The sequence below is a fragment of the Pseudomonas sp. GL_090 genome (assembly GCF_057837765.1).
On sequence record NZ_CM174452.1, the window covers coordinates 1,434,007 to 1,488,088 of the forward strand.

General features: G+C 59.8%; 60 protein-coding genes and 1 tRNA gene (1 of these 61 cut by a window edge). 32 read left to right on the forward strand and 29 right to left on the reverse strand.

Annotated features, from left to right (window positions below; all coding sequences use genetic code 11):
- Positions 1-308 precede the first annotated feature (308 nt).
- The gene (locus tag AC3ITA_RS06310) at positions 309-800 is read left to right on the forward strand and encodes a hypothetical protein (RefSeq protein WP_150673115.1); all 492 of its coding nucleotides are present in this window, start codon (positions 309-311) and stop codon (positions 798-800) included.
- A 122-nt stretch (positions 801-922) separates the two neighbouring features.
- Here AC3ITA_RS06310 and emhC read toward each other — a convergent pair whose 3' ends face one another.
- The 3 genes from emhC to AC3ITA_RS06325 are packed head-to-tail and all read right to left on the reverse strand — an operon-like array spanning position 923 to position 6,705.
- The gene (emhC, locus tag AC3ITA_RS06315; RefSeq protein ID WP_150673114.1) at positions 923-2,383 is read right to left on the reverse strand and encodes an efflux RND transporter outer membrane subunit EmhC; all 1,461 of its coding nucleotides are present in this window, start codon (positions 2,381-2,383) and stop codon (positions 923-925) included.
- Positions 2,383-5,544: an efflux RND transporter permease subunit EmhB gene (emhB, locus tag AC3ITA_RS06320; RefSeq protein ID WP_095945408.1), complete on the reverse strand. Its 3,162-nt coding sequence runs from the start codon at positions 5,542-5,544 to the stop codon at positions 2,383-2,385. Before emhB ends, emhC begins: the two co-directional genes overlap by 1 nt.
- Before the next feature lie 3 nt (positions 5,545-5,547).
- Positions 5,548-6,705: an efflux RND transporter periplasmic adaptor subunit gene (locus AC3ITA_RS06325; protein WP_150673112.1), complete on the reverse strand. Its 1,158-nt coding sequence runs from the start codon at positions 6,703-6,705 to the stop codon at positions 5,548-5,550.
- Between the two features lie 265 nt (positions 6,706-6,970).
- Here AC3ITA_RS06325 and emhR point away from each other — a divergent pair, with 265 nt between their 5' ends.
- Positions 6,971-7,603 carry an efflux system transcriptional repressor EmhR gene (gene emhR / locus AC3ITA_RS06330; protein WP_095945410.1) on the forward strand — a complete coding sequence of 211 codons (633 nt, stop codon included), beginning with the start codon at positions 6,971-6,973 and terminating at the stop codon, positions 7,601-7,603.
- Between the two features lie 349 nt (positions 7,604-7,952).
- Here the strand turns inward: emhR and AC3ITA_RS06335 are convergent, their stop codons facing one another.
- The 3 genes from AC3ITA_RS06335 to AC3ITA_RS06345 are packed head-to-tail and all read right to left on the reverse strand — an operon-like array spanning position 7,953 to position 10,530.
- Positions 7,953-9,002, reverse strand: a complete 1,050-nt coding sequence (locus AC3ITA_RS06335; protein WP_489279773.1) for an alkene reductase — start codon at positions 9,000-9,002, stop codon at positions 7,953-7,955.
- A gap of 21 nt (positions 9,003-9,023) precedes the next feature.
- Positions 9,024-10,193: an MFS transporter gene (locus AC3ITA_RS06340; RefSeq protein ID WP_489279774.1), complete on the reverse strand. Its 1,170-nt coding sequence runs from the start codon at positions 10,191-10,193 to the stop codon at positions 9,024-9,026.
- Between the two features lie 34 nt (positions 10,194-10,227).
- The gene (locus tag AC3ITA_RS06345) at positions 10,228-10,530 is read right to left on the reverse strand and encodes an ArsR/SmtB family transcription factor (protein ID WP_489279776.1); all 303 of its coding nucleotides are present in this window, start codon (positions 10,528-10,530) and stop codon (positions 10,228-10,230) included.
- Between the two features lie 170 nt (positions 10,531-10,700).
- Between AC3ITA_RS06345 and AC3ITA_RS06350 the strand changes: the two genes are divergently transcribed.
- Positions 10,701-11,279 (forward strand): acyl carrier protein phosphodiesterase, encoded by a 579-nt coding sequence (locus tag AC3ITA_RS06350; protein WP_150673109.1) that lies wholly within the window; start codon positions 10,701-10,703, stop codon positions 11,277-11,279.
- 108 nt (positions 11,280-11,387) lie between these two features.
- Here AC3ITA_RS06350 and AC3ITA_RS06355 read toward each other — a convergent pair whose 3' ends face one another.
- Both AC3ITA_RS06355 and olsB read right to left on the reverse strand, forming a co-directional pair.
- Positions 11,388-12,179 carry a lysophospholipid acyltransferase family protein gene (locus AC3ITA_RS06355; protein ID WP_150673108.1) on the reverse strand — a complete coding sequence of 264 codons (792 nt, stop codon included), beginning with the start codon at positions 12,177-12,179 and terminating at the stop codon, positions 11,388-11,390.
- Positions 12,179-12,934 carry an L-ornithine N(alpha)-acyltransferase gene (gene olsB, locus AC3ITA_RS06360; RefSeq protein WP_150673107.1) on the reverse strand — a complete coding sequence of 252 codons (756 nt, stop codon included), beginning with the start codon at positions 12,932-12,934 and terminating at the stop codon, positions 12,179-12,181. Before olsB ends, AC3ITA_RS06355 begins: the two co-directional genes overlap by 1 nt.
- A 155-nt stretch (positions 12,935-13,089) precedes the next feature.
- Here olsB and AC3ITA_RS06365 point away from each other — a divergent pair, with 155 nt between their 5' ends.
- The 5 genes from AC3ITA_RS06365 (at position 13,090) to AC3ITA_RS06385 (ending at position 17,426) form a co-directional block, all read left to right on the forward strand.
- A complete protein-coding gene (locus AC3ITA_RS06365; RefSeq protein WP_150673106.1) occupies positions 13,090-13,977 on the forward strand; it encodes an acyl-CoA dehydrogenase family protein in 888 nt (295 codons plus the stop codon).
- Positions 13,978-14,132: 155 nt separating this feature from the next.
- Positions 14,133-15,227, forward strand: coding sequence for a serine hydrolase domain-containing protein (locus AC3ITA_RS06370; RefSeq protein WP_150673105.1), 1,095 nt, complete (start codon positions 14,133-14,135; stop codon positions 15,225-15,227).
- Positions 15,224-15,547: an amidase gene (locus tag AC3ITA_RS06375; protein ID WP_095945417.1), complete on the forward strand. Its 324-nt coding sequence runs from the start codon at positions 15,224-15,226 to the stop codon at positions 15,545-15,547. Before AC3ITA_RS06370 ends, AC3ITA_RS06375 begins: the two co-directional genes overlap by 4 nt.
- Positions 15,548-15,676: 129 nt before the next feature.
- Positions 15,677-16,267 carry a YceI family protein gene (locus AC3ITA_RS06380; protein ID WP_489279777.1) on the forward strand — a complete coding sequence of 197 codons (591 nt, stop codon included), beginning with the start codon at positions 15,677-15,679 and terminating at the stop codon, positions 16,265-16,267.
- A gap of 1 nt (position 16,268) precedes the next feature.
- The gene (locus AC3ITA_RS06385; RefSeq protein WP_489279778.1) at positions 16,269-17,426 is read left to right on the forward strand and encodes a phospholipase D-like domain-containing protein; all 1,158 of its coding nucleotides are present in this window, start codon (positions 16,269-16,271) and stop codon (positions 17,424-17,426) included.
- 141 nt (positions 17,427-17,567) lie between these two features.
- Here the strand turns inward: AC3ITA_RS06385 and bglX are convergent, their stop codons facing one another.
- Positions 17,568-19,859, reverse strand: coding sequence for a beta-glucosidase BglX (gene bglX, locus AC3ITA_RS06390; protein ID WP_489279779.1), 2,292 nt, complete (start codon positions 19,857-19,859; stop codon positions 17,568-17,570).
- A gap of 263 nt (positions 19,860-20,122) precedes the next feature.
- On the opposite strand from bglX, the gene AC3ITA_RS06395 reads away from it, so the two are divergent.
- The 6 genes from AC3ITA_RS06395 to AC3ITA_RS06420 all read left to right on the forward strand — a co-directional run bounded on the left by AC3ITA_RS06395 (position 20,123) and on the right by AC3ITA_RS06420 (position 23,225).
- Entirely contained in the window at positions 20,123-20,728 is a 606-nt protein-coding gene (locus AC3ITA_RS06395) for a LemA family protein (protein ID WP_095945421.1), read from the forward strand.
- Positions 20,729-20,765: 37 nt separating this feature from the next.
- Positions 20,766-21,521, forward strand: a complete 756-nt coding sequence (locus AC3ITA_RS06400; RefSeq protein WP_489279782.1) for a TPM domain-containing protein — start codon at positions 20,766-20,768, stop codon at positions 21,519-21,521.
- Between the two features lie 28 nt (positions 21,522-21,549).
- Positions 21,550-22,167 (forward strand): TPM domain-containing protein, encoded by a 618-nt coding sequence (locus AC3ITA_RS06405; protein ID WP_095945155.1) that lies wholly within the window; start codon positions 21,550-21,552, stop codon positions 22,165-22,167.
- Between the two features lie 131 nt (positions 22,168-22,298).
- The gene (locus tag AC3ITA_RS06410; RefSeq protein ID WP_095945154.1) at positions 22,299-22,601 is read left to right on the forward strand and encodes a helix-turn-helix domain-containing protein; all 303 of its coding nucleotides are present in this window, start codon (positions 22,299-22,301) and stop codon (positions 22,599-22,601) included.
- Positions 22,588-22,947 (forward strand): putative holin, encoded by a 360-nt coding sequence (locus AC3ITA_RS06415; protein WP_095945153.1) that lies wholly within the window; start codon positions 22,588-22,590, stop codon positions 22,945-22,947. The genes AC3ITA_RS06410 and AC3ITA_RS06415 overlap by 14 nt, the downstream gene beginning before the upstream one ends.
- On the forward strand, positions 22,944-23,225 hold the full coding sequence (locus AC3ITA_RS06420) for a phage holin family protein (RefSeq protein ID WP_095945152.1): 282 nt from the start codon (positions 22,944-22,946) through the stop codon (positions 23,223-23,225). Before AC3ITA_RS06415 ends, AC3ITA_RS06420 begins: the two co-directional genes overlap by 4 nt.
- 16 nt (positions 23,226-23,241) lie before the next feature.
- On the opposite strand, the gene AC3ITA_RS06425 is transcribed toward AC3ITA_RS06420, so the two are convergent.
- Positions 23,242-23,670: a helix-turn-helix domain-containing protein gene (locus AC3ITA_RS06425; protein WP_095945151.1), complete on the reverse strand. Its 429-nt coding sequence runs from the start codon at positions 23,668-23,670 to the stop codon at positions 23,242-23,244.
- A gap of 300 nt (positions 23,671-23,970) precedes the next feature.
- Here AC3ITA_RS06425 and AC3ITA_RS06430 point away from each other — a divergent pair, with 300 nt between their 5' ends.
- From AC3ITA_RS06430 to AC3ITA_RS06440, 3 genes are all read left to right on the forward strand, one after another.
- Positions 23,971-24,249 (forward strand): Ogr/Delta-like zinc finger protein, encoded by a 279-nt coding sequence (locus AC3ITA_RS06430; RefSeq protein ID WP_095945150.1) that lies wholly within the window; start codon positions 23,971-23,973, stop codon positions 24,247-24,249.
- A 2-nt stretch (positions 24,250-24,251) separates the two neighbouring features.
- Complete coding sequence (locus tag AC3ITA_RS06435; protein WP_095945149.1) at positions 24,252-24,614, forward strand: hypothetical protein; 363 nt, start codon at positions 24,252-24,254, stop codon at positions 24,612-24,614.
- A gap of 132 nt (positions 24,615-24,746) precedes the next feature.
- Positions 24,747-25,961: a class I SAM-dependent methyltransferase gene (locus AC3ITA_RS06440; protein ID WP_095945148.1), complete on the forward strand. Its 1,215-nt coding sequence runs from the start codon at positions 24,747-24,749 to the stop codon at positions 25,959-25,961.
- Positions 25,962-26,009: 48 nt separating this feature from the next.
- On the opposite strand, the gene AC3ITA_RS06445 is transcribed toward AC3ITA_RS06440, so the two are convergent.
- Entirely contained in the window at positions 26,010-26,930 is a 921-nt protein-coding gene (locus tag AC3ITA_RS06445) for a DMT family transporter (protein ID WP_150673101.1), read from the reverse strand.
- 266 nt (positions 26,931-27,196) lie between these two features.
- Between AC3ITA_RS06445 and AC3ITA_RS06450 the strand changes: the two genes are divergently transcribed.
- The 3 genes from AC3ITA_RS06450 (at position 27,197) to AC3ITA_RS06460 (ending at position 28,629) form a co-directional block, all read left to right on the forward strand.
- Complete coding sequence (locus AC3ITA_RS06450) at positions 27,197-27,778, forward strand: DJ-1/PfpI family protein (RefSeq protein WP_008051822.1); 582 nt, start codon at positions 27,197-27,199, stop codon at positions 27,776-27,778.
- A gap of 14 nt (positions 27,779-27,792) precedes the next feature.
- Positions 27,793-28,098: a ribbon-helix-helix domain-containing protein gene (locus AC3ITA_RS06455; RefSeq protein ID WP_150673134.1), complete on the forward strand. Its 306-nt coding sequence runs from the start codon at positions 27,793-27,795 to the stop codon at positions 28,096-28,098.
- Between the two features lie 186 nt (positions 28,099-28,284).
- Entirely contained in the window at positions 28,285-28,629 is a 345-nt protein-coding gene (locus tag AC3ITA_RS06460) for a YegP family protein (protein WP_150673100.1), read from the forward strand.
- 80 nt (positions 28,630-28,709) lie between these two features.
- On the opposite strand, the gene AC3ITA_RS06465 is transcribed toward AC3ITA_RS06460, so the two are convergent.
- The gene (locus AC3ITA_RS06465) at positions 28,710-29,597 is read right to left on the reverse strand and encodes a dihydrodipicolinate synthase family protein (RefSeq protein WP_150673099.1); all 888 of its coding nucleotides are present in this window, start codon (positions 29,595-29,597) and stop codon (positions 28,710-28,712) included.
- Between the two features lie 26 nt (positions 29,598-29,623).
- Positions 29,624-30,406, reverse strand: coding sequence for an aldolase (locus AC3ITA_RS06470; RefSeq protein ID WP_095945143.1), 783 nt, complete (start codon positions 30,404-30,406; stop codon positions 29,624-29,626).
- A 159-nt stretch (positions 30,407-30,565) separates the two neighbouring features.
- On the opposite strand from AC3ITA_RS06470, the gene AC3ITA_RS06475 reads away from it, so the two are divergent.
- A complete protein-coding gene (locus AC3ITA_RS06475; RefSeq protein ID WP_095945142.1) occupies positions 30,566-31,108 on the forward strand; it encodes a helix-turn-helix domain-containing protein in 543 nt (180 codons plus the stop codon).
- Positions 31,109-31,225: 117 nt separating this feature from the next.
- Here the strand turns inward: AC3ITA_RS06475 and AC3ITA_RS06480 are convergent, their stop codons facing one another.
- A complete protein-coding gene (locus AC3ITA_RS06480; RefSeq protein ID WP_150673098.1) occupies positions 31,226-32,245 on the reverse strand; it encodes a DUF4917 family protein in 1,020 nt (339 codons plus the stop codon).
- A gap of 131 nt (positions 32,246-32,376) precedes the next feature.
- Between AC3ITA_RS06480 and AC3ITA_RS06485 the strand changes: the two genes are divergently transcribed.
- The 4 genes from AC3ITA_RS06485 to AC3ITA_RS06500 all read left to right on the forward strand — a co-directional run bounded on the left by AC3ITA_RS06485 (position 32,377) and on the right by AC3ITA_RS06500 (position 37,130).
- Positions 32,377-33,285, forward strand: a complete 909-nt coding sequence (locus tag AC3ITA_RS06485) for a LysR family transcriptional regulator (protein ID WP_095945140.1) — start codon at positions 32,377-32,379, stop codon at positions 33,283-33,285.
- A gap of 225 nt (positions 33,286-33,510) precedes the next feature.
- Positions 33,511-34,704, forward strand: a complete 1,194-nt coding sequence (locus AC3ITA_RS06490) for a CaiB/BaiF CoA transferase family protein (RefSeq protein ID WP_414929202.1) — start codon at positions 33,511-33,513, stop codon at positions 34,702-34,704.
- Positions 34,701-35,627, forward strand: coding sequence for a hydroxymethylglutaryl-CoA lyase (locus AC3ITA_RS06495; protein WP_414929203.1), 927 nt, complete (start codon positions 34,701-34,703; stop codon positions 35,625-35,627). The genes AC3ITA_RS06490 and AC3ITA_RS06495 overlap by 4 nt, the downstream gene beginning before the upstream one ends.
- 171 nt (positions 35,628-35,798) lie before the next feature.
- A complete protein-coding gene (locus AC3ITA_RS06500; protein ID WP_150673096.1) occupies positions 35,799-37,130 on the forward strand; it encodes an MFS transporter in 1,332 nt (443 codons plus the stop codon).
- A 131-nt stretch (positions 37,131-37,261) separates the two neighbouring features.
- On the opposite strand, the gene AC3ITA_RS06505 is transcribed toward AC3ITA_RS06500, so the two are convergent.
- Complete coding sequence (locus AC3ITA_RS06505) at positions 37,262-37,747, reverse strand: DMT family transporter (RefSeq protein WP_095945136.1); 486 nt, start codon at positions 37,745-37,747, stop codon at positions 37,262-37,264.
- A 77-nt stretch (positions 37,748-37,824) separates the two neighbouring features.
- Here AC3ITA_RS06505 and AC3ITA_RS06510 point away from each other — a divergent pair, with 77 nt between their 5' ends.
- The 5 genes from AC3ITA_RS06510 (at position 37,825) to AC3ITA_RS06530 (ending at position 41,738) form a co-directional block, all read left to right on the forward strand.
- Positions 37,825-38,733 (forward strand): LysR family transcriptional regulator, encoded by a 909-nt coding sequence (locus AC3ITA_RS06510; protein ID WP_150673095.1) that lies wholly within the window; start codon positions 37,825-37,827, stop codon positions 38,731-38,733.
- A gap of 87 nt (positions 38,734-38,820) precedes the next feature.
- Complete coding sequence (locus AC3ITA_RS06515; RefSeq protein ID WP_095945134.1) at positions 38,821-39,459, forward strand: LysE family translocator; 639 nt, start codon at positions 38,821-38,823, stop codon at positions 39,457-39,459.
- 79 nt (positions 39,460-39,538) lie between these two features.
- The gene (locus tag AC3ITA_RS06520) at positions 39,539-40,885 is read left to right on the forward strand and encodes a sensor domain-containing protein (RefSeq protein ID WP_095945133.1); all 1,347 of its coding nucleotides are present in this window, start codon (positions 39,539-39,541) and stop codon (positions 40,883-40,885) included.
- A 118-nt stretch (positions 40,886-41,003) separates the two neighbouring features.
- Entirely contained in the window at positions 41,004-41,162 is a 159-nt protein-coding gene (locus tag AC3ITA_RS06525; protein WP_095945132.1) for a KGG domain-containing protein, read from the forward strand.
- A gap of 72 nt (positions 41,163-41,234) precedes the next feature.
- Entirely contained in the window at positions 41,235-41,738 is a 504-nt protein-coding gene (locus AC3ITA_RS06530; RefSeq protein ID WP_095945131.1) for a DUF4142 domain-containing protein, read from the forward strand.
- Positions 41,739-41,793: 55 nt separating this feature from the next.
- Here the strand turns inward: AC3ITA_RS06530 and AC3ITA_RS06535 are convergent, their stop codons facing one another.
- Positions 41,794-42,204, reverse strand: a complete 411-nt coding sequence (locus tag AC3ITA_RS06535; protein ID WP_095945130.1) for a low affinity iron permease family protein — start codon at positions 42,202-42,204, stop codon at positions 41,794-41,796.
- Positions 42,205-42,416: 212 nt separating this feature from the next.
- Here AC3ITA_RS06535 and AC3ITA_RS06540 point away from each other — a divergent pair, with 212 nt between their 5' ends.
- Both AC3ITA_RS06540 and tam read left to right on the forward strand, forming a co-directional pair.
- Positions 42,417-43,502, forward strand: a complete 1,086-nt coding sequence (locus AC3ITA_RS06540; RefSeq protein ID WP_489279788.1) for a type I restriction endonuclease — start codon at positions 42,417-42,419, stop codon at positions 43,500-43,502.
- A 258-nt stretch (positions 43,503-43,760) separates the two neighbouring features.
- On the forward strand, positions 43,761-44,531 hold the full coding sequence (gene tam, locus AC3ITA_RS06545; RefSeq protein ID WP_489279790.1) for a trans-aconitate 2-methyltransferase: 771 nt from the start codon (positions 43,761-43,763) through the stop codon (positions 44,529-44,531).
- 40 nt (positions 44,532-44,571) lie between these two features.
- On the opposite strand, the gene AC3ITA_RS06550 is transcribed toward tam, so the two are convergent.
- The 13 genes from AC3ITA_RS06550 to uca all read right to left on the reverse strand — a co-directional run.
- Positions 44,572-45,300: a class I SAM-dependent methyltransferase gene (locus AC3ITA_RS06550; protein WP_095945128.1), complete on the reverse strand. Its 729-nt coding sequence runs from the start codon at positions 45,298-45,300 to the stop codon at positions 44,572-44,574.
- An 80-nt stretch (positions 45,301-45,380) separates the two neighbouring features.
- Entirely contained in the window at positions 45,381-45,650 is a 270-nt protein-coding gene (locus tag AC3ITA_RS06555) for a short-chain dehydrogenase (RefSeq protein ID WP_095945127.1), read from the reverse strand.
- Between the two features lie 442 nt (positions 45,651-46,092).
- Positions 46,093-46,500 (reverse strand): type II toxin-antitoxin system HicB family antitoxin, encoded by a 408-nt coding sequence (locus AC3ITA_RS06560; protein WP_095945156.1) that lies wholly within the window; start codon positions 46,498-46,500, stop codon positions 46,093-46,095.
- 37 nt (positions 46,501-46,537) lie between these two features.
- On the reverse strand, positions 46,538-46,717 hold the full coding sequence (locus AC3ITA_RS06565) for a type II toxin-antitoxin system HicA family toxin (protein WP_077184214.1): 180 nt from the start codon (positions 46,715-46,717) through the stop codon (positions 46,538-46,540).
- 301 nt (positions 46,718-47,018) lie between these two features.
- Positions 47,019-47,378, reverse strand: a complete 360-nt coding sequence (locus AC3ITA_RS06570; RefSeq protein ID WP_489279792.1) for a helix-turn-helix domain-containing protein — start codon at positions 47,376-47,378, stop codon at positions 47,019-47,021.
- The gene (locus AC3ITA_RS06575) at positions 47,378-47,680 is read right to left on the reverse strand and encodes a type II toxin-antitoxin system HigB family toxin (RefSeq protein ID WP_489279794.1); all 303 of its coding nucleotides are present in this window, start codon (positions 47,678-47,680) and stop codon (positions 47,378-47,380) included. Before AC3ITA_RS06575 ends, AC3ITA_RS06570 begins: the two co-directional genes overlap by 1 nt.
- Positions 47,681-47,932: 252 nt before the next feature.
- Positions 47,933-48,006, reverse strand: a tRNA-Gly gene (locus tag AC3ITA_RS06580).
- 180 nt (positions 48,007-48,186) lie between these two features.
- Positions 48,187-49,071 (reverse strand): alpha/beta fold hydrolase, encoded by an 885-nt coding sequence (locus AC3ITA_RS06585; protein WP_046041531.1) that lies wholly within the window; start codon positions 49,069-49,071, stop codon positions 48,187-48,189.
- A gap of 313 nt (positions 49,072-49,384) precedes the next feature.
- Positions 49,385-50,077 (reverse strand): pseudouridine synthase, encoded by a 693-nt coding sequence (locus AC3ITA_RS06590; RefSeq protein ID WP_095945124.1) that lies wholly within the window; start codon positions 50,075-50,077, stop codon positions 49,385-49,387.
- Positions 50,078-50,111: 34 nt separating this feature from the next.
- Entirely contained in the window at positions 50,112-50,330 is a 219-nt protein-coding gene (locus AC3ITA_RS06595) for a cysteine-rich CWC family protein (RefSeq protein WP_095945123.1), read from the reverse strand.
- Positions 50,317-51,810, reverse strand: a complete 1,494-nt coding sequence (locus AC3ITA_RS06600) for a sensor domain-containing diguanylate cyclase (protein WP_414929208.1) — start codon at positions 51,808-51,810, stop codon at positions 50,317-50,319. Before AC3ITA_RS06600 ends, AC3ITA_RS06595 begins: the two co-directional genes overlap by 14 nt.
- A gap of 233 nt (positions 51,811-52,043) precedes the next feature.
- Positions 52,044-53,822, reverse strand: a complete 1,779-nt coding sequence (atzF, locus tag AC3ITA_RS06605) for an allophanate hydrolase (protein ID WP_489279797.1) — start codon at positions 53,820-53,822, stop codon at positions 52,044-52,046.
- Positions 53,823-53,847: 25 nt separating this feature from the next.
- Positions 53,848-54,082, reverse strand: partial view of an urea carboxylase gene (gene uca, locus AC3ITA_RS06610; RefSeq protein WP_489279799.1) — the 3' portion only. Its footprint extends 3,413 nt past the window's final position; only the last 235 of its 3,648 coding nucleotides appear in the window; its start codon lies beyond the right edge, outside the window; its stop codon occupies positions 53,848-53,850.

A 54,082-nucleotide genomic window follows, 5' to 3' on the forward strand; every position in this document is an offset into this window, starting at 1 on the left:
GGCAGGGCGCGGAGGCATGGCGTCGAACCTGTTGTTATTGGTTTTGTGGTTCGGATGGTGCGTGAAATGTACTGGATGGTTCAATCGTAAAAAGCGGGATTTGGGCGATTATCGAACAGAACTAAGTGTGTTGGCTCATTGATAATGAAAGAACGAGCAGCAAAATTCTCCAAGCTAGTAAAAAAGTCTATTGATGTCTAGCTGTCAGTTATGACAGTTGTTTGGATGAGTTGTCGAGTGTAGCGTCTTGTTTGAACGAGGAATAACTTGCAGTTCGTTTCATTGATAAATTCGAAGGAGTAATGATCATGAGCAAGGGTGGCGAAAACCAGGTTTCTTTTTCAGATACGAAAAAAGAGGCAATAAAAGTAGTTGAGGGCGCAGAGGGGCATATCACTCTGGAAGTTCATAGGGATGGAGAGGTGCAAAAGCTCGAGACCACGTGGTTCAACTTTTATATTGAGAGTTGGCGCACAGTAATCGAAGCATTTTTCGGTGAGGATACTGGTGTGCGTGTGCCTGCGGTCATGTTGCTCGCTGAAAAGGCATTGAAAGTTGGTACGTATGAAATCAAGAACCCCTTTGATAACCCTCCAGCAGTCGTGGCTATCTACGGTAAAGGGCGGCCTGGAGCTGTTTCAGGTGATGGCTGGGGTAAAGGGAAACTAATCATTTCTGAAGTTTCTTCGGCACCGTCGGGGCAATCTATTAAAGGCTCATTCGAGTTTCTCTACCACGATGCCGAGGGGGTGCTAGTTAAGGTTGTGACTAAAGAGTTTTGGGCAAAAAACAACGGTTAATCGTTTTTAAATATGCGAGAAAAAATCGCTCGTTCGCAGGTGTCTATGAGCGCGTTTAAGTTTTATCTTGTCTGAAAACAAAAAGCCCACCAATCGGTGGGCTTCGTGTTTTCACAACGCTATCAGAACAACTTCATCTTCGGCGCTTCTTCTTTCAACGGCTCGTTCTTCGCCGTCTGTTCGTTCCAGCCACCACCCAGGGCCTTGTACAGGTTGACCTGGCTGACCAGCTGCGCCAGACGGTCGGTGATCAGCACCTGTTGCGCACTGAACAGCTGACGCTGGGCATCGAGGAATGTCAGGTTGCTGTCGACACCGATGCGGTAGCGACGCTCGGCCAGGCGGTAGTAGTCCTGGTTGGCACTGACGAAGTCTTTCTGTGCCTGCAACTGCTGGACGTAGGTCTGGCGCGCGGCCAGGCCGTCGGCGACTTCCTGGAAGGCCGTTTGAATGGACTTCTCGTAGTTCGCCACGCCGATGTCTTTCTGGATTTTCGAGTAATCCAGGCTGGCACGCAGGCTACCGGCGTTGAAGATCGGCAGGTTGATCTGCGGCTGGAACAACCAGGTGCCCGAACCACCCTTGAACAAACCGGACAGGTCCGGGCTCAGGGTGCCGGCATTGGCCGTGAGGCTGATGCTCGGGAAGAACGCAGCCCGCGCCGCGCCGATGTTGGCGTTGGCGGCCTTCAGGTTGTACTCGGCCTGAAGGATGTCCGGACGACGATGCAGCAAATCCGACGGCAGGCCGGGCGGAACGTCGCTGAGCAGGTCGTCGTCAAGCGGTTTGGCCGTTTGCAGGTTGGCCGGGATACCGGTGCCGAGCAGCAGCACCAGGCTGTTCTCGTCCTGGGCGACCTGACGGGTGTACTTGGCCAGTTGCGCACGGGCGTTTTCCACCGAGGTGCGCGACTGCGCCAGGTCCAGGGCCGAGGCGACGCCGACTTCGTTGCTGCGGGCGGTGAGCTTGTAGCTCTCCTCGAAGGCGGCCAGGGTGTCCTGGGTCAGCTTGTACAGTTCCTTGTCGGCCTGCCAGGTCAGGTAGGCATTGGCCACACTGGCCACCAGGCTGATTTGCGTGCTGCGGCGGCCTTCTTCGGTGGCGAAGTACTTCTGCAACGCTTCTTCGTTCAGGCTGCGAACCCGACCGAACAGGTCGAGTTCATACGCACTGACGCCAACAGTGGCCGAGTAGGAACTGGTGATGCCGGCTTCGCCGGTCTGCGAGGCGTCAGCCGGAAGCCGCTGACGGCTGCCGCTGCCGTTGGCCGAGACGGCCGGGAACAGATCGGCACGGGAGATGCGGTACTGAGCCGCAAACGCGTCGATGTTCAGGGCCGCGACACGCAGGTCACGGTTGTTTTCCAGGGCTACCTGGATCAGCTGTTGCAGCGCCGGGTCATGGAAAAACTGCTTCCAGCCCTGCTCGGCAGCCGCTTGCGCCGGAGCCTGGGCCGGTGAATACGCCAGGCCCTGCGGGTACTGGCCCGCCACCGGCGCTTCGGGCTGCTGATAATCAGGTATCAGCGAACAGCCACCGAGCACGAAGGCGGCGACTGCCAGGGAGAGTAGCGACTTGCTCATTAGCCAGCCTCTTTAGGAGTTTCAGTAGCGTCATCCTGGTCGGCGATTTTGCGCTGGCCTATGGACGACACGGTGACGAAGAACAGCGGGACCCAGAAGATCGCCAGCACAGTGGCCGTGATCATACCGCCGATCACGCCGGTACCGATTGCATGCTGGCTACCGGAACCTGCGCCGGTGGATATCGCCAGTGGTACCACACCGAGGACGAAGGCGAGCGAGGTCATGATGATCGGTCGCAGACGCATGCGGCACGCCTCGATCGCCGCATCGCGCAGGCTACGCCCTTGTTCATGCAGTTCCTTGGCAAATTCGACAATCAGAATGGCGTTTTTCGCCGCCAGACCGATAGTCGTCAACAAGCCTACCTGGAAGTACACGTCGTTGGACAAACCACGCAGGCTGGTGGCCATCAGTGCACCAATGATCCCCAACGGTACCACCAACATCACCGCGATCGGAATCGACCAGCTTTCATACAACGCCGCCAGGCACAGGAACACCATCAGCAGCGACAGGGCGTACAGCGCCGGCGCTTGCGAGCCGGACAGACGCTCTTCGTACGACAGGCCGGTCCAGGAAATACCGACGCCCGCCGGCAGTTTCTTGGCGATGGCTTCGACTTCGAGCATGGCTTCACCGGTGGAATAGCCGGGCGCCGGGGCGCCGAGGATTTCCATCGCTTCCACGCCGTTGTAACGGGCCAGTTTCGGCGAACCGTAAATCCACTCGCCCTTGGCGAACGCCGAGAACGGAACCATGGTGCCGACGCTATTGCGCACGTACCACTTCTGCAGGTCTTCAGGGCCCATTCGAGCGCCTGGCTGGCCTTGCACGTACACCTTCTTCACGCGACCACGGTCGATGAAGTCGTTGACGTAGCTACTGCCCAGGGCAATCGACAGGGTGTTGTTGATGTCGGCGATGGTAATGCCCAGGGCACTGGCCTTCTCGTCATCGATTTCCAGCTGGTATTGCGGTTCGTCGTTCAGGCCGTTCGGACGCACCTGAGACAGAATTTTGCTTTGTGCGGCCATGCCGAGGAACTGGTTGCGCGCTTGCATCAGTTTTTCGTGGCCGATACCGGCACGGTCCTGCAGGAACACATCGAAACCGGTGGCGTTACCCAGTTCCAGTACCGCCGGTGGCGCGAAGGCGAACACCATGGCATCGCGGAAGGTGAAGAAGTGTTGCTGGGCACGGGCCGCCACCTTGAACACGTTGTTGTCGGCGTTACGTTCGTCCCACGGGCGCAGCATGATGAACGCCATGCCCGAGCTCTGGCCACGGCCGGCGAAGTTGAAGCCGGTCACGGTAAACACTGAGTTCACCGCATCGCCTTCACCGCCATCCTTGCCAGGGCGAAGCAGGAATTCACGCATTTCGTCCACGACCACCTGGGTGCGTTGCGACGTCGAACCGGCCGGGGTCTGCACCTGGGCGAACAGTACACCCTGGTCTTCTTCCGGCAGGAACGCCGTTGGAATGCGGGTGAACAGCCAGATCATGCCCACCACGATCAGCAGGTACGCCAACAGGTACGGGATCTTGCGCTGCAGAATATTGCCGACACCGCGTTCGTAGCTGCGAACGCCGCGGTCGAAATTGCGGTTGAACCAGCCAAAGAAACCGCGTTTCGGGGTGCCGTGCTCGCCTTTCGGAATCGGCTTGAGCATGGTGGCGCAGAGCGCCGGGGTGAAGATCAGCGCGACCAGTACCGACAGGGCCATGGCCGAGACGATGGTGATCGAGAACTGCTTGTAAATCACACCGGTGGAGCCGCTGAAGAACGCCATGGGCAGCAGAACCGCCGACAGCACCAGGGCAATACCCACCAGTGCGCCCTGGATCTGGCCCATGGATTTCTTGGTGGCTTCCTTGGGTGACAGGCCTTCTTCGCTCATCACCCGTTCGACGTTTTCCACCACGACGATGGCGTCGTCCACCAGCAAGCCGATGGCCAGCACCATGCCGAACATGGTCAGGGTGTTGATGCTGAAACCCGCTGCCGCGAGGATGCCGAACGTACCGAGCAATACCACCGGCACGGTCATCGTGGTGATGATGGTGGCGCGGAAGTTTTGCAGGAACAGGAACATCACCAGGAACACCAGCGCGACCGCTTCGACCAGGGTGTGAACCACGCCCCTGATCGATTCGGTCACCACCGGGGTGGTGTCGTACGGGAACACCACTTCCATCCCTTCAGGGAAGAACGGCTTGAGGCTGTCGATGGTCGTGCGCAGGGCCTTGGCGGTATCCAGAGCGTTGGCACCGGTGGCCAGCTTCACCGCCAGACCGGAAGCCGGCGCGCCGTTGAACTGGGCGTTGATGCTGTAGTTCTCGCCACCCAGACCGACTTCGGCGACATCTTTGAGGCGAACCTGGGAACCGTCCTTGTTGACCTTGAGCAGGATCTTGTCGAATTGCTCGGCGGTCTGCAGGCGGGTCTTGCCGATGATCGTCGCGTTCAGCTGGGTGTCGGGCAGGGCAGGCAGGCCGCCGAGCTGGCCGGATGACACCTGGACGTTTTGCGCGGCGATAGCGGTTTTGACGTCGATCGGGGTCAGGTTGTAGTTGTTCAACTTGGCCGGGTCGAGCCAGATGCGCATGGCGTACTGGGAACCGAACACCTGGAAGTCGCCGACACCGGCGGTCCGCGAGATCGGGTCCTGCATGTTCGACACGATGTAGTTGGACAGGTCGTCCTTGGTCATGCTGCCGTCACGCGACACCACGCCGATCACCAACAGGAAGTTCTTCACCGCCTTGGTCACACGGATACCCTGTTGCTGCACTTCTTGCGGCAGCAGCGGGGTGGCCAGGTTCAGCTTGTTCTGGACCTGAACCTGCGCGGTGTCGGAGTTGGTGCCTTGCTCGAAGGTCGCGGTAATGGTCATGGTGCCGTCGGAGTTACTTTCCGACGAGACATAACGCAGGTTGTCGATACCGTTGAGCTGTTGCTCGATCACCTGAACCACGGTGTCCTGAACCGTTTGTGCCGAAGCACCCGGGTAGGTCACGGAGATGGCGATCGCTGGAGGTGCAATGCTCGGGTACTGGTTGATCGGCAACCTGAGGATCGATAGTGCCCCGACCAACATGATCACCAGGGCAATTACCCAGGCGAAAATCGGACGGTCGATGAAAAATTTCGACATGGTTTACTCCCCTTTGCCGCCAGAGGCTTTATCTGCTGCCTGGGCGGGGGCCGGGTTCCTTGCGGCTACGTTGGTCGCTTCACTGGCCTTGACTTCGACGCCGGGTTTGACGAATTGCAGACCTTCGGTGATCAGGCGATCGCCGGCCTTCAGGCCGTCTTCGATCAGCCATTGATTGCCGACGGTGCGGTTGGCCTTGAGTTGACGCAGTTCGACCTTGTTGTCCGGGCCGACAACCAGTGCGGTTGGCGTCCCCTTGAGGTCGCGGGTCACGCCTTGCTGCGGGGCCAGGATCGCCGCGCTGTTCACACCGGCCAGCAACTTGGCGTGCACGAACATGCCAGGCAGAAGAGTGTGATCAGGGTTCGGGAAAATGGCGCGCAGGGTGACGGAACCGGTGGTCTGGTCAACCGAGATTTCGGAGAACTCCAGCTTGCCGTCCAGCTTGTACTCGCTGCCGTCTTCGAGGGTCAGCTTGACCGAGGCCGCGTTGTCGCCGGCCTTTTGCAGGCGACCGCTTTCCAGCTCACGGCGCAGTTGCAGCAGCTCGACCGAGGACTGCGTCACGTCGACGTAGATCGGGTCGATTTGCTGGATCACCGCCATCGCGTCGACCTGGGCATTGCTCACCAGCGCGCCTTCGGTCACCGAGGAGCGGCCGATGCGGCCGGTCAGCGGGGCATAGACCTTGGTGTAGCGCACGTTGATCTGTGCGGTCTGCAGCGCCGCTTCCGATTGCAGGCGGTTGGCCACGGCGGTGTCGTATTCCTGACGGCTTACGGCCTGCTCGTCGACCAGTTGCTTGTAGCGGTCGGAAATCGACTTGGTCGAACGCAGATTGGCTTCGGCGCTGGCGAGCGTTGCTTCATAGATCGACGGGTCGATCTGATAGAGCTGCTGGCCGGCCTTGACGTCGCTGCCTTCCTTGAACAGGCGCTTGAGAATGATGCCGTTGACCTGCGGGCGGACTTCGGCAATGCGGAACGCGCTGGTGCGGCCGGGCAGATCGGAAGTCAGGGTGAAAGCTTGCGGTTGCAGAGTCACGACGCCGACCTGAGGCGGTGGGGCGGCCGGTGCTGCCTCTTCCTTTTTGCATCCGCTGAGCAGCGATGCCAGGGCGACGGCGGCGACCAGAGCGGTAACAGCTGGCTTGAATTGCATGAAAATCCTCGGGTCAGGCGCGCAAGGTGCGCACTAGAAAGGTGGAAGGTTGAAAAATGTTTGCCGAGTGGATAAGTAGCTTGCTAAGGAATATACTTACGTACATGGCTGTTTGTAAATACCCAGGCTATGTACCCACGCCGTTACACAAGCCTTTGAAAGGTTGGAATTGTAGGCCGGGGACGAACCCCCAGAACGTTCGCCCCACTTTTATTCAGCCGATGTTCAGGCATCGCTGAAGTACCCTGATTGAGGTTGTACTGCCATGGTCCGTCGTACCAAAGAGGAAGCTCAGGAAACCCGCGCGCAAATTCTCGTGGCGGCCGAAAAGGCCTTTTACGAGCGGGGCGTGGCGCGCACGACCCTGGCGGACATCGCGACCCTGGCCGGCGTCACTCGAGGGGCCATCTACTGGCATTTCAGCAACAAGGCGGATCTGGTGCAGGCCATGCTCGACACCTTGCATGAGCCACTGGAAGAAATGGCCAAGGCCAGCGAAAGCGAAGACGAACTCGATCCCCTGGGCTGCATGCGCAAACTGTTGATTCATTTGTTTCATCAAATTGCGCTGGACCCGAAAACCCGACGCATCAATGAGATTCTTTTTCATAAGTGCGAATTCACCGATGAAATGTGCGACCTGCGCCAACAACGGGTGTCCGCCAGCCTTGAATGCAATGTGCGGATCGGCCTGGCCCTGAGTAATGCCGTGAATCGTGGCCAGTTGCCGGAAAACCTCGACACCGCCCGCGCCGCAGTCAGCTTGCATGCTTACATTGATGGCATCCTGTACCAGTGGTTGCTGGCCCCCGACAGTTTTGAATTGCACACCGAAGCCGAGCGTTGGGTCGATACCGGGCTGGATCTGTTGCGCTTCAGCCCCAGCTTGCGCAAGTAAAGCAAAATGCGTAATCGGTGCCTTGTGTGTCAACCGTTGACGCCGAAGATGAACAGTTCTTCACGCGCCCTTCGACAATGGGGTGCTTTTATATACTTACACTCGGCAGGTTGACAGGTAGCAAGCTCAGTAATTTGTAGGGAATTTGTGTCGAGTCCGTGAGAGCCCACCTATTGCCCCTGTAGGAGCGAGCCTGCTCGCGATGGCGGTCTGTCATTCAGCATCATCGTTGAATGTTAATCCGCTATCGCGAGCAGGCTCGCTCCTACAGTGGATTGTGTTAACCGTCCAGATACTAAAAAGCCCCGGCTCTTTCGAGTCGGGGCTTTTGCGTTTCAACGGTTGCTGATTACAGCGATGGGTAGTCGATGTAACCAACCGGGCCCTTGGCGTAGAACAGTTCCGGGCGCGCTTCGTTCAGCGGCGCGTCGGCCTGCAAGCGTGCCGGCAGGTCAGGGTTGGCAATGAAAGGTACGCCGAAGGCGACTGCATCGGCCTGGCCGCTGGCGAGCAACGCGTTGGCGCTGTCCTTGGTGAAACGCTCGTTGGCAATGTAAGGGCCGCCGAAGGCTTCCTTGAGCTGTGGGCCGAGGCTGTCGGCACCCTCTTTCTCCCGCGAGCAGATGAAGGCAATGCCACGCTGGCCCAGTTCGCGAGCGACGTAGGTGAAGGTCTCTGCCAGGTTGTCGTCGCCCATGTCATGCAAGTCGGCGCGTGGCGACAGGTGCACACCCACACGGCCGGCGCCCCAGATTTCGATGGCGGCATCGGTCACTTCCAGCAGCAGGCGGGCACGGTTCTCCAGGGAGCCGCCGTAGTTGTCGGTGCGCTGGTTGGTGCTGCTTTGCAGGAACTGGTCGAGCAGGTAACCGTTGGCGGCATGGATCTCCACACCGTCGAAGCCGGCAGCCTTGGCGTTCTCGGCACCGACGCGGTAAGCGTCGACGATGTCAGCGATTTCAGCGGTTTCCAGGGCGCGCGGCACCGGGAAGTCGGCCAGCGGACGCACCAGGCTGACATGGCCCTTTGGCTGGATGGCGCTCGGGGCGACCGGGGCTTCATCGTTCAGGTACAAACCGTGGGAAATGCGACCCACGTGCCACAGTTGCAGGAAGATCTTGCCGCCCGCGCCGTGGATCGCCTTGGTCACGTTGGACCAGCCACGCACCTGATCGTTGGACCAGATACCTGGGGTGTCCGGGTAGCCGACACCCATCGGCGTCACCGAAGTGGCTTCGCTGAGGATCAGGCCGGCGGAGGCACGTTGCACGTAGTACTCGGCCATCAGCGCGTTGGGCACGCGACCTTCGTCGGCGCGGCAGCGGGTCAGTGGCGCCATGATGATGCGGTTGGCCAACTCGAGGTCGCCCAGTTTGATCGGATCGAAAATAGTCGTCATTTAAAGGCTCTCTTTTGGCGATCAGTTAGAAGTGGCAGGGGCCAGATCGGGATTGCCGCTCTGACAGAAGGTAATCAGGGTCACCAGCAAGGCGAGTACCGCCAGTACGGCTGCCGCGAGGGGCACGCTGGTCAGGCCGAAGCCGTGGGCTATCACGCTGCCGCCGACCCAGGCACCCAAGGCGTTGCCGATGTTGAAAGCGCCGATGTTCAGGGTCGACACCAGGTTCGGTGCGGCCTTGCCGAAGGTCACCACGTTCACTTGCAGCGCCGGTACGGCGGCGAAGCACGCGGTGGCCCAGAGGAACAGGGTGATTTCGGTGGGGATCAGCGCGACGCTGGTCCAGGTCAGCAAGGTGGACACCACGGCCATGGTGATGAACACACCGATCAGCGTCGCGGCCATGCCTTTGTCGGCCAACTTGCCGCCGATAATGTTGCCGACCGTCAGGCCCAGGCCGATGAGCATCAGGGTCCAGGTCACGCCACGGGGCGAGACACCGGTGACTTCGCCCAGCAGCGGCGCAACGTAGGTGAACAGGGTGAACACCGAGGCGGCGAACAGCGCGGTCATGCTCAGGGACAGCCAGATGCCGCCGCCCTTGAGTGCGGCCAGTTCGGCGCGCATGTCGAGTTTTTCTTCATCACGCTTGGCCGGAAGGAAGCGGATCAAACCGATCAATGCGATTACACCGATCACGGTCACGGCCCAGAAGGTCGAACGCCAGCCGGCTTCCTGACCGAGGGCGGTGCCCAGCGGTACGCCGAGGACGTTGGCCAGGGTCAGGCCGGTGAACATCAGGGCCACGGCCGAAGCGCGTTTGTTCGCAGGCACCAGGCCGGCGGCTACCACTGAACCGATACCGAAGAAGGCGCCATGGCACAGGGCGGTAACCACACGGGCGAACATCAGCACGTTGTAGTCGCCGGCGACTGCGCAAAGCAGGTTGCCGACAATGAAGATGCCCATCAACGCCACCAGGGCTGCCTTGCGCGGCAGTTTGGCGGTGGCCAGCGCCATGAACGGCGCGCCGATGGCCACGCCCAGGGCGTAACCGGTCACCAGCCAGCCGGCACCGGGAATCGACACGCCGAGGTCAGCCGCCACGTTGGGCAGCAGGCCCATGATGACGAACTCGGTGGTGCCGATGGCGAAGGCGCTCAGGGCCAGGATGAGTAGCGAGAGGGGCATGTCTAATTCCTTTTTGGCTGACTGACTTTAAGGGTCAGAGCTCTTTGTTAAAGATGCGGAGGAACTCCTGGATGGTTTCCTCATTGCGTTTGAAGAAGTGCCACTGGCCGACTTTGCGGCTGCTGATCAGGCCGGCGCGTTGCAGGGTCGCCAGGTGTGCGGACACCGTGGACTGCGACAGGCCGCAACGTTGATCGATCTGCCCGGCGCAAACGCCGTGCTCGTTACTGTGGGACTGGTCGGGAAATTCGACGGTCGGGTCCTTGAGCCAGTGCAGGATGTCTCGCCGTACTGGGTGTGCCAGGGCTTTTATTATTTCGTCGAGATTGATGGTCATGATGTGGGCTCGTGATGTTTAAAACGCTATATCGCGATGAGGCGAACTTTAAATCGGTATTTCGCGATATACAAATATGATTTGGCTCTGACCAGCTCACATTTCGGTATATCGAGTTATAACGATATGATGAGTGTAACAAGACAAGGGGGCAGTGCTAAGCTGCGCCCATGAACTATCTCGCACATCTTCACCTCGGTGGCCAGCGTCCCGGCCAGTTGCTCGGCAGTCTGTATGGCGATTTCGTCAAGGGACGGCTGCAAGGGCAATTCGCTCCGGAAATCGAGGGGGCTATCCAGTTGCACCGAAGCATCGACGTGTACACCGATCGCCATCCGCTGGTGGACGTCGCACTGTCGCGTTTCTCCCTGACCCGTCGTCGCTACGCGGGGATCGTGCTCGACGTGTTTTTCGACCATTGTCTGGCCCGGGACTGGGCGCTGTATGCCGACCGGCCGTTGGAGCTGTTCACTTCAGACGTGTATCGCGTGCTGTCCAGCGAACGGCAGTTACCGGAGCGGCTGGCGAAGATTGCGCCGCACATGGTGGCCAATGACTGGTTGGGTTCGTATCAGGAGTTCGAAGTGTTGGAGCAGGTATTGCGCGGGATCTCGCGGCGCCTGACCCGGCCGGAAGAGCTGGCGGCGGCGATGCAGGAGTTGCGGCGGTTGTATGAGCCGTTGAGCGAAGACTTTCGGTTGTTCTATCCGCAACTGCAGGATTTTGCCCGGAACTATCCAACACCCTGAAACCACTGTAGGAGCGAGCCTGCTCGCGATTGCGATCTGTCATTCAGCATCATCGTTGAATGTTAATCCGCTATCGCGAGCAGGCTCGCTCCTACAGGAGGCATGTGTTTACGCTGCAATGGCAGGGCGCATCGGGGCTCGTTGCGGTTCGACAATTTCGCCGAATAACACCTTCTGCACCGCCTGTTGCGCCTCGAACGCCAGGGCCGCGCGTTCCCGGCCTTCGCAAGCGATTGGCTTGAGCAGATGAATCTCGACACCGCCACGGTCATTGGCAAACAACCGCATCAGATGCGACAGCAAATCATCGTCGCCAATAAATGGAGCCAGCGCGCAAGGCTCGCCGTTACGCACATAACGAATCGCCACCGGCTGCATGGCCACTTCGGAGTCGATGGCGGCGGACAGCAGGCGGCCGTGGAAAGTACGCAGCGAACGGCCATCGGTAGTGGTGCCTTCCGGGAACATCAGCAGGGGGTGTGCCTGTTCCAGATGACGGGTCATCTGCTTGCGGATCAACTGGCTGTCACCCGAGCCACGGCGGATAAACAGGCTGCCGGCCTTGGTCGCCAACCAGCCGGCCACCGGCCAGGTGCGCACTTCGGCCTTGGACAGGAACGACAGCGGCGTGAGCATCCCCAGCAGCGGGATGTCGGTCCAGGATACGTGGTTGCTGACCCAGAGCATCGGTGTCTTCGGCAGCTCGCCGTGCACGGTCACGTCAAAGGGCAGGGCGTTGCTCAGGCGGGCCATGAAAAACCGCGACCAGCGCTGACGACGCGCCATCGAATGGGCCATGCCCAGGCGCTCGAACACCCCGAACACGCTGGCCATGCCCAGGCCCAGCGTCACCACCAACAGCACTCGCGCGATTCGCGCGTACACCCGCAACCGGCTCATTACACAGCCGCCTTGAAGTGTTTGGCGTAACGCGGGCAGAGCTCGTCGCGCTTGAGCAGGATGAACACGTCGGCGACCTGGAAGTCTTCGTCCCAGCATGGCTCGCCGCAGATCTTCGCACCCAGGCGCATGTAGGCCTTGAGCAGCGGCGGCATTTCGGCGATCACGTTCGAAGGGATATCCAGGGTCGGCAGCGGCTTTTTCGGCTCGGCCCGCAGGTGTTCGGTGCACAGGTAACGTTCACGCAGGCGCTGCATGATGGCGTGGGCCTGGATGCCGCCGTCCTGCATCGGAATGCTCGCGCAACCCATCAAGTAGCTGTAGCCGCCCTGGTTCAGCACTTCGGCCAGTTCGCCCCACAGCACGGCGATGGTGCCGCCGTTGCGGTAGGCCGGGTCGACACAGGTGCGACCGATTTCCAGGATCGGGCCTTGCAGGTGCACCAGACCGTGCAGGCTGAATTCTTCTTCGCTGTAGAACTTGCCCAGGCTACTGGCGGCGGTGTGGTCGAGCAAACGAGTGGTCGCCACTAGACGGCCGGTGTTCAGGTCACGCACGCCGATGTGGGCGCAGTGAACATCATAGTCATCCATGTCCAGACCCAGTTCCGCGCCTTTCAGCTTGGCGTTGAATTCGCCGCTGAACACGTTGAAACGCAAGGCCTGAGCTTCCTGCAAAGCCTCGGCGCCCATCAGGCGTTCGGCTTGCAGGCGGCGTTCGTTGCCGGTGTCGCTGATGCGGGCGATCTGAGTCATGGCGAATCTCCGTGCGGGCTGCTCACCCGTCTTTGGGCTACAGCGAATCGACTTTCTTTGTCTAGCCGTGTTGTGCAAAGTCAGGCTATGTAGCCCCGGTGTCATCGCCATTAAGCTTTGGTGATGCTTATATGACAGCCCTCGAGGAGCCTCTTATGCCCTGGCAAACCCTGTTGAACCACCGTGATCGCTTGCCCGCCAACCCGGACCTGGCCGAAGGTTTCGCGACCTTGTTGCAACAGCTGGGAACGGTCACACCATTTGAGTTGGCGGTGCTTGGCGGGCGGTTGATGGCGACGCCGGGGCTGGCGTTTCTGGTGGGGTATCAAGCGGCCTTGCGCATGCTCTGGCCGAGCGCGCCCTTGAGTCTTGGCGCGCTGTGCGCCACCGAACAGCGCAGCCTGCGCCCGGCCGACATGCAAACCCGACTGAGCGATTTGCGCCTGAGTGGACGCAAGGATTTCGTCACGGCCGGCGATGCCGCCGACTGGCTGCTGGTGGCGGCGCGCAGCGAGGAGCCCGGCACCGACCCACGCTTGAGCCTTGCGGTGATCTATCGCGATGAACCGGGTGTGCGGGTTGAAAAACTGGCGTCGATCCCGTTGATGCCGGACATCAGCCATGGTCGTTTGTTTCTGGATAACGCACTGTGCGAGTTGCTCGCGGGGGATGGTTGGGACGCGTACGTCAAACCGTTCCGCACGCTGGAAGACATCTATGTGCTGAGTGCGATGACGGCGTGGTTGTATGGCGTCGGCCAGGAATGCGCTTGGCCGCAAGGCCTGCAACTGCGGTTGCTGGGGTTGCTGGCCGGGTGCGCGGAAACCAGCCGCCAGCCACCGAGCCATCCGACCGGGCATGTGTTGCTTGGCGGGTTGTTTGCGCAGTTCGAAGGGCTCAAGGCTGAGGTGAACGAGTCGCTGGCTGGAGGGCCGCCGGAGTGGGCGGCGATGTGGCAGCGGGACCAGGCCGTGATGGATTTGGCGGCGGGGGCTCGGGGGAAGCGGTTGGCCAAGGCTTTGGCGGAATCTTCATTGAACTGACTGGCCTCATCGCGAGCAGGCTCGCTCCTACATTTGGAACGCATTCCCCTGTAGGAGTGAGCCTGCTCGCGATAGCAATCTTTCAGGCAATACAAATTTCAGAACTGTCATCAACCTCGACTAGGCTCAGCAGGTTCAACCTCCGAGCCCCCGCCATGTCCAAAGGCTTGTCCCTGACTTTCCTGCTGTTGCTCAGCCTCACGGCCCAGGCCGAAAACTGGCCCGCCGAGCAATGGCCGACCGCCCCGACGCCGACCGGACCGGCGCTTCAAGCCCTGGAGGCTTACGCCTTTCCATCCCGCGATGACAGCACTCGCCAGGGCATCCGCACCGATGCTTTGTTGGTAATCCGCGACGGCCAGTTGATCTACGAACGCTACGTCGGCCCGACGACGGCCGAGACGCCGCACCTGACCTGGTCGATCAGCAAGAGCCTGATGGCGACGGTCCTCGGTGTGGCCTACGGTGAAGGCTTGTTCAAGCTTGGCGACCCTGTCGCGAAGTTTTATCCGCCCCTGCAAAAACACCCCGACATGACCATGGCCGACCTGCTGCACTGGGCCTCGGGTCTGGATTGGCAGGAAGACTACGAATACGCACCGCTGAAGTCTTCGGTGGTGGCCATGCTCTACACCCGCGGTCACCACGACATGGCCGCGTTCACCGCAGCCCATGATTCATACGCGATGCCGGGCCAGGCATTTCGCTACTCCAGCGGTGACAGCAACCTGTTGTCGGCCGCATTGAAAACCATCGTCGGTCCCAGCCGCTATCCGGACTATCCGTGGATTGCGCTGTTCGAGCCGCTGGGCATTCGCCATGCCGTGTGGGAAACCGATGCCACCGGCACTTTCGTCGCGTCGTCCTATGCCTACCTCACGGCACGGGATCTGGCCCGGATCGGTCTGTTGATGGCCCGCGAGGGGCGCTGGGGCGACAGGCAACTGCTGCCCAAGGACTGGGTGGCGTTCAACCGCGAGCCGTTCGTTCACTATCACACGCACCAGGACGATGCCGTCCCCGGCGGCCAGTGGTGGCTCAATCGGGCCGTTGAGGGCGCGGCACGACCCTGGCCCGATGCTCCCGCCGACACCTTCGCCGCACTGGGGCATTGGGGGCAGGCGATGTATGTGATCCCCAGTGAACAGCTGGTGATCGTGCGCTACGGCGATGACCGCGACGGTACTTACCGGCACAACCAACTGCTCCAGCTCGCACTCAAGGCCTTTGCCGGAAAGGTGCAGCCATGAGCGGTTTCATTCGCCGTCGACCGGTCAGCTCCCTGTTGCTGATCCCGCTGATCGCCTTGCTTGGCTGGATCTGGCACGAGCGGGTGGCGCTGTGGGCGTTCCCCGACATCATCAGCGCCTACACCGCCAAGGAATACTGTTCGTGCCGCTACGTGATGAACAATGACCTCGAGTACTGCCACGGTTATGTGAAACAGTGGCTGCCCGCCAGCGCCTTTGTCGATGATCCGGCCGGTAAGCGTGTCACGGTCAGCGGCATGGGTCGCAGCAACAGTGCGGTGTGGATCGGCGAACGCCAGGGCTGTCGCTTGCAGCCCTGACTGCGATGAAATTGTGAGGCCGGGCGAGGGCTCCCTCGCCACAAAGGCAGGTTTGGAGTAATAGACGGCTTGCAATGCGCTGAAGGCCAGTTAAGGTTCAGCACAGGTTTATCTGCCCTACGAGTCTCTATGTTCAAGCGCTCCACATTCCAGACCATCACTTTCCTGCTGCTGGCCAGCGCCGCATTGTCGGCCCGCGCCGACTGGTACCTCGACGGCGAGTCTTCGCGCCTGTCGTTTGTCAGCACCAAGAATGCCAATGTTTCCGAAGTGCAGCGCTTCCTGGTGCTGCACGGCAAGGTCGACCCAGAGGGGCTGGCGCAGGTGGAAGTCGAGCTGGAATCGATCAACAGCGGCGTACCCCTGCGCGATGAACGCATGCGTAAGGAGCTGTTCCAGATCGACCGGTTTCCCGACGCCTTGATCACCACGAAAATCGATCTGCGCCCGATCAATGATCTCGCTCCCGGCGCACAGCTGGAATTGCGCCTGCCACTGACCGTCGACCTGCATGGCAAGCAACACGAATACAACGCACAGCTACTGGCGACCCGTCTCGATGACCAGCGCTTTCAGGTGGTGACCCTCGAACCGCTGGTAATCAATGCCGAAGATTTCAATTTGGCTCCCGGGCTGGAAGCGTTGTGCAAAATGGCCGGTCTGTCGGCGATCAGTCTTTCAGTGCCGGTGAGTGCGGTGCTGATTTTCACGGCGCGCTGACATGGCCGGAGCGATTTTTCCCTGGCGTGAAGGCAACCACTTCGAACTGCTGATCGATGGTCCGCAGTTTTTCCCGCGCATGCTGGTGGCGATTGCCCGGGCTGAAGAACAGGTCGAACTGGAGCTGTATCTGGTGGAGGCGGGCGCCTGCGCCGAAGCCATGGTCCAGGCCTTGGTGCAGGCCGCCGAGCGCGGTGTGCGGGTGCGTTGTCTGTTCGATGATTACGGCAGCCTCGCTTTCACCCTGACCTTGCGCCAGCGGCTGATGTCTGCCGGTGTGGAGCTGCGTTTTTACAATCGCCTGAGCTGGCGACGCTGGGTCGGCAACTTCTACCGCGATCACCGCAAGCTGTTACTGGTGGACCAGAGCCTGGCCGTGGTCGGCGGCACCGGTGTCACTGATGAGTTCTGGACACCGGGCGAAGACGTCAGCGAATGGCATGAAGTGATGGTGGAAATCACCGGTCCGCTGGTGCTCGACTGGCAACTGCTGTTCGATCGTCAGTGGATTGCCAACCGCCATCGACGTGCCTGGCGACCGGCCTCGCATTTCGGTCTGCCGCGCCTGCCACGGGTGCCGTCGATAGGCGAGGGTATGGGCCGGGTGGCCTATGCCGATGCCCGTCAACACCGGGACATTCTGCAGTCGCTGGTGCGCGCCCTGAACAGCGGTCAGCGACGGATCTGGCTGGCCACGCCGTACTTTTTGCCGACCTGGAAAGTCCGCCGCTCCCTGCGCCGGGCAGCTGCCCGGGGCGTTGATGTGCGGTTGCTGCTGACCGGGCCCCGAACCGATCACCCATCCGTGCGCTATGCCGGCCATCGCTACTACCCGCGACTGCTCAGGGCCGGCGTGACGATTTACGAATACCAGCCGTGTTTCCTGCACTTGAAAATGGTCCTGATCGATGACTGGGTGAGCATCGGCTCGTGCAATTTCGATCACTGGAACCTGCGCTTCAATCTGGAAGCCAACCTGGAAGCGCTGGACCCCGGATTGACCCGAGCGGTAGCCGCGAGTTTCGAACGGGACTTCGGGTTGAGTGAGCAAGTCAGTCTGGAAGAGTGGAAGCGTCGGCCACTGTGGCGGCGGATCAAGCAGCGAGTGTGGGGATGGGTGGATCGGGTGGTGGTGAATCTGCTGGATCGACGGGGTTGAACGGGATTTTTCAAACACCCTGAAACCACTGTAGGAGCGAGCCTGCTCGCGATGAGGCCATAACATTCAACATCATTGTTGACTGTCAGGCCGCCATCGCGAGCAGGCTCGCTCCTACAAGTTTTTGCGTTGTTTCAGGTATTACAGCAACTCAAAACTCTGCTGCGTCACGTCCTCTGAATCCAGGCCGATCTGTACGTTGAACTTGCCCGGTTCCGCCGCGTACTTGAGCTGGGTGTTGTAGAACTTCAGGTCGTCCTCGGTGATGGTGAAGTGCACGACTTTCTGTTCGCCGGCCTTGATCATTACTTTCTGGAAGTTCTTCAGTTCCTTGATCGGGCGGATCATCGAGCCTGCCACGTCCTGGATGTACAACTGCACCACGGTTTCGCCGTCGCGCTTGCCGGTGTTTTTCACCGTGACGCTGGCGTCGAGCTTGCCGGTCTTGTTCAGTGTGGTCGACGACAGGGCCATGTCGCTCAGGCTGAACTCGGTGTAGCTCAGGCCGTAACCGAACGGATACAGGGGACCGGTGGTGTCATCGAAGTACTGCGAGGTGTAGTTGCCCGGCTTGCCCGGAGTGAACGGCCGGCCAATGGTCAGGTGGTTGTAGTAGGTCGGAATCTGGCCGACCGAACGCGGGATGCTGATCGGCAGTTTGCCCGAAGGGTTGTAGTCGCCGAAGAGTACATCGGCGATGGCGTTGCCGCCCTCGGTGCCGGTGAACCAGGTTTCCAGGATCGCGTCGGCCTGTTCTTTCTCTTCGAGGATCGTCAGCGGACGGCCGTTCATCAACACCAGTACCAGCGGTTTGCCGGTGGCTTTCAAGGCTCGGATCAGCTCGCGCTGGTTTTCCGGGATGTTCAGGTCGGTGCGGCTCGACGATTCGTGGGACATGCCACGGGATTCACCGACGGCGGCAACGACCACATCGGCATCCTTGGCCGCTTTCACCGCTTCGTCGATCAGCACCTTCGCCGGGCGCGGGTCATCCACCACTTCCGGGGCGTCGAAGTTGAGGAAGTTCAGGTAGCCGAGGATTTTCGGGTCGCTGGTGATGTTGGCGCCACGGGCGTAGATCAGTGTCGATTTGCCGCCCAGCGCGTTGGTCATGCCGTCGAACAGGGTCACCGACTGGGCTGGCTTACCGGCGGCAGCCCAACTGCCCATCATGTCGATGGGCGCCTTGGCCAGCGGACCGACCAGGGCGATTTTCGCGGTTTTCTTCAGTGGCAGGGTTTCGTTGCGGTTTTTCAGCAGCACCTGGCTGCGGCGTGCCACATCACGGGCCTCGGCGCGATGCAGGCGACTGTCGGCGTAGGTGTCGACCGGATCATCCTCGGCCTTGCCGATGCGCAGGTACGGGTCCTTGAACAGGCCCATGTCGTACTTGGCGCCGAGCACCGCACGCACGGCATTGTCGATGTCGCTCTGCTGGATATCGCCGGACTTCAGCAGCCTTGGCAGCTCTTTGCCGTACAGGGTGTCGTTCATGCTCATGTGGATACCGGCCTTGATCGCCAGCTTCGCCGCTTCGCGACCGTCGGCGGCAACGCCGTGCTTGATCAGCTCGAAAATCGCTCCGTGGTCGCTGACCGCCAGGCCCTTGAAGCCCCACTCCTTGCGCAGCAGGTCATTCATCAGCCAGGTGTTGGCAGTGGCGGGCACGCCGTTGATCGAGTTCAGCGCAACCATCACGCCGCCCGCGCCGGCCTCAATCGCCGCGTGGTAGGGCGGCAGGTAGTCCTGGTACATCTTGACCGGGCTCATGTCGACCACGTTGTAGTCGCGGCCACCCTCGACCGCGCCGTACAGGGCGAAGTGCTTGACGCTGGCCATGATGCTGTCGGCCGCGTTCGCGCCTGTGCCCTGGAACGCCTTGACCATCACGCCGGCAATGCGCGACACCAGGTAGGTGTCTTCGCCGAAGCCTTCGGAGGTACGGCCCCAGCGCGGATCGCGGGAGATGTCGACCATCGGCGCGAAGGTGATGTCGAGGCTGTCAGCCGCGGCTTCCTTGGCGGCAATGCGCCCGGACAGGCCGATGGCGTCCATGTCCCAGCTCGAGGCCAGGGCCAGCGGGATCGGGAAAATGGTGCGGTGGCCGTGGATCACGTCGTAGGCGAAGAACATCGGGATCTTCAGGCGGCTGCGCATGGCCGCGTCCTGCATCGGGCGGTTTTCCGGGCGGGTGATCGAGTTGAACGTACCGCCGATGTTGCCGGCCGCGATCTCCTTGCGGATCATTTCGCGCGGCATTTCCGGGCCGATGCTGATCAGGCGCAGCTGGCCGATTTTTTCATCGAGGGTCATTTGCTTCATCAGGTTGCTGACGAAGGCTTCCTTGTTCTCCAGGGGTGCGGGCGTCGTGGCGGCCAATACGTTATGACTGGCCAGGCTGACGAACAGGCCCAGCAAACACAGCTTCTTCATGAATAGTTTTCTCAAGGGCCCAAACGGCGATGTACACGCCGGCCAGCCAAAATTTAGGGAGCGTCTATTGTTGTTCGGGTGCCGGCTCAAAAGACCAGAGCCAAAAAACCACAGCCAGATGGCGGATGCGTTTTCGCGCAGGGCCTCTTTTTAGCCCATCGGCCCGCTGCAATCCAGAGGCGCGGGCGATTATGCCCCAAGAGCCGGCCCAGAAGGTTTCGCGGTCGGTTTTTTCATGAAATGTACAAGGGAGCATCATCCTGATGAATGTAAGTCCAACCTACCGTTCGCGTTTGCAGGTCGTCACGCTGCTGATGCTGGCCTCGTTGCTGACCGCCTGCGGCATCAACAACATCCCCACCCTCGACGAGCAGGCCAAGGCCGCCTGGGGCCAGGTGCAGAACCAGTATCAGCGGCGCGCCGACCTGATTCCCAACCTGGTGGAAACCGTCAAGGGCTATGCGGCCCACGAGCAGGAAACCCTGACCGCCGTCATCGAGGCCCGGGCCAAGGCTACGTCGATCCAGGTGGATGCCTCGACCCTCGACAACCCGGAAAAGCTCAAGCAGTACCAACAGGCCCAGGACCAGCTCAGCGGCGCATTGAGCCGTTTGATGGTGGTTTCCGAGCGTTACCCGGATCTCAAGGCCAACCAGAATTTCCTCGCCTTGCAATCGCAGCTTGAAGGCACTGAGAACCGCATCAGCGTGGCCCGGCGCGATTTCATCCTCGCGGTGCAGAAATACAACACCGAGATCCGCACGTTCCCCGGTCGCCTGTGGCACACCGTGATGTACAGCGACCTGCCGATGCGCGAGACCTTCGAAGCCACGCCGGGTTCGGAAAAGGCCCCCGAGGTCAAGTTCTGAACAGCGGTAATCGGCGTCGCCACACAAGAGGTTGCCCATGCGCGTCCTGAAAACAGGCCTGTTGCTGTTGTTGTGGGTAATGACGATCGCTGCCCGGGCCGAGCTGAACTTTCCGGCGCTGACCGGGCGGGTGGTCGACAACGCGCAGATGATCGAGCCATCGGTGCGCCAGCAGCTCACCCAACAACTTCAGGTCCATGAACAAGCCACCGGCGAGCAGCTTGTGGTCGTGACTTTGCCGGATTTGCAAGGTGCCGACATCGCCGACTTCGGTTACCAACTCGGCCGCCACTGGGGCATTGGGCAGAAGGACAAGAACAACGGCGCCTTGCTGATCATCGCCCGGGACGAGCGCCGGCTGCGCATCGAAGTCGGCTATGGTCTGGAGGATCGACTGACCGATGCCCAGAGTTCGGTGATCATCAATCAGGTCATCACCCCGTCATTCAAGACCGGCAACTTCAGTAAGGGCATCAGTGACGGTGTGGCGGCGATGCTGGTGGTGCTGGGCGGCAATCCCCTGGACGAACCCTCCACGGCGTATGAATCCAGAGGCGATCCGGGGGACGATTTCATCGCACGGCATCCCGGTTTGTTCGTGTTTTTGGTGATGTTGCTCATCCTGGCTGTTTTTGTGTGCCAGATGCTCGGTATCCTCCCTGCTGGCCGGGGCGGTTCCGGTGGATCCGGGGGTGGCTTTGGCGGTGGTGGCTTTGGCGGCGGCGGTGGAGGGGGAGGCTTCAGCGGCGGCGGGGGCAGTTTCGGCGGGGGCGGTTCATCCGGCGGCTGGTGATAATAAAAACGAGCAGGCACTTCACGACATGGCATTACTGACTGAACACGAACAACGCAAGGTGGCCGAGGCCATTGCCCGGGTCGAGCGCGACACCGACGCGGAGCTGGTGACCGTGCTCGCGGCCCGCGCCGACGACTATGCGTACATCCCGCTGCTGTGGGCCAGTCTGCTGGCGCTGCTGGTACCGGGCATCGTGCATTACTTCACCGGTTGGCTGACCCTGCACAGCCTGCTGCTGGTGCAGTGGGCCATCTTCATCGTGCTGTGCCTGGTGTTCCGCCTGCCGAAAGTCACCACCCATCTGGTCCCGCGCTCGGTGCGCCACTGGCGCGCCTCGAACCTGGCGCGCCGGCAGTTCCTGGAGCAGAACCTGCACCACACCGAGGGCAGCACCGGCATGCTGATTTTCGTTTCCGAGGCCGAGCGTTACGTGGAGATCCTGGTGGATGAGGGGATTTCCAGTCGCCTGGACAACAAGAACTGGGACGCGATTGTCGCGACGTTCACCCGGCAGGTTAAGCAGGGGCAGACGCTGCAGGGCTTTGTCAGTTGCGTCGAGGCCTGTGGCGAGTTGCTCAAGGTGCATGTGCCGGTGACCCATGTGCGCAATGAGCTGCCGAATCGTCTGGTGGTGCTGGGGTAAGCCTGGGCTTCACCAGCTTTTGTAGTACGCCGCGACACAGTTCCCGAGCGTTGTCCGCCAGGGAGCTTGTCTTCAACATCTCTCACATGGTGCACGCCCTGCGATGGGCGTTCTGTGTAGAGGGAGTTCTTATGAAAACGCAACAATCGCTGGACATCTCGGTGGAGGATGCCCCCAGTCGCGCAATGTACGCTCCGCCAGTGCAACTGACAGCGAAAGAGACGCAAGCCCTGGAGTGGTGCCTCAAAGGCAAAACGTCCTGGGAAATCGCCAGGATTCAGAGTTGCTCGGAATCCACTATCAACTTCCATTTCTCCAATATCCGCCGCAAGTTCGCCGTCGGTTCTCGCAACGCTGCCGTATTCAAGGCGCTGAAGTCGGGAGCCATTTCTGTTGAGCCATTGCAGTCGCGAGATATCCATGAGCCTGACTGATTCGACTTACAACAGTATCAGCGGGCTCATGGTGGGGTTGGGTATTGCGACGTTGCCGGTTATCGATGGAGAAGTCCTGTTCGGGGCAACGCTTGGCGCGTGGCTGGTCACGACCACTCGCGCCAACTTCAAGGCCTGGCAACGCATCGGCTCCTGGCTGTTGTCGGCGGGTGTCGGTTACCTGTTTGCCCCGGTCGCCCAGCCATTGGCGCCTTTTCTGACAGCCGGTGTGACGGCCTTCCTGTGCGCATTGCTGGTCATTCCCCTCAGCATCAAGCTCATGCAATGGATCGATGGCGCCGGCCTCGGGGACATCCTTCGTCATCTCAGAGGGCGAGGGCAATGACCTTTGAGATGGCGGCTCTGGTGTGGGTGACGGGCGTGGCTCACCTGATCAGTGCGTTCAGGCTGGCGTGTTACCAGCGCGACGAGCAGCGCTACAACTGGCGAGACAGGATATTGATCAACTTGTGTGGCGCAGTGTTCTATATCGCCGGCATCGATATATTGCTGACATTCCTGCCGGTGAGCCCATGGCATGCAGCGGTGAGTGTTTTTTCATGCGTAATGATTGTTCGCAGTAGTGGCAACATTATTGTTTTGTGGCATGCCTTCAAGCATTGAAACGTCGGGCTTCAAGTCAGGTTTTGTTCGAGTGTCCAAGTGTTGCCAGGATAGCGGCCATTTCCGAAAGTTGCGTTTCCAGATCCCGCAGGCGTCGCTTTTCTTCCAATGCGTTTTGTATTGCGCGGCGGTCATCCTCATCAAGCAATCGCCACAGCGAAAGGATGGTGCTTTCCTGCGTTGTTGCGGTTTGCGCAACATTTGCAGGGGTGTTTAGAGGCGTTTGCCGCAGCATCGGCCCCTCGCCCAGCAGCAACCAGTCAAGGGAGATGCCGCGAGTCTGCGCGATTTCTACGCATAATGAGTATGGCGTGCTGTCGCGGCCTTTCCAGCTACTGAGTGTCTGCGGGCTGATCTGTAGCGCAGAAGACAGGGAAGCGTCAGTTTTTGTGCCCGTAATTTGTTTCAGACGAGCCAAAACAGCTTGTGATTTTTTGCTACGCAATTTGAGCCTCTTCCTTTTGACATATGCTTTTTGAGTGCTTAACGTATGCGTAATGAGTACTTTTTTTCTTGTAAGTAATCAATCATCAACTATGAATCAGAAGAATACGATGTCGAAACTTCCTAATGGTATCAGGGTGATTTCCTACGAGCTTGGCTCGTATCTATTACATGTCCGCCGGTTGCACTTCCTTTTGTCTGGCGGACGTTATTTGCAGCACCCGTCTTTCACGAATTGTGTTTCAAGCAGTATTGCGTTTGATCAATTCGATTACCACCGGATGGCGCTAGGGAAGCACGTATGAGTACTTACAAGATGGTGTGCCCGCACTGCTTGAGCAGGATGCGCATACGTACCAGCGAAGGGCGGCATATTTTCCTGCGGGTGGCGTACTTGCAATGTACGTCGGAGGCCTGTGGCTGGTCGGTACGGGCCGAGTTCGAAATGACCCACGAGCTTTCCCCCAGTGGCATGCCCAACCCGGCCGTGCACCTGCCGTGCGCCGGACCTGACTTGCGTCGCGCCGCGCGGCCTGTCGCCGAAAGCGCCCCGGCGACGCAAGTGCAACAGGAGTCTTGAGCATGAAGGAGGTTGATGAACAGGCCCATTTGAATGAGGAGCTATTGGCCATAGCGCAGACGTTTCTGGCCCGTCATGAGGGCGAGGGTGTGATTGATGATCAAGTGCTGTTCTGCCGCGCGGTTAGGCATTTGCAGAGTCTGGATATGCCGATGCACCAAGCGGAGCGGCTGGTCAGCCACGCCTACGGATTGCTCAAGTCCAGCAACGATCGCCGGCGTCTGGATCTGGACGCAAGTTCCGAAACTGTCGCCGTGGTCACTGATCCGGCCAACGGTCTGACGTGGGCGGTGCCAGTAGGGTTGATCGTCAAGTTCGTCATTAACTCGCCGACCAATCGCAAACTTCGGCTGGTGGAGCCCTGAGGTAGCGACGGTTGGATTCAGGTCCCGATCGGCGGGAACGGGACCTGGCGCAAAATTACCCCGTGCCCAAAACCCTCGTCCCCCCTAAAATACCCGGCATCCCCCGATTCGTATTGCCGAGGCCGTTTTTCCATGTCCGTCACCGCCACTCCCGCCAGCCTCGCGCCGGATCATCACGCCCAGTTCATCGACCTGCTGCAAACCAGCCTCGAGCACAACGCGTTCATCAAACTGGTGCTGGCCAAGTACGTGGGTGATGAAACGGACCTGCAGCGGATCATCATCAAGCCGGTGACGGTCAAGGCACAGCCTTGCCTGTCTTTTGTCTACCGCTACAAGACCCGCGATATCACCAAGAACCTGCCGCTGGCCGAAGGCGTGGCGAGCATTGCCGGGTTGCTGCCAGCGTCGTTCAAAAATGCGCATTTGTTGTCGTTGACCGACGAAGCCCAGCTCGAATACAGCAAAAAGGGCAAGTCATCGCTGTTCAAGAGCCAACCTCAGCAATTGCGCGAAGTGCCTTCGGCCGAGCACAACCGTGAGAAAAACCGTTTTCTTGACCTGAGCCGGCCGTTTCTCGCCGACCTGGGGGTGACCAACAAGCAGCATGAGCTGATCCCGGCGATGTCGCGCAAGTGGAAGCAGATCAACAAGTTCATCGAAGTGTTCAGCCACGCGCTGACCTCGTCGCCCCTGGCGCTGGACAAACCGGTGCGGGTGGCGGACTTCGGATCGGGCAAGGGCTACCTGACTTTCGCCATCCACGATTACCTGTGCAACACCTTGAAGGCCGAAGGCGAGGTGACCGGCGTCGAACTGCGTGAAGACATGGTCACCCTGTGCAACACCGCGGCCGCCAGGCTTGAACACCCCGGCCTGGTGTTCAAGTGCGGTGACGTGCGCAGCGTGGCGCCGAGCGAGCTGGACGTGATGATCGCCCTGCATGCCTGCGATATCGCCACCGACTATGCGATCCACACCGGCATCCGTTCCGGCGCTTCGATCATCATGTGCTCGCCGTGCTGCCACAAACAGATCCGCCTGCAAATCCAGAGCCCGGCGCTGCTCAAGCCGATGCTGCAATACGGCTTGCACCTGGGCCAGCAGGCGGAGATGGTCACCGACAGTTTGCGCGCGTTGTTCCTTGAGGCCTGCGGCTACGAGACCAAGGTGTTCGAGTTCATCTCACTGGACCACACCAACAAGAACAAGATGATCCTGGCAGTCAAGCGCGCCGAGCCGGTGGACCCGACCCGGTTGCTGGCGAAGATTCAGGAACTGAAGGATTTCTATCACATCAGCGAGCATTGCCTGGAAACCCTGCTGCGCGCTGACGGCTTTCTCTAACCCCTGTGGGAGCGAGCTTGCTCGCGATTGCGGACTGACATTCAGCACCTATGTTGGATGTGACGACCCCTTCGCGAGCAAGCTCGCTCCCACAGGATTGGATTTGACCGCTGTCTTGCGTCCCAGCATCACTGTCACGATCACCCCGCCAGCAAACAGCCAGGTAATCGGCTCCACATGTTCACCGAAGAACAGCGCCGAGAAGGCGATGGTGAAGAAAATCTGCAGCAACTGGATTTGACTGACCCGGGCAATGCCCCCCATGGCCAGCCCGGCGTACCAGGCGAAGAAGCCGATGAATTGCGAAAACAGCGAGACATAACCGAAGGCCCACCAGGTCTTGGCGGAAATCTCGCCCTGATGTTGCAGTGCCAGATATACCACCGGCCCGATCAGCAGCGGCGTCGACAGCACCAGCGCCCAGCAGATCACCTGCCAACCGCCCATTTCCCTGGCCAGTCGGCCTCCCTCGGCGTAGCCCAGTCCGCCCACTGCAATGGCGCCAAGCATCAGCAAGTCACCGACCTGAATGCTGCCGGCACCGCTGATCAGTGCATAACCGAGCACCAGCGCGCTGCCCAATGCGGCGCAGGCCCAGAAGGCTTTCGACGGCCGCTCATGGGACAGCCACGCGGCATACAGCGCCACGCACAGCGGCTGCAAACCGTTGACCAGCGCACCGTGGGACGCCGGCAAGGTTTGCATGGCCCAGGCCGACAACACCGGGAAACCGAGGATCACCCCGGCCATCACCAACGTCAGGCCTTTGACTTGTTTCCAGGTCGGCCATTTTTCCCGGTGCCACAGCAACAGCAACGCCGCCGGAACCGCCGCAAACAGTGCCCGGCCCAGGCCGTTGAGCAGCGGGTGCAGTTCCTGCACGACGATCCGCGTGAAGGGCAGGGTAAGGCTGAAAATCACAACGCCGAGCAGGCCCAGGGCCATGCCGGTGTTTTCGCGCGAGGACATGATGGCAACCAGAATATTGGGAAATGGGATAGGGCTTCATATAGCCATAAACCGTGGGTTTCCCGCTGTTACAGCTAGGCGCAGAGTTATCCGTACAGTTTGCGGGCCACTTCGCGAGCAGGCTCGCTCCCACAGGGATTGTGTCGTCCTTGTGCGAGCCTGCTCGCGAAGAACGATTACACAGTAGTAGCTGGTTATTACCCACTCCCGCGGAATCGGACTAACTTGAATACTCCTGCAAGCCCACTTCCAGAGGAGTCCTCCCCATGGCGGCAAAAAAAATTCTGATGCTGGTCGGTGATTACGTCGAAGACTATGAAGTGATGGTGCCGTTCCAGGCGTTGCTGATGGTCGGCCACACGGTGCACGCCGTTTGCCCGGACAAAGCCGCCGGCCAGACCGTGCGCACGGCGATCCATGACTTTGAAGGCGACCAGACCTACAGTGAAAAACCCGGTCACCTGTTTGCCCTGAACTTCGATTTCGCCAAGGTCAACGCCGCCGATTATGACGCGGTGCTGATTCCGGGCGGCCGCGCGCCGGAGTACCTGCGCCTGAACGAAAAAGTCCTGGAACTGGTGCGCGCATTCGACAAGGCCGGCAAGCCGATCGCTGCCGTGTGCCACGGCGCGCAGTTGCTGGCGGCAGCGGGTGTTCTCGAAGGTCGCGAATGCAGCGCTTATCCGGCCTGCGCTCCGGAAGTGCGACTGGCGGGCGGTACCTATATCGATATTCCGGTGACGGACGGCCATGTCCAGGGCAATCTGGCCACGGCGCCGGCCTGGCCTGCACACCCGAACTGGCTGGCCGGTTTCCTGGGGTTGCTGGGCACCAAAATCACGCTGTAACGAGGGCCATGTCCATGTGCGAGCTGTACGTCAAAGCCGACCCGATACTCTACGAATCGCGCTCCCGCTCGCTGCGCATCTGCGGGGTGGTCACCACCCTGCGGCTGGAGAATCAGTTCTGGGACATCCTCAGTGAAATCGCCGAGGTCGATGGCATGACCACCAATCAGTTGATCGCCAAGCTGTATGAAGAGGTGATGGACTACCGCGGCGAGGTGGTCAATTTCGCTTCGTTCCTGAGGGTGAGTTGTACGCGGTATCTGAACCAGCGGCGCACGTCGGCGCCGGAGTTGTCGGTGGTGCGGGCTGCGGCGAAGTAAGGAAGATCGTGTTGATGCCATCGTCGGAACGCCGCCCGGAGCAAACTCGCTCCCACAATGATCTGGTGTACACAAATCTACTGTGGGAGCGAGCCTGCTCGCGAAGGGGCCGGCACAGGCGACAGATGTCTCGGGCTGGTCTTTACTGTGAAGCGCGCAACCTCTCAATCGCCAAGGAGAAAGAGCATGTCCGGATGGTATGAAGTGAGCAAAAGCAGCAGTGGCCAGTTCAGGTTTGTCCTCAAGGCGGCCAACGCCGAGACCATTCTGACCAGCGAGCTGTACACCACCCACGCCGCCGCCGACAAAGGCATCGCCTCGGTCCAGGCCAACAGCCAGCTGGATGAGCGTTACGAGAAGAAAACCACCAAGGATGGCCACCCGTATTTCAACCTCAAGGCGGGCAACCACGAGATCATCGGCAGCAGCGAAGCCTATTCCTCTGATGCCGCCATGGAGAAAGGCATTGCCAGCGTGAAGGCCAACGGCTCGTCCAAGGTGGTCAAGGACAAGACGTTGCCGGTGCTTTGAATCACTGTTTCAACTTCACTGAGTATCCCTGTGGGAGCGAGCAAGCTCGCTCCCACAGTGGTTTTATGTACGGCTGAAGATCAGCGCAGGGTCTTCAACAGATCTTGCAACTGAGCACAACCCGCTTCACCCAACGCAAACACCGGCAGCCGCGGATCCCCCGCCTCCAGCCCCGTCGCCCGCAACCCCGCCTTGATCGTCGCCGGCAAGCCACCCTTGAGGATGAAATCCAGCAGCGGCAACTGGCGATAGAACAGCTCGCGTGCCTTGCGCAAATCGTTGGCCAGCACCGCTTCGTACAAGTCCAGGTTGAGCTGCGGGATCAGGTTCGGCGCAGCGGTGCACCAGCCTTTTGCGCCAGCGGCAAAGGCTTCCAGGGCCAACGGGTTGCAGCCGTTGTAGAACGGCACCTGGCCTTCGCCGAGGCGTTGCAGTTGGTGCATGCGCTGGATGTCGCCGGTGCTCTCCTTGACCATGGTCACGTTTTCCACGGCCTTGACGATACGCAGGATCAAGTCCACCGACATGTCGGTGCCGCTGGTGGCCGGGTTGTTGTAGAGCATGATCGGTACGCCGATGCTGTCGCCGATGGCGCGGTAATGGGCGAGGATTTCCGCTTCGCTGAGTTTCCAGTAGGACGTCGGCAGCACCATCACCACATCGGCGCCATGGGCTTCGGCGAAACGCGCGCGACGCACCGCTTTAGCGGTGGTCAGGTCGGACACGCTGACGACGGTCGGCACGCGTTTGGCCACGTGCCTGATGCTGAACTCGCTGACCTGATCCCACTCCGCGTCGCTCAGGTAGGCACCTTCACCGGTGCTGCCCAGCGGGGCGATGGCGTGCACGCCGCCCTCGATCAGTCGATCGATGGAGCGCCCGAGGGCGTCCAGGTCGATGTCTTCGCCATTGGCGGTAAAAGGCGTGATGGTGTAGCCGATGATGCCGTGAATGTTTGCGGTGGACATGGCGTCTCTCCGTTCTATCAATGGGTTCAGTTCAGGCAATCGGCGTGTTGGCGCAGGATCTGCCGGGTGTAGTAGTTGAAAGCGGCGGCGTGGCGTTTCGGCCGGGCAATCCAGTCATGGGCTTCGCGCCCCAGTTCGGGGATGATCGGTTTGATGTTCCCGGCGCTCATCGCCAGCAATTGCAGCTTCGCGGCGCGTTCGATCAGTTGCGCGATGACACAGGCTTGCTCGATGGTGCTGCCGGTGGACAATTGGCCATGGTGGGAAAGCAGGATCGCCCGTTTGTCGCCCAGCGCCCCGGCAATCAACTCGCCTTCTTCATTACCCACCGGCACACCCGGCCAGCCTTCAAGAAACGCACAATCGTCGTAGAGCGGGCAAAGGTCCATGTGGGAAATCTGCAGCGGCACCTCCAGCATCGACAAGGCCGCAACGTGTGTCGGATGGGTGTGAATGATGCAGTTCACATCCGGGCGGGCGCGGTACACCCAACTGTGAAAACGATTGGCCGGGTTGGGCATGCCGTGGCCCTCGAGCACCTCCAGGTCTTCGTTGACCAGCAGCAGGTTGCTCGCGATGATTTCGTCGAAACCCAGGCCCAGTTGCTGAGTGTAGTAAGTGCCGGGTTGCGGACCACGGGCGGTGATTTGCCCGGCAAGGCCGGAGTCGTGACCGTGCTCGAACAGGACGCGGCAGGTCAGGGCCAGCTTTTGTCGGGCAGTCCACGTATTATCCGCCAGGGTATTTTGCATTTGGCTCAGCGCTTGCTTGACCAGTTGCTCTTTGGGCAGTGCTAATGTCTTGGCCATATCGGTGTCCTTTGGGTGATTCAATGGACGTCGGGTTTGCCGCTCATCGGTTCCTCGCGAAGTCGTCGATGAGTGCAAATGACACTAAAGAGGCTATATGACACCTTGTGTCATTAGCAAGGACAAATCGCTGCCTCCTTGATGGATTAATCGCTCTACATGTCTATCCGTTTGAAATTACTCAGAAAAAAACTTGGCGTGACCTTGGAAGCCCTGGCCGAAAAATCCGGCATGACCAAGAGTTACCTGTCGAAAGTCGAACGGGGGTTGAATACGCCATCGATTGCGGCGGCGTTGAAACTGGCCAAGGCGCTGAACGTGAAGGTCGAAGAGTTGTTCTCTGAAGACAACGTCAGCCTCGACAGCTACAGCCTGGTGCGCAGCCACGAGCGGCAACCTTTGGGTGCCAGTGACAGCAATTCGGGTTATGCGGTGCTGGCCCATCAGGTCAGCGAACGCAGCCTGTTGCCGTTCATCATTTACCCGCCGGCCGAATTCGCCGACAAGACCTTCAAGGAGCATTTGGGCGAGGAGTTTCTGTTTGTCCATGAAGGGCGTGTGGAAGTGGACTTCATGAACGAGCGCGTGCTGCTCGAACGTGGCGATGCGTTGCACTTCAATGCGCAGAAGCCGCACCGGATTCGTTCGGTGGGCGAGGTGCAGGCGCAGTTGCTGGTGGTGGTGCACAGCAGCGAAGAATGAGTCGACTGCCAAAAGCATCGCGAGCAGGCTCGCTCCCACATTTGACTGCATTTCTCCTGTAGAAACCCGGTCACTGTGGGAGCGAGCCTGCTCGCGATAGCGTCAGCCGCGTCGCCGCTAAACCTCGACAGGAACCGTGAGCTTCGTGCCACCTAACGCATGGCTCTTGGAATCAAAAAACCGCAACTCAACCCCCGTCCCCTCAAACACCTTCGCGTAATGCCGCTTCTGGTGCTGGATGAACGCCTTGCTGCGCGGGTAAATCGAGATCGCCACCACCTGTGGTTTCGCCAGGCGCAAGGCATGGATGATGTGGCTGTCCTGCTCCCCCAACGCATGGCCGAAGATGCACAGCGCCTGGCCATGACCGAGTAATTGCTCGTAGCAGAACGACAGATAGTCCGAACTGCGAATGGTCTTGAGCTTGTCCGCACTCGGCCCTTCGTTGACGAACAGCGGCACGTCGTCGAGGGTCTTGATCGTGTTGTTGATGGCGAAACTGCCCAGCAACGTGCCCTCGGTCGACATCAGCTTGCGCGCCGTACCGTCCTGGTTGCGCACCAGATGCAGACCGCCGTGCAGGTACAGCAAACGGGTTTTATCGGTGGCCGTGTCGCTCAGGTCGAAACCGGGCTCGGTGCCCAGGAACAGATCGGTGATCGCCTCAGGCTGGTGTTGCACTGCCCAATAGTTGAGCAAGTCGTAATTGGTGGTGAACACCGTGCGATAGCTCGCCAGTTCCTGGTTGATGGATGCCAGCGTCGAAGGCACTACCAGTCGCCATGGGATATGCACCGCATGCACGGTATTGATCAGCGCTTCCTTGATCGCATAGTAGCGGTTGCGCGGGGCGGCAGAGCTGACAGCCAGGGCCTTGTTGACCCGGCTGGTGGTTTTCAAGGCGCTCAGTACCTGCTCGAAACTGCGGGTCTGCAGCGCATCGAACACGCTCAGCTCGGACGGGCTCAGGGGTTTTTCTTCAACGGTGCGGGCGTTGTCGAACAGCGACTCGTAGCCAAAATCGTCCCACACCGCGCGACTGGCACCGTTGCCCACCAGCAAACCACTGAACGAAGCAGTGCTGCGCAAGGCGTTCCAGTCTTCAAGTTGAGCATCGACATCCTGGAAATCGGTCATTGCGGTCTTCGTCTCACGGCAAAAGGTCTGTGGGCGGCGACTTTATCACGACCGGTGACCGGACCACGGCATGACGTGGGCGAAGAACGCTATGCTGCGACTTCGCCTGAGCCGACTTCGCCGAGTACCCGATGCTGCAAAAAAGCCTGATCCGCCGTCTCGACCTGATCACCCTGCAACTGTTCGTCGCTGTGCATGAAGAAGGCACGCTGACCCGTGCCGCCTCGCGCGAAGCGATTGCAGTTTCGGCGGCGAGCAAGCGCTTGATGGAGCTGGAGGAGGCGCTGGGCATCAGCCTGTTCGTGCGCCAGGCCAAGGGCATGTCCCTGACGCCGGCCGGTGAAACCTTGCTGCACCATGCCCGGCAAATGTTGTTCAACGTCGAGAAAATGGGGCTTGAACTGGGGGAGCACAGTCACGGTGTGCGCGGCTATGTGCGGATGCTCGCCAACCTGTCGGCGATCATTCAGTTTTTGCCCGAGGACCTGCGGGATTTTTCCGAGCGTCACCCACAGGTCAAGACCGACCTCGAAGAACGCCCCAGCGCCGGGGTGATTCAGGGCGTGCTCGACGGGGTGGCCGACTTCGGGATCTGTTCCATCGACAGTGACATCAAGGGCCTGCACAGCGTGCTGTATCGCCGGGACAAACTGATGGTGTTGATGCCGCCGCACCATCCATTGGCGAGCCGGTCGAGCGTGGCGTTCGCCGATACGCTGGGCAGCGATTACGTTGGGTTGCATGCCGCCAGTTCGATCAACATGCGCACCCACGCCGCAGCCCGTGAGGCCGGCAAGGTGTTGCGGGTGCGCATTCATGTGCCAGGGTTCGATGCCATGTGCCGCATGGTCCAGGCCAACATGGGGATTGGCATCCTTCCGCAGCGCGCCTATGAGCTGTTTGGCCGGGCGCTGGGGTTGCACGCGGTGCCGTTGACGGACGAGTGGTCGGATCGGGCGTTGATTCTGGTGGTGCGCGATGAGGCGTTGCTGTCGCCGGTGAGCCGGATGTTGTTTGAGCATTTGCGGGGTCATGTCTGACAGTTCTCGGCTGAATGCACCGGCCTCATCGCGCGCAGGCTCGCTCCCACATTGGAATGCGTTCCCCTGTGGGAGCGAGCTTGCTCGCGATGACTGACCTGAGGCCACGACAATCTCCCCGAGCGTTCGCATTTCGCGAACGCCCGTTGCCAACTGAAGGTTGGATTCCCGAGCCCCCTGTCCTCTAGCCTTGGCGCATATTCCAAGAACAAGAGGTACCCCGCGATGACTGCCCCCTTGAGTGCGATCAAAGTGATCGAGATCGGCACGCTGATCGCCGCGCCGTTTGCGGCGCGCATGCTGGCCGAGTTCGGCGCCGAGGTGATCAAGATCGAAGCCATGGGCCAGGGCGATCCCCTGCGCAAATGGCGCAAGCTGCACGAAGGCACCTCGCTGTGGTGGTACCTGCAATCGCGCAACAAGAAGTCCCTGGCGCTGAACCTCAAATCCCCCGAAGGCATCGAACTGGTCAAGCAACTGGCGACCAGTGCCGATGTGCTGATCGAAAACCTGCGCCCCGGCGCCCTGGAGAAACTGGGCCTCGGTTGGGACGTGTTGCACGCGCTCAATCCCAATCTGACGCTGGTGCGGATTTCCGGTTACGGCCAGACCGGCCCATACCGTGATCGCCCGGGTTTCGGTGCCATAGGCGAAGCCATGGGCGGGATTCGCTACACCACCGGCACCCCCGGTTCGCCGCCGGCGCGGGTCGGTGTGAGCCTCGGCGATTCCCTGGCGTCGCTGCATGCGGTGATCGGTGCGCTGATGTCGCTACTCAGGGTCAAGACCGGGCAGGGTGGCGGGCAAATCGTCGATGTGTCCCTGGCCGAAAGCGTGTTCAACGTCATGGAGAGCCTGGTGCCGGAATACGACATGCTTGGCCATGTGCGCGAACGCAGCGGCGGCGCCTTGCCGGGCATCGCACCGTCCAACACCTACCTGACGGCCGACGGCGCCTACGTGGTGATTGCCGGCAACAGCGATCCGATCTACAGGCGTCTGATGCAAACCATCGGCCGCGCCGATCTGGCCGAAGCGCCGGAGTTCGCCCACAACGACGGGCGTGCAGCCAAAAGCAATGTGCTCGACGCCGCCATTACCCACTGGACCAGCAGCCTGCCGATCGATGAGGTACTGGTCGCCCTGGAAGCCGCCGAAGTCCCGGCCGGGCGCATCTACTCGGTGGCCGACATCGTCGCCGATCCGCACTATCAGGCGCGGGACATGCTGCTCAATGCCGAACTGCCCGGTGGCGCCACGGTGAAGATGCCGGGCATCGTGCCGAAACTCTCGGAAACCCCTGGCGGCGTGAACTGGTCCGGCCCCGGACTGGGCCAGCACACCGACGGCATCCTCGCGCAATTGGGCCTGACCGCGATGGACATCGAACGCCTGAAAGTCGAAGGAGTAGTGCAATGATCACCGATTATTCCGACAGCCTGATCGTGCAGGAAGTGTCCCCGCGCGACGGTTTGCAAATCGAGCCGACCTGGGTTGAAACCCACGACAAGATTGCTCTGATCGATCAATTGTCGCAGGCCGGATTCAGCCGCATCGAAGCCGGTTCGTTCGTGTCGCCCAAGGCCATTCCGGCACTGCGCGATGGCGAACTGGTGTTCAAGGGCATCACCCGGCAACCGGGGGTGATCTACGTCGCGTTGATTCCCAACCTCAAGGGCGCGCAACGGGCGCTGGCATGCCGTGCCGATGAACTGAACCTGGTGATGTCCGCCAGCCAGACCCACAACCTGGCGAACATGCGCATGCGTTGTGAAGATTCATTGGCCGCGTTCGGCGAGATTGTGCAGTTCGCTGGCGACAGTTCCGTTCGACTCAACGGCAGTATCGCCACCACCTTCGGCTGCCCGTTCGAAGGCAAGATCGATGAGGACCGCGTGGTGCAAATCGTCGAGGCCTATCAGGAACTCGGCATCCAGGGCATCACCCTGGCCGACACCACCGGCATGGCCAATCCGCGTCAGGTCGACCGGCTGGTGCGCCGGGTGCTGCAGCGTGTGTCCGCGGCGGACCTGACCCTGCACTTTCACAACACTCGCGGCCTTGGCCTGTGCAACGTGCTGGCCGCTTACGAGGCTGGCGCCCGACGTTTCGATGCGGCCCTCGGCGGCCTCGGCGGCTGCCCGTTTGCGCCGGGTGCGTCGGGAAACATCTGCACCGAGGATCTGCTGAACCTGTGCGATGAAGTCGGCATCCACACCGGTATCGATCTGCCGCTGCTACTGAAACTGTCCCGAGGACTGCCGGAGCTGCTCGGCCATGAAGTGCCCGGACAACTGGCCAAGGCCGGGCGTAATTGTGACCTGCACCCGATCCCTACCTGACACCAACCCCCTGTAGGAGCGAGCCTGCTCGCGATAGCGGTGTGTCAGTCGACATCAATGTTGGATGTGACTCAGTCATCGCGAGCAGGCTCGCTCCTACAGTAAAAAAGCACCTTAACCAGACAACAAAAACAATCGGACACCTACGGGAAGTCCGCCTGGAGAACTGCAATGAGCCTTAATGCACTGGAGGCCGGCGCGAGCCCGGCCGTTAGCCACGACGAAGAAAAAGCCCTGGTCAGCAAAGTCGCCTGGCGCCTGATGCCGCTGATCATGGTCTGCTACCTGTTCGCCTTTTTCGACCGCATCAACATCAGCTTCGCCAAGTTTCAGCTGCAGGCCGACCTGAGTCTGAGCGACACCGCTTACGGCCTGGGTGCCGGGTTGTTCGTGGTCGGTTATGTGATTTTCGAAGTGCCCAGCAACATGATGCTGTACAAGGTCGGCGCCCGGCGCTGGATCGCCCGGATCATGATGTCCTGGGGCCTGGCCACGGCGGCCATGGTGTTCGTCAACAGCGAATGGCAGTTCTACGTGCTGCGCTTCGTGATCGGTGCGATGGAGGCGGGTTTTGCCCCGGGCGTGCTGTATTACCTGACGTTGTGGTTCCCGCAACACTATCGCGGGCGCATCACCTCGATGCTGTTCCTGGCGTCGGCGTTCGCCGGCCTGGTGGGCGCGCCGTTCTCGGGCCTCGTGCTGCAACACCTCGACGGCGTGCTGCAAATGCGTGGCTGGCACTGGCTGTTCCTGCTCGGTGGCGTGCCGTGTATCGGCCTTGGCTTGTTGGTGCTGACCCTGCTCAAGGACCGCATCGAAGACGCCCATTGGCTGACGCCCTCGGAGAAGACCCTGCTGGCCAGCCGCATCGCTCAACATGAACCGCACAAGAGCGGAGGTTCGCTGCTCGCCGCACTGCGGATTCCGGGCTTCCTGACCTTGGGCCTGATCTATTTCCTGATTCAGGTGGCGTCCTACGGCTTGAATTTCTGGGCACCGCAACTGATCCGTAGCGCAGGGACCGAGAGTCCGGTGATGATCGGCTTGCTGACAGCCATCCCTTATATCTGCGGTGCCATCAGCATGGTGGTGATCGGACGCCTGTCCGATGCTACTGGCGAGCGACGCAAGTTTGTCGCCGGTCTGGTGGCGGTTGGTGCGGTCGGGTTCTTCAGCGCGGGGATCTTCGCCAGTCACACGACCTTCCTGATTGTCGCGTTGGGCCTGCTCGGTGCCGGGATCATCGCCTCCATCCCGAGCTTCTGGACCCTGCCGCCAAAACTGCTGGCCGGTGCCGGCGCGGGCGCTGCCGGCGGGATCGCGGTGATCAACACCCTGGGCCAGTTCGGCGGCATCGTCAGCCCGGTGATGGTCGGCCGGATCAAGGACCTGACCGGCAGCACCACGCCGGCGCTGTATGTCATTGGTGTGTGTGCGCTGATCGCGGTGGCGCTGTTGCTATGGGGGTTGCCGCAGAAGTTGCGCACGCTGGATAAGTTCTAAACGGTTCGCAGGCTACGCCGGTCCCTGCACGGACCACGCATCCGTGCCGGGGCTGGCGAAGGCTGTGATCAAAGGTCTGAAGTCTGTGGTGACAACGCTGACGCCATCGCGAGCACCACAGCACTGTCGCCTTACCCCGTCACCAAAGTTTTGCTCGGTGTGGCACCGAATTGAATCAACACCACCCCTGCAATCAACAACACCGCCCCGAACACCTTGGGCAATGTCACCTGCCGCTCCGCCAACCCGAACCAGCCAAAGTGGTCAAGTAACAGTGAAGCCACCACTTGCCCCGCCAACGCCAATGCCATGAACCCCGAAGCCCCCAGCTTGGGCAGTAGCACCAGCGCCAGCGAAATAAAACACACCCCAAATGCGCCACCGGTCCACATCCACAGTGATGCCTTGCTGATAAACGCCAGCGAGGGCAGGGGTAAACGCAGCGCCAGCATGATCGGCAACAACACCAGAACGCTCACCACCAACGATGCCAGTGTTGCCCACAACGGATGGCCCAACCCGCGCCCGAGGTTGACGTTGATTGCGCTTTGAAACGGCACCACCGCCCCGGCGATCATCGCCAGCCCTATCAGACCGGCCCAATGCAACGTACTCATGATCGATCTCCAACAGGTTTTGCTGGACTCTAGGGTATTCGTCGCGCAGATTTAAATTCCGTTTTGTTATCCAGAACATGCAGCAGATGAATGATCTTCGACGTATCGACCTCAACTTGCTGGTGATCCTCGACGCTTTGCTCAGCGAGCAACACGTGACCCGGGCGGCCGAGCGTCTGCACTTGAGTCAGCCAGCGGTCAGTCATGCGCTGGCGCGATTGCGTGACCTGCTTGGCGATCCGCTGCTGGTGCGCGCTGGTGCCGGCCTTGTACCAACTCCGCGAGCGCTGGAGCTGGTGGCGCCGCTGGCCGAAGCCCTGGCCCAGGTGCAAGCGCTGCTGGCGCCGAACGCCTTCGATCCTGCGACCACCCAGCGGACCTTTCGCCTGGCGATGTCCGACTACGGCGCCGCCATTGTCCTGCCGGGACTGATCCGGACCTTGCGCCGCGAAGCGCCGGGCATCGACCTGCAAATCAGCCATGGCAGCCGCGAAAGCATGCTCGAAGGGGTGCTCAACGGTGACATTGATGTCGCCGCCGGTGTATTCCCGGAAATGCCCAATGAATTGCGCAGCACTCCGCTGTTCGAAGAGCACTATGCCTGCCTGGTGGACCGCGACAGCCTGCCCGCCGATGGTGTGCTCGACCTGCCCACCTACCTGGCACGACCTCACGTCCTGCTGGAGATGCGCGGCAGCGGCACCCCGGAGATCGAGCGTGCCTTGACCGCATTGCGCGAACGTCGTCGTGTGGCTGTCAGCCTGCCGCACTGGCGCGTCGCCCCGGAATTCATCAGTGGAACCGACCTGATCCTCACTGTCGCGTCGCGAGGCTTGCGCGATATCGATGAGCAATCACTGATTGTCGTCCCGCCGCCATTTCACATCCCGTCGTTCACCTTTGTGCTGGTCTGGCACAAGCGTCGGGGCGGAGATCAGGCGTTGAACTGGTTGAATGAACGGATCGTGCAGGGGACCCACCGCTGAAGAATTTCTGTCGCGATCAGGCAGTCGACAGCTGAAGACCTGATATAGACTGGCCACCATTCACCAGGCAGTTCAAAAGGACTCCCCATGACCCCATCCTTGCTAATGGCCGTGCTTGCCTCGGGTTTTATCTACGGCATCACCCCGGGACCGGGTGTGCTGGCGGTTTTCGGCATTGGCGCGGCCCATGGGCGACGGGCCGGGGCGGGGTTTCTGTGCGGGCATTTGCTCGGCGATGTGATGTGGTGCAGCACGGCGCTGATCGCGATTGTCGGTGCACGGGAGATCGGCAGTACCGCGTTCGACGTGCTCGGAGTGCTCAGCGGACTGTACCTGTTCTGGCTCGGCTGGCGTGCGGTGCGCGCCCGTCGCAGCAGCGCTGATGCGCCACAGGGCCCGGCGCGGCAGCCGTTCTGGCACGGCATTCTGTTTGGTCTGACCAACCCCAAGGCCTATCCGGTGGCGGTGGCGACGTTCACGGCACTGCTGTCGAGCCGCGCGGAACTGCTCAACTGGTCGATGCTGCCGGCGCTGATCGCCCTGAGTTTCGTCGGCGGTTTGCTCGCCTACGCTATTCTCATTGGCGTTGTCGGTGCGCGGCGGGTGCGCAGCCTGTACCAGCGTCATGAACTGGCAATCACCCGGTTGTGCGGGGTGATGTTCATCGGTTTCGCCATCAACGCGCTGGTACATGCGTTGCCGGGGCTGATGCCGAACAAGGCTTGAACGTGATCACAAGGACGCAAGGCTGGCAGGGCAGGGATGATTGATGAGCGCTGCATTATCGGGACACCCACGCTGAACCATGGAAAACCGGAATTCCGCGCCGCTGGCGAGCTATATCGATTTGTTGCTGGACGCCGTCTGTGCGGTGGATAAGCAGGGCCGCTTCGTCTTTGTCAGCGCGGCGTGCGATCGTATTTTCGGCTACAGCGCCGAAGAGATGATCGGCGAGGCGATGATCGACATGGTGCACCCGGGCGATCGCCAGCGCACCCTCGACGCCGCTCGGGAAATCATGGGTGGCGAGCCCAAGCTCAACTTCGAAAACCGCTACCTGCGCAAGGATGGCAGCGTGGTGCACATTCTCTGGTCGGCACGTTGGTCCGAGGACGATCAGTTGCGCATCGCGGTGGCTCGCGACATCACCGAACGCAAGCAGGCCGAATCCCGGCAGGCCGCGTTGTATGCGATTTCCGAGGCGGCCCATGCGGCAGAGGATCTGCTGGCGTTGTTCAAACGCATCCACATGATCATCGGCGAATGGCTGCCGGCACTGAATTTTTCCGTGGCGCTGTACGACGAGCGCTGCGCGCAGTTGAATTTCCCTTATCACGTCGATGACCATGAGCCACAGCCCGAGCAGCCCGGAACCATGACCGGGCGCCTGTGCGCCGAAGTGATCCGCACGGGGCAGCCGATCCTGTTGACTCCGGACCAGCACCCACCTCCCGTTGGCTTCGAAGTGCTGCCGACCGGGCAGAACGCACCCTGTTGGCTGGGTGTGCCGCTGAACTCGCAGAACGGCACCATCGGCGCGTTGATCGTCAAAAGCATTCCGGGCGGCGAGCGCTACACCGAGCAGGACAAAGAACTGCTGCAATACGTCTGCGCCCAGGTCGCGACCGCCATTGAGCGCAAGCAATTGCACGCCCGCCTGCAATACATGGCCCAGTACGACCAACTGACCCAGTTACCCAACCGCGAGCTGCTGCGCGACCGGCTCAAGGCGTCACTGCAAGTGGCCCGGGAGGACGACGGGCGCATGGCGCTGTTGTACGTCGACCTCGACCGCTTCAAGCAAGTCAACGATACCCATGGCCACGCGGTCGGCGACATGCTGCTGCAAGCGGTGGCCAACCGACTCAAGGGTTGCGTGCGGGAAACCGACACCGTGGCCCGCATCGGCGGCGATGAATTCGTGGTGTTGCTGCACAGCATTCATGCGGCGGACGATACCGACATCGTGGTCGAGAAAGTCCGTCAGGTCCTGGCCCAGCCTCTGCGGCTGGACGGGCACAGCCTGAACATCCATCCAAGTATCGGCGTCGCTCGATACCCCGATCACGGCACTGAAGAGAAGCAATTGTTTCGGCATGCCGACGAGGCGATGTACTGCGCCAAACGCGAACATCACCTGCGACTGGTCTGAAAAACCGCGCACCGTTCGTCGTGGCAGCCAAGTAATTTTCTAAACCTTTTGGGGCGCGCAAATTCAGATTCTATGCGGGCTACAGCTCGCCGCGACTACCACCAAGAGGAAGAGAATCATGCCTAATTCAAGAAACTCGAACTCGGGGAACTTCGCCAACGATCGAACGAAGGCTTCTGAAGCCGGTCGCAAGGGTGGGAAAACCACCACTACGACCGTCGAAAAAGACCCGGCGAAACCCGACATGGGCCGCAAGGGCGGTCAGAAATCCCGCTAAAGGATGCAGGTGGTTTTGATTGAGAGGCGGGGGCGAAAGCTCCCGTTTGAATTTAACGAGGAGGGCGCGACCATGAACCGGATGGCCACCCGATTATGTAAGACCAGTCTTGCCACGTTACTGGGCCTGTTTGCCAGCGGCGTCTTTGCCCAGTCGACTGCCGAATTCATCGACGAGGCCTCGGCAAAAGGTATTGCCGATATTGAAACGAGTCGCTTGGCGCATCAGAAAGCCGAATCCAAAGAGGTCAAGGACTACACCATTATCGTCATCAACGACCGCACCACGGCGAACCAGCACCTGGCGAAAATCGCCAGGCAACTGGATATACCGGTCGCCCCCCGCGAAGAAATTGTCGAAAAGGCCAAAGCCCTGATGCCACAAGTCATGGATGGGGCGACCTACGACGAGGCCTATACCGCCAGTCAGGTGAAGACCACCCAGGAAGCCATCGATCAGTTGCAGCAGGAGGCGCAGACCACCGACGTACCGCAAATCAAGGCATTCGCCGAAGAAACCCTGCCTAAATTGCAAAATCACCTGGAAATGGCCAAGGCGTTGCAGGCCAAAAGTTAAGCGAAAAGTTTGAGCACAAACGGCGCGGGGCTTCAGTCACGCGCCGTTTTTCTGATCAGCACTGATCCAGATGCGGCTTGGGATTATGCGTTGGGTTCAGGCCATCGAGGTCGAACACCTGGTTCTCGCCCATGGCGCGGTAATGCCTGCGCAGCGCCTCCAGCTGCTTGAGGTCCAACGCCTCAAGCCCGAGCATGGCCTTTTGCGCCTCCTTGGTCACCCGCAACAACTCGTCGACTTTCAAATGCAGGATGTCGGTGTCGCGGTTCTGCGTGTTCTGGATCAGGAACACCATCAGGAACGTGATGATGGTGGTCGAGGTATTGATGATCAGCTGCCACGTATCGTTGAAATGAAAAATCGGTCCACTCAACCCCCACAGGAAAATCAGGATCAACGCGCTCATGAACGTCTTGGGGCTACCGGCCCAGAGGGCGAGTTTCTGCGCGATTTTTGCGAATTTCATGACCGAGTTCCTTTTGAGGGGGCGCCTGATTTTTCAGACAGTGGCGGTGGGATGAAAATTCGGCTGGTGTGGCAATCCAATGAAGCATTGAAGTGGGCAAAATCTTAATTTTGGGTGGGAATCTTCCTTTGTATCGGTTTGTGTCTAATATCAATGGCAGTCAATTTGCCAGCATGTGTTCACACGGATCGAAACCGGAAAAGAGGCTACTCATGGAATTTTTCGAAAAATTAGCAAGTCTCGCTGCCAAAGTTCGTTTGCAGAGCGCTGCCATTCAAACGGAAGAAGCGACCAAGAATGCTTTTGTCATGCCATTTATCAGTACGGTACTGGGCTACGATGTTTTCGATCCGACGGAAGTGACACCTGAATTCGTTTGCGATATTGGAACGAAGAAAGGGGAGAAAATTGACTACGCAATCATGAAGGCTGGTGAGGTTCAGATCCTCATCGAGTGTAAAAAAATTGGTGAACCGCTGCACATCAATCATGCCTCCCAGCTGTTCCGCTATTTCCATGTCACAAGTGCCCGAATCTCCATTCTCACCAATGGCCAGGTCTATAAGTTTTTCACTGACCTGGACGCGCCAAACAAAATGGACGAGAAGCCATTCCTTGAACTTGACCTGCTGGATATCGACGAGTATTCCGTCCCTGAGTTGGTGAAACTCACCAAATCTGCATTCGATGTGGAGTCGATCATCAGCGCCGCAGGTGAGCTGAAGTACGTCAGCCAAATCAAGAAGGTGATTGCTTCTCAGGTCAGCAAGCCTGACGACGACTTCGTGAAAGTGTTTGCTTCTCGGGTTTACGACGGGGTGATTACTCAGAAAGTCCGCGAGCAGTTCCATGAGCTCACGAGAAAGGCTGTGGTGCAGTTTCTCAACGACCAGATCAATGACAGGCTGAAGTCGGCAATGAGTGGTGCGATCCAGCCTGCGCTGGCCTCTTTACCCGTTGCTACTGGTGACACTGAACAACCCGATGTTCGAGATGAGTCAGAGGACAAGGTTCTGACGACATTGGAAGAACTGGAGGGCTATCACATCGTCCGGGCTGTGGTTCGGTCGGTTGTTGATGCCAAACGGATTGTTCAGCGCGATACACAGAGTTACTTCGGCATCCTGCTCGACGACAACAACCGCAAACCGATCTGCCGACTGCACTTCAACCGATCACAGAAATATATCGGCATATTTGACGAAGAGAAGAATGAAACCCGGCATGCAATCAACTCCGTTGATGACATTTACGAGTACTCGGATCATTTGAAGAAGACTGTCGGGTACTACGATTAAGATTGCTGTCTAGCGACGAAAAAACTGGTTAATAGAGCCTAGGCCGATCAGTTAAGGTGAAAAACTGTGGGAGCGAGCTTGCTCGCGATAGCGCCATGTCAGTCGACGACGTTGACTGTGCAATCGCCATCGCGAGCAAGCTCGCTCCCACAGAAGTTTTCGCAACAAAGGTGGAATAGAGCAGAGCCTATTGGCCGATGTATCGTAGTGAACTGGTGGTCTGCCCAGATCACGACAACGTACCGACAGGAGAACACAATGAGTTGGTCCGCCAAACAGTACGTCGCTTTTGAAGATGAACGCACCCGTCCCGCGCGTGACCTGCTGGCGGCCATCCCCGACGGGGACGTGCGCTTGGCCATCGATATCGGTTGTGGGCCCGGCAACTCCACCGAGTTGCTGGTGGAGCGCTTTGCCAATGCCAAGGTGTGTGGGCTGGACAGTTCCAGCGACATGATCGAAGCCGCTCGCAAGCGCCTGCCGCAGGTGCAGTTCGACATCGCCGACATCGACACCTGGAATGACAGTGGCCCGTTCGATGTGATTTTCGCCAACGCGGTGTTGCAGTGGGTGCCTGATCACGCGACGTTGCTACCCTCGCTGGTTAGCAAACTGGCGCCGAGTGGCAGCCTGGCTATCCAGATGCCTGACAACCTGAATGAGCACTCGCACCGCTTGATGCGCGAAGTCGCCGCTGATGGCCCATGGGTCGGCAAACTGGCAGGCACCGCCGGGCTGCGGACCGAAATGGCCGATGCCAGCGCTTATTACTCGATACTCAAAGCCTGTTGCACCCGCGTCGATGTGTGGCGCACCACTTACCATCATCCGCTCGCGGGCGGTGCGTCTGGCGTGGTGGAGTGGTTCAAGGGTAGTGGCCTGCGGCCGTTTCTCGAACCGCTGGACGAGGCGGAACGGGCGCAGTATCTGAACCAATATCAGACTGCTATTGAGCGGGCGTATCCGGTCCTGGCCGATGGTTCGGTGCTGTTGCCGTTTCCGCGACTGTTTATCGTCGCGACCCGCTGACGGGAAAAAGGGACGGCGTGATCTGTCCCTTTTTGATCCATCAACGCTGAACGCCGACCAGCATCATCATTGGCCGCTCCCGCTCTTCGGCAAGGGCTGGTTGCGCCGCCACCTCGGCATCGCTCGGCCCCCATTCGTTGACGTGCCGGATGCTGAACCCTGCGCCAATCAGCGTGTTGAGCAACGTGCCAATGGTGCGATGCTGCTTGATCACACCGTCCGCGAGCCAGTTGGTCACACGCTCGCCTTCCAGCTGATAACCATTCACGGGCCAACTCTTGCGGCCCTCGGCATCGATGATCCAGCCAGGGTTACGCGGCGCCATGAAGATCGGGTGTTCGATGGAAAACACGAAATGCGAGCCGGGCTTGAGCGCTGCGTGGACACTGGCGAACAGCCCAGGCAAGTCCTTGATGTAATGCAGCGCCAGGGAACTGTAGGCCAGATCGAAACCGGCGGCGGGCAGATCGAGATGCTCCAGGTCGGCCCGCTCATAACGGATATTTGATGCGGATGTGGTCTTGCGCGCCTGCTCCAGCATCTTTTCCGAAACATCCAGACCGAGCACGCTGTCGGCACCTTGCTCACTGGCCCAGCGACAAAACCAGCCGTAGCCGCAACCGAGATCCACCACCTTCAGGCCCCGCATTGGCGGCAGCATGGTCTTCAATGCAGGCCATTCCGGTGCGGCATCGAGGCCGCTGATGGAACGGGGCATCTGGCTGTAGCCCTGGAAGAATTCAGGGTCGTCGTAGATGTTTTGAGTCATGTGAAAGTCCATGTCCCGGAAAGAAAAGGCCCGAACATAGTACCGGACCAAGCCAGCACTGGAAGATCGGGCATGGGGCATCAGGACGGCTCTGCATCCATGCGTCGAGCGATTACATCCAGCACATCGCAACCGTCGCGCAAAGGCACGCAGCAGAGCAATGCGAAGTCACTGAGTACAACCGAGTCAGAGGTCAGGTCGCCGCGCATTGCGAGGTTTTCAAGAAGCTGCGTCACGGCGCGAATTCTGTAGCTGGCGGTGCTGAGCAGGGAGTGCAGGGGTTGGGTGGTGTTGACGTAGAGGGAGGGGAGGTCGTCGGCGTTGCTGGTTAGAGCCATGTATTCGTTCATGAGTGATTCCTTGAATTGAGGTGAACTACCACTCAGAGTCGCCAAACAATGGGTGGCAGCTGTACGCAGGTTGGCGAACCGGGACAAGGCAAACCGGCAGACCCAAAGGTCTCCCACGCACAGCCACCATAAACAGGTAGCCAAGTGCGTTCAGAAACGCTCCGAGATAGCTCGGAGGTTTCTATGCTTTGCCATCGAGTCGCCAAACCCGATACGCCATTTTGGCGTGGTCGGACTATAGGTCTCATGACAAAGGCACAGCAATGCGCAAGTGTACGGACATTTCCCAGTGTCGTGTAGGACGTTGCTTTTTCTGGCGTTGATCTCCGTTGGGCCTTTAAAAGTGGGTCTTTGCACTGACTTCGACGGGCCCTTTATCAAATCCCGCCCACAAAAAAACCGGCCACTTGGGACCGGTTTATTCATGTCGAAAGCAAGGTTTTCAGCTCTGTTGCAAGACCTTGAGTGCCGCCGAGGCCAGAAAACCCGAACGGCTTTTCTCTTCCGGGTGATGCAGTACGTACTCATCAATCCGGTTGAGGAGGTAGCCAGGCAACGTGATGTTCAGCTTCTGGGCCTTGCCCAGATATTTGGTTACGTCGATGTCCACCAGCGCCCACGCACACCCCGCATACTTTGGGTTGGCAGCATGTAAGGTCACTTTATTGGCGGGGGGAATTGGCGAACCGTCTTCGGCCAGAATCTCGAAGTGGCCTTCAATGGCTTCCCGCGCCATGGCCATCGCGTCATCCAGGTCTTCCCCAGCGGAAAAGCAGCCCGGAATGTCGGGGACTTCCACACCCCAGGCGTGTTGGTCGTCGCCCATTGAAATTGCAATTGGGTACAGCATGTTCATTGTCCTCCACGGACCTAGCGCATCGGGCTCCTTAGAGCAGCGCCTGTTGCAAAATACTGATGGCCGTTTTCTTGAGCAGATCTTTCTTCGGGTGAGGGACTGTCACTAGCCCCGGTTTGGTCGGGTGCTTGAAGTGATGATGGCTGCCTCTGATTCGTACCAGATACCAGCCGTCCGCAACGAGTTGGCTTATCAAAAATCGGCTATTCACATCACCTCCCTGTGGTGTGCTTGTGGTTACTATACCTACTGCTATTTGTTAATCAACACTATAACCACCGGATCCTTCCTGGGGCCGGCGGGAACGCTATAGGAATCGAGTCTAGAAGGGTGTTCTGGCAAAGGCTTGGGGCAAACCTGAATTGATCTGTTTTGTGTATTGCGAGGTTTTGCCGTGAACACGGGATCCAAATTTCAGGCACAAAAAAACCGGTACCTGAACCGGTTTTTCTATCTCTGCATCTCCCTCCGCCATCCTGACGTGAGGTTGAAATTGGGGGAGGCCTACGTTATCAGGCAACACCCGCCAGCAAGCTTTCGTAAGGAATCCGCAACCCGTCGTGCAGGCGCTTGATCATCGACAGGCTCAATTTACTTTTACGGTTCAGCACCTCAGATACCCTTCCGCTCGTGCCAATGAAGGGTTCCAGATCGCGAGGGGTCAGGCCTTGCTGGTCCATGCGAAATTTAATTGCCTCAATCGGATCGGAGGGCTGCATCGGGTAATGCTCGTCTTCGTACTTTTCGATGAGCAGCGCCAGATTTTCCAGCTCATCGCCCTCAGGCGAACCCATTTCAGCTCCCCACAATTGCTCCACGCGTGCAAATGCAGCGGTCAGGTCTTCTTGGTTGCGAATAGGTTTAATGTCCATCACACGGTCTCCGCGTTGATCTGATCGTACTGGGCGTGGGTGCCAACGAATCGTATGAAACCGAGCTGGCGCTGATAGTCGATTGCCATGATTACCCGGTATTTATTGCCACCGATGTTGAATACAACCCTGCCACCCTTGAGGATGCTGGCCGTTCTCAGCTCCGCTTTAACCTCTTGCGGCGTGCCGTAAACGGCTTTCTCCATGTGCCGATACCATTCAACCAGTGGTGTTTCGGAGTCAGCATAAGCCGGGCTACTTTCCCAGGACTCCCGCAATGTCCCTTTTGCAATCACACGCACTGCACTTCCTCCCGTTTTGGGAGGTGGTAGTCTTCGTTTCGAAGAGATGCAATCTCTGATTCCGTGGAGGAAATCCTTTATCGGGATAAGTAAAACGTTAACAAAACCCGGTTCTTGCGCCAAAACGCTAATTTTCAGAGTTTGGAGACGCTAATCCAAATTCCGGACACAAAAAAACCGGCCACTTGGACCGGTTTTTTCTGTCTCTACATCCCCCGTCAAAACCACCCTGACGTGAGATCAAAATTCGATTGGAGCGGGTGAAGGGAATCGAACCCTCGTTATCAGCTTGGGAAGCTGGAGTAATGCCATTATACGACACCCGCTCAGAGCGGTGACTTTGTACCAGATACGGCCGCGGATTTGAAGTTTTTCTTTACGTGGAGCGGGTTTAACGCAGATGTGACAAAAAGCCCGGACCGCATGACGGTCGATCGCGGGCAAGCCTCGCGCCTGCAGAATACGTTTAACGCAGCAGGGCGGGGCTTGCTCGCGATGACGCTACTTCAGCTTGCCAATGCATGGTGTTCCTGGACGTTGTGGTAACGCGGTCGGCTTTCGAGTTGCGCTGGTTTAAGGAAGCCCATCAGTGCGTTGCGGCTGTCTCGGCAGGCGGCTTTGTGCTCCATGTCGAGAAAGTGGCCGGTGGCCTGAAGGGTGCTGAACGTGCTGTGTTGCACGTGGCCGGCGAACAACCGGGCGTCGTCGGCGGCGGTGTATTCGTCCCATTCGCCGTTGAGGAACAGCACCGGCACGTCGATTTTCTTCGCCGCGTGCAGGTAGCACTGACGGTCGCTGTGCAGCACGTCGCTGATGTGGAAGTGCATCTGCCCGTACTCATGTTCGGCCAGAGAGCTGACGTGGCGATAGTTGAAGCGCTTGAACAACGACGGCAGGTGTTTGCCGATGGTGTCGTTCACCAGGTGTCCGACCCGGTCGCGGTCCAGATTGCCGAGGTGTTCGACGCCGCGCTCGAGGTAGTCGAGCATATGCGCGTTGATCACCGGGGAAAACGAGCTGATCACGGCTTTTTCGATGCGCCGTGGCCGTTGCGACAACGCCATCATGGTCGCGGCACCGCCCCAGGAAAAGGACAGCACGTGTTCGGCGGCGAAGTGGTCGATCAGCTCAAGCAGGATCTGCCCTTCGATTTCCTTGGTGAGCATTTTTTCATGCAGGTTGTGGGCTTTTGACCGGCCCGCGTAGGGCTGGTCGTAGCAGACGACGTTGAACTGCGGATGGAGGTTTTTCACGGTTTGTGCAAACGACGCAGTCGTGGCCATCGAGCCGTTGACCAAGATAATGGTCTTCTCTGCGGCGTCTGCGCGATAGAACTCCGTGTAAACCCGATACTGACCCTGTATATCCAACACAGCGATTTCTGGCCTCATGTCATAAGACTCCTGGCAAGCGGGTATGCGCGCAAATGAGATTGCACGAGCTTTGTGACAGGTAGGCATACGCCTGGAATTTGAGAGGCCCATGTCGATCCATTGCAGTCCGGTCGACGGGTATTGTTATTGGCGGGCAGTCTGCCGGATGAGGCCGGAACCCTTGGGCTCCTACCGGCAAAAAGTTTCTTAGAGGTATGTGGTGACTCGTCGGTCACATTTCGGCCGACGTCCTGATTCAAGCAGGGGTCACATCAATGCGCAAGTGCCATTGGTAAATTGTTCGACAACTTTCTGCTGAGCGGTCGCTGGCTTAGATCGAGCCGATCTCTTCATCGCTCAGCGGGCGGTATTCGCCCGGTTTCAACGCGTCGTCGAGTACCAGCGGCCCCATGCATTCGCGGTGCAGGCGCATGACCTTGTTGTTGAAGTGGCCGAACATGCGCTTGACCTGGTGATAGCGGCCTTCGACGATACTCAGGCGCGCGCATTTTGGCCCGAGCAACTCTAGCCCGGCCGGTTGCGTGGTGAGGTCTTCGAAGGCGAAGTACAGCCCTTCGTTGAATTTGATCGCGTATTCGGGGCCGATGTCCTGTTCGGTTTCAACGTAATAGACCTTGGGCAGTTTGGTCTGCGGCTGGGTCAGGCGCCGCGACCAGCTGCCGTCGTTGGTGATCAACATCAAACCCGTGGTGTTGAAGTCCAGGCGCCCGGCGATGTGCAGTTCGTCCTTGTCCGGTTCATCGATCAGATCGAGCGCGGTCGGGTGCTGCGGATCCCGGGTGGCGCTGACGCATCCGGCGGGCTTGTGCAACATGAAGTGGCGCAGGGGTTTGCCGACTTGCAGCACGTCATTGTCGACCTCGACGCGGCTGAATTCGCGGACTTCGCTGTGGGGGTCACTGACGATTTTTCCGTCAACCCTGACGCGTTTTTCCACCAGCAACAGGCGTACCTGCTTACGGTTGAAGCACGGCAGGTTGCTGAGGAAACGGTCGACACGCATGACTTAAGGATCGGTGAAGAAAGGGGCGCGCATCTTACTTGATCGACTCGGACGCTGCTTGCAACTGCGCCTCGACCTCGGCGCAGCGCGGGCACAGGCACGAGGCGTCGCGCAGTTCCGCCGGCAGCGCCTGGAGCACGGCCGGGTCGATGCTGACGCCGTAGCACCAGCAGGCGCGGTCAGCGGTTCGCGGATCGGCCAGGGTGCAGTCGTTGGGGGCGCCGCAGGCGGGGCAGAGGTCAGGCTGGTTCATAGCTGGAGTGAGACATTTCCATGCAGGTTCGGTTGCGGCCACTTTGCTTGGCCCGATACATCGCATGATCCGCCCGTGACAGCAGGCTGTGCAAGGTGTCATCGGGCTGCAGGGTGGTGAGTCCGATGCTCACCGTCAGTTGCAAGGTCTTGTCGTTGTAGGCATAGCGCTGTTGTTCCACATGCTGACGAATTTTCTCGGCAATCATCAGACCGGTCTTACCGTCAGTGTCCTTGAGCAGCACGATGAACTCTTCACCGCCCCAGCGGCAGACGATGTCGGAGTGCCGCAGGCAACTTTCCAGGTCCCGGGCGAAACCGATCAGTACCTGGTCGCCGGCCAGGTGGCCGTAGGTGTCGTTCAGTGCCTTGAAGTGGTCGAGGTCCAACAGCAAAGCGGTCAGCGGCTTGGGCTCGCGCCGGGCTTCGTGCATGGCTTGCGCGGCCAGCAGGTCGAAGCCACGACGGTTGGGCAGTTCGGTCAGGCTGTCGAGGATGGCCTGGGCTTGGATCTTGTCCTGATAGCGCTTGATCACCCGGTTGAGCAGGGCCAGCACAATCAAGGTCACCAGCAGACAGATCAGCAGGTTGAGGTACAGCGAGTGGCGGATTTCACCAAGGGCGCTGTCTTCGCGTTTGTCGACGAACAGGTACCAGTTCAGCTCCGGGATAAACCGCACGTTGAGGAAATGCCCCTGGCCCTGCACGGAATATTCATAGCTGCCGCTGTGGGGTTTGGGCAGCCGGCTGACCAGGTCTTTCATGCTGTCGAGTTCGCTGAGTTTCTGCCCGATGTGCGCACCCTGCGGACCCCCTTCGGCGCCGGTGAGCACCAGGCGCCCGAAGTTGTCGACGAAATACACACTGCGTTGATAGCGCTGCTGGTACTTGTCGATCAGCTTGATCACGGCGTCGACGGTCAGACCAACCCCGGCCGCGCCGATGAATCGGCTGTTGTAGTCGTAGACCTTGTAGTTGATGAAGAAGGTCAGGTTGTCCTTGTTGGCGAGGTCCGGGTCGACGTTGATCTCGTACGGATCCTTCATGTCCCTCACGCGAAAGTACCAGGCGTCGCGGGGCTCGGTGGTCTTGACCTGTTTGAGCACGCCCTTGGCGTGGTAGTAGGTCAGGCTGGTGTTGGAGACGAAGAACGCGGTGTAGGCGCCGTAGTGGGTCATGACCTCGTTGAGGTAGCGGGTCATCTGGTCGGAATCCTTTTCACCATTGACCACCCAGTCGCGCATGAAGGTGTCGCGGGCCATCATCGAGGAAATCAGGATCGGCCTGACGAGGTCTTTCTGGATTTCCGAGTAGACCGTGTCCGATGTCAGCGGCAACTCGGTGTTGACGATGTTGTCGCGGATCGAAGCCCGGGAGGCGTAGTAACTGAGGAAGGAGGTGGCGAGGAAACCTGCGCCCAGCAACGCGACCAGCGTGAGCACCAACGAACGTTGAGAGTACAGCGGCGAGCGAAGCGGCATGGCAGTTCCATTGGCAGTCATCCGATGGTTGCATTCTAATGGCACAGCGGGGAAATAACTGCTCCATGTGCGCGGCGAATGGTCGTTCCCATGTTCCACGGAGGTTGCAGGTGCTCCTTGTGGGGAGCTTGCTCGCGATATAGGTGTGTCAGTCACATCAATCGTGAATGTGCTGACGCTATCGCGAGCAGGCTCGCTCCCACAGGGTTTGGTGTTGCATGGGAGTCTGGTGCTTAGCCCAGTGATTTCAGATACATCCGCCAACCACCCAAATGGCTGATGTTCACCGCGCCTTCCAGCCCGTACGCCTCGCAGATAAACCCGCTCTCCCAACGACCGTCCGCCAGTTGCACCTTGCCCAATCCCAATGGCGCCGGAATTCCGGTCAGGAACGAACCCAACTCGCTGCTCGGCAACTCCCAGACTTCCACCGCAATCGCCACGCCGCCGTCCTTCACGCGGACCATGCCCGGACGAAACGGCGGGCCGCCGGCCAGGGCATGGAGTTGATAATCCGGCGAGCTGAATGTCGTTTCCACCAAACGGGCCCCGCGCTGCTTGAGTTGCCAGTTCAACGCCAACCCGTCCAGGTGTGCACCACAGACCACCAGCCGCGCCCGATCATGGCGGGCAACCGTCGTCGGTGCAGGCGCGACCAGGCCTTGCTGACGCTGCAGGGTATCCGCCACGCTCAACAGGTACTGATCGGTAAAGGCCCGGCCAAACAGCGTCACCCCCCAGGGCATGCCGTTGTCCATGAACGCGCTGGGCACGGCGACGGCGGCGTAGTCGAGCAGGTTCATGAAGTTGGTGTAGTAGCCCAGTTCCGAATTGCGCAGCACCGGTTCGGCCTCGAGCTGCGCCAGCGTCACCGGGCGGCCGATGGTCGGCGTGATGACGCAATCCAGGCCTTCCAGTGCTGTGTCGCACAGGGCTTTGAGCGCTTGCAGCCGGTATTGGGCGCGGAAGGTTTGCACGCCATCGACGGTGGGTGCCTTGGCCAACACGGCGCGAATCACCGGCAACACGGCCTCGGGATTTTGCGCCATCAACTTCCCGGCCACGCTGTAGCGTTCGGCCACCCACGGACCCTCATAGAGCAAGCGTGCGGCCTCCAGAAACGGCGACAGGTCCAGTTCCACCGCTTCGCCACCCAGGGCCTTGAGGCGGTCGATGGCATCACCGAACAACAGCGGACCCTCAGGGCAACCGAAGAATTGCAGGTCCTGTGCACGGGGTACGCCGAAACGGAAGGGGCGCGGTGTACCGAACGCCGAACCGTCGTTCCACAGGGGGTTGCTGCGGCTGTATTCGTCCCGAGGGTCGAGGCGTGCGGTGAGCGCCAGCAACTGACTGGCTTCCCGCGCCGTGGCGGTGAAGGTGGTGACGCAATCCAGCGTACGACAGGCCGGAACCACGCCAGCCGTCGAGATCAGGCCCTTGGTGGCCTTCATGCCGACCAGATTGTTCAACGCCGCCGGCACACGCCCTGAGCCGGCGGTGTCTGTGCCCAGCGCAAAACTCGCGACCCCGAGCGCCACCGCCAGCGATGATCCGGCGCTGGAGCCGCCCGACGGATACTCCGGCAACACGCTGTTGGGGCACGCGCCATACGGTGAGCGGCTGCCGTTGAGCCCCGTGGCGAACTGGTCGAGATTGGTCTTGCCCAACGGAATCGCACCAAGGGCCAGCAATTGTTCGACGATGGTCGCCGAACGCTCCGGCACGTAGGCGAATGCCGGGCACGCCGCCGTGGTCGGAATGCCCGCCAGGTCGATGTTGTCCTTGATCGCGAACGGCACGCCATACAGCGGCAGGCTAGCGAGATCGCGACCGTCGAGGGCGGCGAGGTAAGGCTCCAGTTCATCGACACTGAGCAAGTGGATGAACAGGTGATAGTCCGGGTTCAGCGCGGCGGCTTTGTCCCGCAGTTGCAGCAGCAATTGCCGTGGCGTGATGCGGCCGTCGCGATAAGCGCCGCGCAGGGTGTCGAGTTGCAGATCGATGTTCATGGCGATAGTCCTTTTCAACATGGGTTCAGTCAAGTTCCAGCACCACAACGCGCTGCCCGGCGCGCACCGCCGAACCCGGTTGCACGCGAATCTCGCGTACCACGCCGGCCATTGGCGCGAGCAGGGGGATTTCCATCTTCATCGACTCCAGGATCACCAGCACGTCACCGGCCTCGACACGGCTACCGGTCTCGACCTGAACCTGCCAGAGGTTGCCGGCGATGTGGCTGTCGACGCTTTGCTGACCGCTGGTCAGCGGT

Bases quoted from the DNA above. Each gene is read 5' to 3' on its own strand.
- AC3ITA_RS06555 (WP_095945127.1), bottom strand. From the start codon at position 45,650: ATGAACGAATACATGGCTCTAACCAGCAACGCCGACGACCTCCCCTCC.
- AC3ITA_RS06445 (WP_150673101.1), bottom strand. From the start codon at position 26,930: ATGTCCTCGCGCGAAAACACCGGCATGGCCCTGGGCCTGCTCGGCGTT.
- AC3ITA_RS06470 (WP_095945143.1), bottom strand. From the start codon at position 30,406: ATGGCCAAGACATTAGCACTGCCCAAAGAGCAACTGGTCAAGCAAGCG.
- AC3ITA_RS06345 (WP_489279776.1), bottom strand. From the start codon at position 10,530: ATGACCATCAATCTCGACGAAATAATAAAAGCCCTGGCACACCCAGTA.
- AC3ITA_RS06450 (WP_008051822.1), top strand. From the start codon at position 27,197: ATGGCGGCAAAAAAAATTCTGATGCTGGTCGGTGATTACGTCGAAGAC.
- AC3ITA_RS06600 (WP_414929208.1), bottom strand. From the start codon at position 51,810: ATGCCGCTTCGCTCGCCGCTGTACTCTCAACGTTCGTTGGTGCTCACG.
- AC3ITA_RS06595 (WP_095945123.1), bottom strand. From the start codon at position 50,330: ATGAACCAGCCTGACCTCTGCCCCGCCTGCGGCGCCCCCAACGACTGC.
- AC3ITA_RS06530 (WP_095945131.1), top strand. From the start codon at position 41,235: ATGAACCGGATGGCCACCCGATTATGTAAGACCAGTCTTGCCACGTTA.
- AC3ITA_RS06340 (WP_489279774.1), bottom strand. From the start codon at position 10,193: ATGCCCCTCTCGCTACTCATCCTGGCCCTGAGCGCCTTCGCCATCGGC.
- AC3ITA_RS06440 (WP_095945148.1), top strand. From the start codon at position 24,747: ATGTCCGTCACCGCCACTCCCGCCAGCCTCGCGCCGGATCATCACGCC.
- emhR (WP_095945410.1), top strand. From the start codon at position 6,971: ATGGTCCGTCGTACCAAAGAGGAAGCTCAGGAAACCCGCGCGCAAATT.
- AC3ITA_RS06365 (WP_150673106.1), top strand. From the start codon at position 13,090: ATGCCCTGGCAAACCCTGTTGAACCACCGTGATCGCTTGCCCGCCAAC.
- AC3ITA_RS06405 (WP_095945155.1), top strand. From the start codon at position 21,550: ATGGCATTACTGACTGAACACGAACAACGCAAGGTGGCCGAGGCCATT.
- AC3ITA_RS06525 (WP_095945132.1), top strand. From the start codon at position 41,004: ATGCCTAATTCAAGAAACTCGAACTCGGGGAACTTCGCCAACGATCGA.
- AC3ITA_RS06515 (WP_095945134.1), top strand. From the start codon at position 38,821: ATGACCCCATCCTTGCTAATGGCCGTGCTTGCCTCGGGTTTTATCTAC.
- AC3ITA_RS06435 (WP_095945149.1), top strand. From the start codon at position 24,252: ATGAAGGAGGTTGATGAACAGGCCCATTTGAATGAGGAGCTATTGGCC.
- olsB (WP_150673107.1), bottom strand. From the start codon at position 12,934: ATGACTCAGATCGCCCGCATCAGCGACACCGGCAACGAACGCCGCCTG.
- AC3ITA_RS06570 (WP_489279792.1), bottom strand. From the start codon at position 47,378: ATGGACATTAAACCTATTCGCAACCAAGAAGACCTGACCGCTGCATTT.
- AC3ITA_RS06505 (WP_095945136.1), bottom strand. From the start codon at position 37,747: ATGAGTACGTTGCATTGGGCCGGTCTGATAGGGCTGGCGATGATCGCC.
- AC3ITA_RS06460 (WP_150673100.1), top strand. From the start codon at position 28,285: ATGTCCGGATGGTATGAAGTGAGCAAAAGCAGCAGTGGCCAGTTCAGG.
- AC3ITA_RS06590 (WP_095945124.1), bottom strand. From the start codon at position 50,077: ATGCGTGTCGACCGTTTCCTCAGCAACCTGCCGTGCTTCAACCGTAAG.
- AC3ITA_RS06490 (WP_414929202.1), top strand. From the start codon at position 33,511: ATGACTGCCCCCTTGAGTGCGATCAAAGTGATCGAGATCGGCACGCTG.
- AC3ITA_RS06455 (WP_150673134.1), top strand. From the start codon at position 27,793: ATGTGCGAGCTGTACGTCAAAGCCGACCCGATACTCTACGAATCGCGC.
- atzF (WP_489279797.1), bottom strand. From the start codon at position 53,822: ATGAACATCGATCTGCAACTCGACACCCTGCGCGGCGCTTATCGCGAC.
- AC3ITA_RS06310 (WP_150673115.1), top strand. From the start codon at position 309: ATGAGCAAGGGTGGCGAAAACCAGGTTTCTTTTTCAGATACGAAAAAA.
- AC3ITA_RS06475 (WP_095945142.1), top strand. From the start codon at position 30,566: ATGTCTATCCGTTTGAAATTACTCAGAAAAAAACTTGGCGTGACCTTG.
- AC3ITA_RS06335 (WP_489279773.1), bottom strand. From the start codon at position 9,002: ATGACGACTATTTTCGATCCGATCAAACTGGGCGACCTCGAGTTGGCC.
- AC3ITA_RS06480 (WP_150673098.1), bottom strand. From the start codon at position 32,245: ATGACCGATTTCCAGGATGTCGATGCTCAACTTGAAGACTGGAACGCC.
- AC3ITA_RS06465 (WP_150673099.1), bottom strand. From the start codon at position 29,597: ATGTCCACCGCAAACATTCACGGCATCATCGGCTACACCATCACGCCT.
- AC3ITA_RS06385 (WP_489279778.1), top strand. From the start codon at position 16,269: ATGGCCGGAGCGATTTTTCCCTGGCGTGAAGGCAACCACTTCGAACTG.
- AC3ITA_RS06540 (WP_489279788.1), top strand. From the start codon at position 42,417: ATGGAATTTTTCGAAAAATTAGCAAGTCTCGCTGCCAAAGTTCGTTTG.
- AC3ITA_RS06485 (WP_095945140.1), top strand. From the start codon at position 32,377: ATGCTGCAAAAAAGCCTGATCCGCCGTCTCGACCTGATCACCCTGCAA.
- AC3ITA_RS06520 (WP_095945133.1), top strand. From the start codon at position 39,539: ATGGAAAACCGGAATTCCGCGCCGCTGGCGAGCTATATCGATTTGTTG.
- AC3ITA_RS06370 (WP_150673105.1), top strand. From the start codon at position 14,133: ATGTCCAAAGGCTTGTCCCTGACTTTCCTGCTGTTGCTCAGCCTCACG.
- AC3ITA_RS06585 (WP_046041531.1), bottom strand. From the start codon at position 49,071: ATGAGGCCAGAAATCGCTGTGTTGGATATACAGGGTCAGTATCGGGTT.
- AC3ITA_RS06400 (WP_489279782.1), top strand. From the start codon at position 20,766: ATGCGCGTCCTGAAAACAGGCCTGTTGCTGTTGTTGTGGGTAATGACG.
- AC3ITA_RS06560 (WP_095945156.1), bottom strand. From the start codon at position 46,500: ATGCTGTACCCAATTGCAATTTCAATGGGCGACGACCAACACGCCTGG.
- AC3ITA_RS06510 (WP_150673095.1), top strand. From the start codon at position 37,825: ATGCAGCAGATGAATGATCTTCGACGTATCGACCTCAACTTGCTGGTG.
- AC3ITA_RS06550 (WP_095945128.1), bottom strand. From the start codon at position 45,300: ATGACTCAAAACATCTACGACGACCCTGAATTCTTCCAGGGCTACAGC.
- emhC (WP_150673114.1), bottom strand. From the start codon at position 2,383: ATGAGCAAGTCGCTACTCTCCCTGGCAGTCGCCGCCTTCGTGCTCGGT.
- AC3ITA_RS06375 (WP_095945417.1), top strand. From the start codon at position 15,224: ATGAGCGGTTTCATTCGCCGTCGACCGGTCAGCTCCCTGTTGCTGATC.
- AC3ITA_RS06535 (WP_095945130.1), bottom strand. From the start codon at position 42,204: ATGAAATTCGCAAAAATCGCGCAGAAACTCGCCCTCTGGGCCGGTAGC.
- AC3ITA_RS06495 (WP_414929203.1), top strand. From the start codon at position 34,701: ATGATCACCGATTATTCCGACAGCCTGATCGTGCAGGAAGTGTCCCCG.
- AC3ITA_RS06415 (WP_095945153.1), top strand. From the start codon at position 22,588: ATGAGCCTGACTGATTCGACTTACAACAGTATCAGCGGGCTCATGGTG.
- AC3ITA_RS06325 (WP_150673112.1), bottom strand. From the start codon at position 6,705: ATGCAATTCAAGCCAGCTGTTACCGCTCTGGTCGCCGCCGTCGCCCTG.
- AC3ITA_RS06350 (WP_150673109.1), top strand. From the start codon at position 10,701: ATGAACTATCTCGCACATCTTCACCTCGGTGGCCAGCGTCCCGGCCAG.
- AC3ITA_RS06430 (WP_095945150.1), top strand. From the start codon at position 23,971: ATGAGTACTTACAAGATGGTGTGCCCGCACTGCTTGAGCAGGATGCGC.
- AC3ITA_RS06410 (WP_095945154.1), top strand. From the start codon at position 22,299: ATGAAAACGCAACAATCGCTGGACATCTCGGTGGAGGATGCCCCCAGT.
- AC3ITA_RS06500 (WP_150673096.1), top strand. From the start codon at position 35,799: ATGAGCCTTAATGCACTGGAGGCCGGCGCGAGCCCGGCCGTTAGCCAC.
- AC3ITA_RS06380 (WP_489279777.1), top strand. From the start codon at position 15,677: ATGTTCAAGCGCTCCACATTCCAGACCATCACTTTCCTGCTGCTGGCC.
- tam (WP_489279790.1), top strand. From the start codon at position 43,761: ATGAGTTGGTCCGCCAAACAGTACGTCGCTTTTGAAGATGAACGCACC.
- bglX (WP_489279779.1), bottom strand. From the start codon at position 19,859: ATGAAGAAGCTGTGTTTGCTGGGCCTGTTCGTCAGCCTGGCCAGTCAT.
- AC3ITA_RS06395 (WP_095945421.1), top strand. From the start codon at position 20,123: ATGAATGTAAGTCCAACCTACCGTTCGCGTTTGCAGGTCGTCACGCTG.
- AC3ITA_RS06355 (WP_150673108.1), bottom strand. From the start codon at position 12,179: ATGAGCCGGTTGCGGGTGTACGCGCGAATCGCGCGAGTGCTGTTGGTG.
- AC3ITA_RS06420 (WP_095945152.1), top strand. From the start codon at position 22,944: ATGACCTTTGAGATGGCGGCTCTGGTGTGGGTGACGGGCGTGGCTCAC.
- emhB (WP_095945408.1), bottom strand. From the start codon at position 5,544: ATGTCGAAATTTTTCATCGACCGTCCGATTTTCGCCTGGGTAATTGCC.